The 57,671-nt window shown below is 67.8% G+C and carries 44 protein-coding genes and 4 pseudogenes (1 of these 48 only partly in view); 27 read left to right on the top strand and 21 right to left on the bottom strand.

The window, feature by feature from the left end; translation table 11 throughout:
- On the bottom strand, window positions 1-1,923 hold the 5' portion of the coding sequence (locus tag HNR01_RS28160) for a recombinase family protein (RefSeq protein ID WP_246417547.1). 333 nt of this gene lie to the left of the window's left edge; 1,923 of the gene's 2,256 nt are visible here — the first part of the coding sequence; its start codon is at window positions 1,921-1,923; its stop codon lies beyond the left edge, outside the window.
- Window positions 1,924-3,629: 1,706 nt separating this feature from the next.
- Here HNR01_RS28160 and HNR01_RS27925 point away from each other — a divergent pair.
- On the top strand, window positions 3,630-3,764 hold the full coding sequence (locus tag HNR01_RS27925; protein WP_255538462.1) for a hypothetical protein: 135 nt from the start codon (window positions 3,630-3,632) through the stop codon (window positions 3,762-3,764).
- 90 nt (window positions 3,765-3,854) lie between these two features.
- Here the strand turns inward: HNR01_RS27925 and HNR01_RS18155 are convergent, their stop codons facing one another.
- The 9 genes and pseudogenes from HNR01_RS18155 to HNR01_RS18115 all read right to left on the bottom strand — a co-directional run bounded on the left by HNR01_RS18155 (window position 3,855) and on the right by HNR01_RS18115 (window position 15,597).
- A complete protein-coding gene (locus tag HNR01_RS18155) occupies window positions 3,855-4,103 on the bottom strand; it encodes a hypothetical protein (RefSeq protein WP_003596801.1) in 249 nt (82 codons plus the stop codon).
- A gap of 66 nt (window positions 4,104-4,169) precedes the next feature.
- A pseudogene (locus HNR01_RS18150) lies at window positions 4,170-5,252 on the bottom strand (IS630 family transposase).
- A gap of 2,029 nt (window positions 5,253-7,281) precedes the next feature.
- Window positions 7,282-7,761 (bottom strand): annotated as a pseudogene (locus HNR01_RS18145) (hypothetical protein); the annotation flags it as partial.
- A 221-nt stretch (window positions 7,762-7,982) separates the two neighbouring features.
- Window positions 7,983-8,867 carry a 3'-5' exonuclease gene (locus HNR01_RS18140; protein WP_231343940.1) on the bottom strand — a complete coding sequence of 295 codons (885 nt, stop codon included), beginning with the start codon at window positions 8,865-8,867 and terminating at the stop codon, window positions 7,983-7,985.
- Between the two features lie 144 nt (window positions 8,868-9,011).
- Complete coding sequence (locus tag HNR01_RS18135) at window positions 9,012-11,093, bottom strand: AAA family ATPase (protein WP_003596813.1); 2,082 nt, start codon at window positions 11,091-11,093, stop codon at window positions 9,012-9,014.
- 48 nt (window positions 11,094-11,141) lie between these two features.
- The gene (locus HNR01_RS18130) at window positions 11,142-11,738 is read right to left on the bottom strand and encodes a hypothetical protein (RefSeq protein WP_012455871.1); all 597 of its coding nucleotides are present in this window, start codon (window positions 11,736-11,738) and stop codon (window positions 11,142-11,144) included.
- A 269-nt stretch (window positions 11,739-12,007) separates the two neighbouring features.
- Window positions 12,008-12,967: a metallophosphoesterase family protein gene (locus tag HNR01_RS18125; protein ID WP_238224432.1), complete on the bottom strand. Its 960-nt coding sequence runs from the start codon at window positions 12,965-12,967 to the stop codon at window positions 12,008-12,010.
- A 244-nt stretch (window positions 12,968-13,211) separates the two neighbouring features.
- Entirely contained in the window at window positions 13,212-14,486 is a 1,275-nt protein-coding gene (locus tag HNR01_RS18120; protein WP_003596816.1) for a metallophosphoesterase, read from the bottom strand.
- A 133-nt stretch (window positions 14,487-14,619) separates the two neighbouring features.
- On the bottom strand, window positions 14,620-15,597 hold the full coding sequence (locus HNR01_RS18115) for a DUF6634 family protein (RefSeq protein ID WP_003596818.1): 978 nt from the start codon (window positions 15,595-15,597) through the stop codon (window positions 14,620-14,622).
- On the opposite strand from HNR01_RS18115, the gene HNR01_RS27635 reads away from it, so the two are divergent.
- Window positions 15,590-16,141 carry a helix-turn-helix transcriptional regulator gene (locus tag HNR01_RS27635; protein ID WP_238229976.1) on the top strand — a complete coding sequence of 184 codons (552 nt, stop codon included), beginning with the start codon at window positions 15,590-15,592 and terminating at the stop codon, window positions 16,139-16,141. The two genes, HNR01_RS18115 and HNR01_RS27635, sit on opposite strands and share 8 nt — an antisense overlap.
- Before the next feature lie 68 nt (window positions 16,142-16,209).
- Here the strand turns inward: HNR01_RS27635 and HNR01_RS27630 are convergent.
- From HNR01_RS27630 to HNR01_RS18100, 3 genes and pseudogenes are all read right to left on the bottom strand, one after another.
- A pseudogene (locus HNR01_RS27630) lies at window positions 16,210-16,676 on the bottom strand (VIT1/CCC1 transporter family protein).
- Window positions 16,677-16,839: 163 nt separating this feature from the next.
- Window positions 16,840-17,268 (bottom strand): MerR family transcriptional regulator, encoded by a 429-nt coding sequence (locus tag HNR01_RS18105; protein WP_026105497.1) that lies wholly within the window; start codon window positions 17,266-17,268, stop codon window positions 16,840-16,842.
- Window positions 17,269-17,493: 225 nt separating this feature from the next.
- The gene (locus tag HNR01_RS18100; RefSeq protein WP_003596824.1) at window positions 17,494-19,632 is read right to left on the bottom strand and encodes a heavy metal translocating P-type ATPase; all 2,139 of its coding nucleotides are present in this window, start codon (window positions 19,630-19,632) and stop codon (window positions 17,494-17,496) included.
- A gap of 64 nt (window positions 19,633-19,696) precedes the next feature.
- On the opposite strand from HNR01_RS18100, the gene HNR01_RS18095 reads away from it, so the two are divergent.
- The 3 genes from HNR01_RS18095 (at window position 19,697) to HNR01_RS18085 (ending at window position 21,907) form a co-directional block, all read left to right on the top strand.
- A complete protein-coding gene (locus HNR01_RS18095) occupies window positions 19,697-20,119 on the top strand; it encodes a MerR family transcriptional regulator (RefSeq protein ID WP_003596825.1) in 423 nt (140 codons plus the stop codon).
- Window positions 20,120-20,256: 137 nt separating this feature from the next.
- On the top strand, window positions 20,257-21,213 hold the full coding sequence (locus tag HNR01_RS18090) for a cation diffusion facilitator family transporter (RefSeq protein ID WP_003596826.1): 957 nt from the start codon (window positions 20,257-20,259) through the stop codon (window positions 21,211-21,213).
- A gap of 7 nt (window positions 21,214-21,220) precedes the next feature.
- The gene (locus tag HNR01_RS18085; protein ID WP_003596827.1) at window positions 21,221-21,907 is read left to right on the top strand and encodes a ZIP family metal transporter; all 687 of its coding nucleotides are present in this window, start codon (window positions 21,221-21,223) and stop codon (window positions 21,905-21,907) included.
- Window positions 21,908-21,966: 59 nt separating this feature from the next.
- Here the strand turns inward: HNR01_RS18085 and HNR01_RS18080 are convergent, their stop codons facing one another.
- Window positions 21,967-22,371, bottom strand: coding sequence for a flagellar basal body rod C-terminal domain-containing protein (locus HNR01_RS18080; RefSeq protein WP_003596828.1), 405 nt, complete (start codon window positions 22,369-22,371; stop codon window positions 21,967-21,969).
- Window positions 22,372-22,896: 525 nt separating this feature from the next.
- On the opposite strand from HNR01_RS18080, the gene HNR01_RS18075 reads away from it, so the two are divergent.
- Both HNR01_RS18075 and HNR01_RS18070 read left to right on the top strand, forming a co-directional pair.
- The gene (locus tag HNR01_RS18075) at window positions 22,897-23,643 is read left to right on the top strand and encodes a response regulator transcription factor (protein WP_017484348.1); all 747 of its coding nucleotides are present in this window, start codon (window positions 22,897-22,899) and stop codon (window positions 23,641-23,643) included.
- On the top strand, window positions 23,640-24,971 hold the full coding sequence (locus tag HNR01_RS18070; protein WP_003596830.1) for an ATP-binding protein: 1,332 nt from the start codon (window positions 23,640-23,642) through the stop codon (window positions 24,969-24,971). The genes HNR01_RS18075 and HNR01_RS18070 overlap by 4 nt, the downstream gene beginning before the upstream one ends.
- 8 nt (window positions 24,972-24,979) lie before the next feature.
- On the opposite strand, the gene HNR01_RS18065 is transcribed toward HNR01_RS18070, so the two are convergent.
- On the bottom strand, window positions 24,980-25,675 hold the full coding sequence (locus HNR01_RS18065; protein WP_012455875.1) for a YoaK family protein: 696 nt from the start codon (window positions 25,673-25,675) through the stop codon (window positions 24,980-24,982).
- A gap of 278 nt (window positions 25,676-25,953) precedes the next feature.
- Here HNR01_RS18065 and HNR01_RS18060 point away from each other — a divergent pair, with 278 nt between their 5' ends.
- Complete coding sequence (locus tag HNR01_RS18060) at window positions 25,954-26,217, top strand: hypothetical protein (protein ID WP_003596834.1); 264 nt, start codon at window positions 25,954-25,956, stop codon at window positions 26,215-26,217.
- 223 nt (window positions 26,218-26,440) lie between these two features.
- Here HNR01_RS18060 and HNR01_RS18055 read toward each other — a convergent pair whose 3' ends face one another.
- Entirely contained in the window at window positions 26,441-26,668 is a 228-nt protein-coding gene (locus HNR01_RS18055; protein WP_003596837.1) for a hypothetical protein, read from the bottom strand.
- Between the two features lie 654 nt (window positions 26,669-27,322).
- Here HNR01_RS18055 and HNR01_RS18050 point away from each other — a divergent pair.
- The 5 genes from HNR01_RS18050 to HNR01_RS18030 are packed head-to-tail and all read left to right on the top strand — an operon-like array spanning window position 27,323 to window position 33,869.
- A complete protein-coding gene (locus HNR01_RS18050; protein ID WP_003596839.1) occupies window positions 27,323-28,696 on the top strand; it encodes an efflux RND transporter periplasmic adaptor subunit in 1,374 nt (457 codons plus the stop codon).
- An 11-nt stretch (window positions 28,697-28,707) separates the two neighbouring features.
- The gene (locus HNR01_RS18045; RefSeq protein WP_003596840.1) at window positions 28,708-31,956 is read left to right on the top strand and encodes an efflux RND transporter permease subunit; all 3,249 of its coding nucleotides are present in this window, start codon (window positions 28,708-28,710) and stop codon (window positions 31,954-31,956) included.
- A 5-nt stretch (window positions 31,957-31,961) separates the two neighbouring features.
- Window positions 31,962-32,315: a hypothetical protein gene (locus HNR01_RS18040; protein WP_003596841.1), complete on the top strand. Its 354-nt coding sequence runs from the start codon at window positions 31,962-31,964 to the stop codon at window positions 32,313-32,315.
- A gap of 27 nt (window positions 32,316-32,342) precedes the next feature.
- A complete protein-coding gene (locus HNR01_RS18035) occupies window positions 32,343-32,885 on the top strand; it encodes a hypothetical protein (RefSeq protein ID WP_003596842.1) in 543 nt (180 codons plus the stop codon).
- A gap of 42 nt (window positions 32,886-32,927) precedes the next feature.
- On the top strand, window positions 32,928-33,869 hold the full coding sequence (locus HNR01_RS18030; RefSeq protein WP_003596846.1) for a cation diffusion facilitator family transporter: 942 nt from the start codon (window positions 32,928-32,930) through the stop codon (window positions 33,867-33,869).
- A 249-nt stretch (window positions 33,870-34,118) separates the two neighbouring features.
- Here HNR01_RS18030 and HNR01_RS18025 read toward each other — a convergent pair whose 3' ends face one another.
- Genes HNR01_RS18025 through HNR01_RS18015 form a run of 3 tightly spaced genes read right to left on the bottom strand, consistent with a single transcriptional unit; the run spans window position 34,119 to window position 39,484 of the window.
- Window positions 34,119-34,484, bottom strand: coding sequence for a hypothetical protein (locus HNR01_RS18025; RefSeq protein ID WP_003596849.1), 366 nt, complete (start codon window positions 34,482-34,484; stop codon window positions 34,119-34,121).
- 32 nt (window positions 34,485-34,516) lie between these two features.
- Entirely contained in the window at window positions 34,517-37,744 is a 3,228-nt protein-coding gene (locus HNR01_RS18020) for an efflux RND transporter permease subunit (RefSeq protein ID WP_003596851.1), read from the bottom strand.
- 12 nt (window positions 37,745-37,756) lie between these two features.
- Window positions 37,757-39,484, bottom strand: coding sequence for an efflux RND transporter periplasmic adaptor subunit (locus HNR01_RS18015; protein WP_012455876.1), 1,728 nt, complete (start codon window positions 39,482-39,484; stop codon window positions 37,757-37,759).
- 892 nt (window positions 39,485-40,376) lie between these two features.
- Here HNR01_RS18015 and HNR01_RS18010 point away from each other — a divergent pair.
- From HNR01_RS18010 to HNR01_RS17945, 14 genes and pseudogenes are all read left to right on the top strand, one after another.
- Window positions 40,377-41,873 (top strand): T6SS phospholipase effector Tle1-like catalytic domain-containing protein, encoded by a 1,497-nt coding sequence (locus tag HNR01_RS18010; protein WP_012455877.1) that lies wholly within the window; start codon window positions 40,377-40,379, stop codon window positions 41,871-41,873.
- Between the two features lie 66 nt (window positions 41,874-41,939).
- Window positions 41,940-42,821 (top strand): AAA family ATPase, encoded by an 882-nt coding sequence (locus tag HNR01_RS18005; RefSeq protein WP_003596854.1) that lies wholly within the window; start codon window positions 41,940-41,942, stop codon window positions 42,819-42,821.
- 111 nt (window positions 42,822-42,932) lie between these two features.
- Window positions 42,933-43,946, top strand: a complete 1,014-nt coding sequence (locus HNR01_RS18000) for an ATP-dependent nuclease (RefSeq protein ID WP_017484342.1) — start codon at window positions 42,933-42,935, stop codon at window positions 43,944-43,946.
- Window positions 43,947-44,030: 84 nt separating this feature from the next.
- A pseudogene (locus HNR01_RS28270) lies at window positions 44,031-44,117 on the top strand (hypothetical protein); the annotation flags it as partial.
- Window positions 44,118-44,399, top strand: coding sequence for a hypothetical protein (locus HNR01_RS17990; RefSeq protein WP_231343942.1), 282 nt, complete (start codon window positions 44,118-44,120; stop codon window positions 44,397-44,399).
- Window positions 44,400-44,701: 302 nt separating this feature from the next.
- A complete protein-coding gene (locus tag HNR01_RS17985; protein WP_003596862.1) occupies window positions 44,702-44,923 on the top strand; it encodes a hypothetical protein in 222 nt (73 codons plus the stop codon).
- Between the two features lie 450 nt (window positions 44,924-45,373).
- The gene (locus HNR01_RS17980; protein ID WP_312893372.1) at window positions 45,374-46,732 is read left to right on the top strand and encodes a Fic family protein; all 1,359 of its coding nucleotides are present in this window, start codon (window positions 45,374-45,376) and stop codon (window positions 46,730-46,732) included.
- A gap of 526 nt (window positions 46,733-47,258) precedes the next feature.
- Window positions 47,259-47,918, top strand: a complete 660-nt coding sequence (locus HNR01_RS17975) for a response regulator transcription factor (RefSeq protein WP_003596865.1) — start codon at window positions 47,259-47,261, stop codon at window positions 47,916-47,918.
- Window positions 47,915-49,210, top strand: a complete 1,296-nt coding sequence (locus HNR01_RS17970) for a sensor histidine kinase (protein WP_012455878.1) — start codon at window positions 47,915-47,917, stop codon at window positions 49,208-49,210. Before HNR01_RS17975 ends, HNR01_RS17970 begins: the two co-directional genes overlap by 4 nt.
- Window positions 49,211-49,302: 92 nt before the next feature.
- Complete coding sequence (locus HNR01_RS17965; protein ID WP_003596870.1) at window positions 49,303-50,079, top strand: COG4705 family protein; 777 nt, start codon at window positions 49,303-49,305, stop codon at window positions 50,077-50,079.
- A gap of 68 nt (window positions 50,080-50,147) precedes the next feature.
- Complete coding sequence (locus tag HNR01_RS17960; protein ID WP_003596871.1) at window positions 50,148-50,555, top strand: hypothetical protein; 408 nt, start codon at window positions 50,148-50,150, stop codon at window positions 50,553-50,555.
- 71 nt (window positions 50,556-50,626) lie between these two features.
- Complete coding sequence (locus HNR01_RS17955) at window positions 50,627-51,424, top strand: COG4705 family protein (RefSeq protein WP_238229975.1); 798 nt, start codon at window positions 50,627-50,629, stop codon at window positions 51,422-51,424.
- Window positions 51,397-52,173 (top strand): COG4705 family protein, encoded by a 777-nt coding sequence (locus tag HNR01_RS17950; RefSeq protein WP_003596877.1) that lies wholly within the window; start codon window positions 51,397-51,399, stop codon window positions 52,171-52,173. The genes HNR01_RS17955 and HNR01_RS17950 overlap by 28 nt, the downstream gene beginning before the upstream one ends.
- Before the next feature lie 298 nt (window positions 52,174-52,471).
- Window positions 52,472-53,245 (top strand): phosphatase PAP2 family protein, encoded by a 774-nt coding sequence (locus tag HNR01_RS17945; protein WP_003596879.1) that lies wholly within the window; start codon window positions 52,472-52,474, stop codon window positions 53,243-53,245.
- A gap of 16 nt (window positions 53,246-53,261) precedes the next feature.
- On the opposite strand, the gene HNR01_RS17940 is transcribed toward HNR01_RS17945, so the two are convergent.
- Together HNR01_RS17940 and HNR01_RS17935 are read right to left on the bottom strand one after the other, a co-directional pair.
- Window positions 53,262-55,928, bottom strand: coding sequence for a PAS domain S-box protein (locus HNR01_RS17940; RefSeq protein ID WP_003596880.1), 2,667 nt, complete (start codon window positions 55,926-55,928; stop codon window positions 53,262-53,264).
- Between the two features lie 129 nt (window positions 55,929-56,057).
- Entirely contained in the window at window positions 56,058-57,419 is a 1,362-nt protein-coding gene (locus HNR01_RS17935; RefSeq protein ID WP_012455880.1) for a sensor histidine kinase, read from the bottom strand.
- Between the last annotated feature and the right edge of the window lie 252 nt (window positions 57,420-57,671).

Below are 57,671 nucleotides of genomic sequence, written 5' to 3'. Positions count from 1 at the left end.
CAAAGGCAGGCCCGTCCGGAGCCGGAGCAGGAGGGCGTCGACAAGGGCCCGCGTCGGGATGTGGCGCGAGTCATTCCTGTGGCCCGTGACGTCCGGGAGGTGCTTGGCGACGAGGGCCCAACGCGCGTCGTCGATCCGATAACCTCCGCTTGCCATAAGCCGCTCGGCGTCTTCGCGAAGGCGGACGTGGCGGCCCATCGGCTGCTCGACATCGACATGGATCACGTCCAAGCCAACACCGGGCGAGCCGCAGCTCCCGTCCTCCTGTAGGAACGCCAAGAAGTCCAGGTGGATGGCCAGGCCCAAGGTCCCCGCCGGCCGGCCATCCCGCATGACCACCACCCGCTGGACGAGGCGGGCAAGGGCGGCGGAGACCTTCGCCTCCGCCTCCGTCAAGGCCCTGAATGGCACCCGCTCGATAAGGTGATCCAACGTGGCGGAAAGCGTTCGAAGCCTCTCACCGGCTTCGTCCACCTCGGGCAGCTCGGCGAGGTCCGCCGAACGGGCCTGAAGGTCTGCGAGCTCCCCCGTCAGGCGGCTCCTCTCCTCGGACAACAGGTCGGATGGGTAGGTCGATTCAAGCTCCTTGACGAGCGCCCGGCGAAGCTGTTCGCGGGTGACCGCAATCTTACGCTCAACATCCGCACGGGCGGCACGGCGGGCGGCGGAGGCTTCACGTAGCGAGCGGTCGACGGCAGCCGCGAAATCCTCCTCGCCGACGAAGGACCGCAGCTTGCCGCAAACGGCTGTGAGGACGGCGCGCTCCACGGTCTCGTGCATAACGGAGTGACGCCTCGCCGGGCAGCAGCCCCCGTCCGACCAGACGTTGCAGGTTAGCTGTCGACCACCCAAGGTGAACCGCTGGCCTTCGACCCCGGCGCAGTCGCACGTCGCCTTTCCGGCCAAGAAGTGGCTGTGCTCGAACTTCTGCTTCCCCCGGGGGCGTCGCTTCTCGTTGACAGCGAAAAACAGATCGTCTGGCACAATTCGAAGGTGATCGAAGTAGTTGCGCGTCATCTCGCTCGGATGCCGACGCTGGACGGCGACCTTCCCCGATTTGCGGTCGAACGTATTCAAGGTAAATGGATAGTACCATCTACCCGTATAGGCCAACTGGCCCAAAACGTTCGCAACGGTCGATTTCGTCCATCTGCAATCCTTCGTCGGTCCTGCAACCCCGCGTTCCTTCATGATCCGGCCGATGCTTCGGTAGGAAATTCCCGCGGCTGCCATTTCAAAGATTGAAAATATGGTCTTCTCTTCCTCGGGGTGACGCACGAGGAAGCCCCTTTCTTCGCCGTACCGATATCCGAAGAACGCACCGGAATGGGCGCCGCCCTGGGCAGCGTGCTGGAACCTGCCCATGCCCATGATCAGGGTGCGACGGTCCCGATCCGCCTCGGCCTTGAGTGCCGCTTCGATGACCTCCTTCTTGTTCAGTGCCTTGAAGTCGCCGGCGCTATGAAATTCCACGCCAAGCTCATTCAATTGCTCGCATACTTCGACCGCATCGTAAGTTTCGCGGGACCACCGGTCAAAGTCCTCAACCATGATGACTTTTATCTTGCCAGACCGACAGTCTTCGAGCAAACGCTGCAGGCTTTCACGATCACGCATTGATCGGGCACTTCGAGCAGGGTCGTCATACAGCACGTAAATCGCGTAACCAAGCTTCCTCATGTAAGCGGTTACAACCTTGACCTGACGCTCGATGCTCATCTCCTTCTGCTTATTAGACGAGTAGCGAGCGTAGAGGCCCACGGGCACAAGCTTGTCCGGTGGGCCGAAGCCGTCACGGCGTTCGACATCCAGGTTCCGTCGAAGGGCCAACCGGTCCAGAGGGCACAATGCCGTCGTATCGACCACCTGCCGCAGATCCACGGCGCCAGGCATCAGGTCGGTCGTCCGTTCACCGTGGGCCATCGCAACGCCGCTCCATGCGAAGAGAAGGAAGAATTGCTTGCCTGAGGACGCGATAGCCGGGACGTGCGCGGGTTCGCTTTACGTCCATCTCGGTGCGCCGGATGGCTTTCGTTTGACTCCGCCCGAGACCGTCACGTTCTCCTCGACGCACATGGCCGGGTCGCAAGCGGTCATCCTTCCAGGCATCCCGGTAGCGACCGGCGTTCGAATCCATGCCGCGCGGCGCAACGTACGCTTCGGCTAGCTCCCGCCGACAACCGACTTCGGGCGCTTGGCCGTGATTTTCGTCTCTCCCGTCCACGGGGCCGGGTCTCCGCTGCACCATCGCGACGTGAATTTCGCATCCTGGCCGGAGCATTTCGCGTCACGGCGACATCTAATTCCAGGTCGCCCGCGTACAAGTCCCGACCGGCAACTTTCCTATCCTGTCCGCGCGCGTCCAGCCTTTGGGCGTCCGACCGTTCGGCGGCCATCCCCACCAAGCCCTCGAACAATGCGTCTAAGACCGTGAGCGGCCGTCCTGAACTGGACGATTCGCCCCGAAACCTCTGGATGCCGAACGACATCGTTCGCTCCCCCTGTTCCATTGAAATTACCCCTGGATCGCGCATGGCGGCAGGCGTACGAGAAACGCGCGGCGGCCGCCCCTTCTGGGACGGCCGCGCCGCATCGACGAAACGTGGGTGAAGTCTCTAATTATACCGCAGGTATATATAACTGCAATACCGGAGGCCGATCCGGAACTCGTCGCCATGTGCGGCGACCGACGGGACGAAAGGGCATCGCGGCCGCACGCGGTGCCGAAGGTAGCCTGTCCAGTTTCAAGAGACCGTTCCCGTTCTCGATGAACCTCAAAGGTCGATGCGGAAGCGGTATGGCGCGTTACGACGCCGCGGAACCGCCACCCGACTTGCGATATCCGCGAGCGCCACCTCCGACCTTGTCGTCCCAGTCCCCGTTGCGAATGCTCCGTCGGTACGGGCAGGTGTCCAGGGCGTCGGCTTCGGTCCGTACCAAGCAGCCCGTGAAGGGCATTCACGACGTTTGCCGGGCGGCTAGGCTCGGAGCAATCGGCCTGCTCCTGAGGAGCAAAAGCACAGCCGCTGACCGAGATGACGTGGGAACCGATGGCCCCCAGGGCCATCCCGGAGAGCACTGACCCTATGCCTGTCGTCGGTGCTGCCGGGCCGTTGCCGAATTCCCCTTACCGAAGTTCCCGCAATCCACAGGTCGACACGACCATCCTGGTCCGGCGCGGCGAGGGTGATGGTCAAGCAGGCGGATCGGCGGTAGAATATACTGGCGATATAAATACGACGCTGGTGCCGCCAAGTGCCGATAGGGTTTGGCTGCCCCTGCGCCAGTGGTCGGACGGTATCGCGACGTCGAAGTCCCCCGGGCGGTAGGCTGCCCCGCCCTGCAGATCAACCGCACCGACCGCGAGCACATGGCCGCGACCGGTGTCAGACGATTTACGACTCCGGTTCCCCAGACACGAAGCGCACTCTAGCAACGGGAGTGAGACGATGAGGCACGCGAGTCCGCGCGACGTTGAGCAGGATAAGGCTCCGTCAAGCTCAACCGGAAGGGCCACACGCCGGCGCCTTCCGCCGACCAGGGAACGGTTGGGCAGGCTGAGGGCGGTATCAGATCGCGTCGTCGAATCCACCGAATACGATGAGGAGACCCAAGGAGCCTTCGTCGAGGTGATGGGTCCCGAACTGCTCGACGTCGCGTTCGACGAACTCGGGGACCTCGCCTTGGTCCGAGGCGAGCTATCGGACAGCTTGCGGCTGCATGTTTCGGCCCTGCAGCGTCTCGACGAGGAGGACCTTTGGTGACGCAGGGCCGAAGCTGCGCCAATCCTTCCTGAGGTCCAGGTGAGTTTAGCCCGCCGGCGCTCTCGGGAGGCGCCGGACACTTCGCCAACCCTACCCGGCGCGCGTCCGCTTGCCCAGCGCGCCGTCCCAGCCTGGGAGGCGCGCATAGGCGTCCTTGCCAACCCTCTGGAAGTATCGCTCGTATTCGACGCTGATCTCGATCTTCTTGCGCGGCATCCCCTCGGATAGCGCTTCCTTGACCAAGCGGCCGCCCTTCAGCGTCGTCATTCGCAGCCGAACCATGATGTCCGCAACCGACATGCTGCCTTGCGCAGGCAGGATCTCGTAGGCTTCGTGCATCACGCGATCCCAGAACTCCTCAGAACGCACGTGGTCCAAGCGCCGGCTAATACCAATCGGCATGGTTCATAACCGATAGGCCCATTCGCGCAGTCCGAGCGACATGATCATCCAAGGCTGTGCGACGAGCTTGTTCCAAGCCTCGCAGCATTGATCGAGGATGTCCTCGTAGGAGTCGAAGATCCGGTCGCCGAGCCAGTTCTCGCGCAGGAACTGCCAGACATTCTCGACCGGGTTGAGTTCGGGCGCATGAGACGGCAGCGTCAGCAAGGTGAAGTTGTCGGGGACGACGAGGTCGGCGGCGACGTGCCAGCCGGCGCCGTCGAGGATTTGGACGGCGTGCGCGCCGGGATCGACGGCGCGGCTGATTTCGGCCAGATGCGCGTTCATGGCCGGTGTGGCGCAGCGGGGCAGGACGAGACCGGCGTCCTTGCCCTTCTCGGGACAGATCGCCCCGAAGATGTAGGCGGACGCCGTGCGCTGATCCTTGGGCGCCGTGGGCCGGCTGCCCTTGCGCGCCCACCGGCGCGGGACCGTGTTCTTCTGACCGACGCGGGCTCTCATCCTGAGGCTCTCGAAGGACGTCCTGCCACCAGAGTTCGAGCGGCGTGTCGACTGGCAGTTGGGCGCGGATCGCGCTCACGCGGGCGGGGAGGTTTTTTTAAACGCCGTCAGCGCCGCCGGGTCCTGCTGATGATGGCGCGGACGGGCCGACAGCTTGGCATAGCCCATCCGCTTCACCTCCCGTCCGACACTGCTCTCGTCGAGGCTGACGCCGAAGCGCGCGAACAGCCAAGCCGCCAAGTCCTTCAGCCGCCAGCGCACCACGCCGTCCCGTTGCAGGTCCGGCCCTTCCTCGATGGCAACCGCGAGCGCCTGCCGCTGGGCCGCGTCGAGCTTGAACCGCGGGCCGGGCTTCTTGCGCTCGATCAGGCCGTCCGGCCCGGCCGCGTTGAAGGCCAGCACCCAGTCGCGCACCGTCTGCAGGCCGACCGCGCCGATCCGCGAGGCCTGCGTCCGGCTCCCACCCTCGTAGATCGCGGCCAGCGCGAGAAGCCGCCGGCTCTGACCGGCATCGCGGCTCTTCCGCGCCAGACGTCGCAGGGTATCCGCATCGAAATCCTCGCGCAGATCCACGGCCTTCGACATGGCAAACCTCCTAGCTTGCCACATCGAATCACATCCGCCGCTTCCGCGTAAACCCGCGAGTCCTCACCCGTACCGATTGGTATTATGGGTACGCTGATTGTGCAGCAGAGATGCGGGACAATTTAAGCGCAGCAATTCCTGGTTGCCTCGCTCGTCGCCGGCTTTGCGCCGAAAACGGCCGTTTGCGGATCATTTTGGAACGAGACTTCGACTTTTCCGTCCCGTCGAGCGTTACGTGCCTGTAGGAAATGCGCACCCGCCGCCGCTCGCTGTTCACATCGTCTTCGGCGGCGGTCGTTGAACCTGCCAAGGTCGCCACACGAAATCGATCCCCGTAATTGCGGAGTTTATTCCATGACACGTACGTCTAAATTCAGAGCCTCACTCATCGCTGGCTTTGCTGCGCTCGCACTAGGCTTTGGCTTGGCAACAATCCCCGAACCGGCAGCCGCCCAAGGCCATGGCTACGGTCATTCCCGCGGTCATGGTGGCGGCTACGGCGGTCACGGTGGCGGCGGTCGGCACGGCTATGGCGGCGGACATCGCAGATCGTACAGTGGGCACGGCGGCGGTCGGCGACATGGCTATTCCGGTGGGCACGGACGCTCGGGTGGCGGCGGTCATCACAGGGGTGGTGGCCACTAGGGACACAAACTAGAAGCTTGATCCCGCAAAGATTGTCTTGAGCCCAAGCATTAGGCGAGGTTGGCGGGACTCAGTCATCGGATGACGGCAAATAGTTCGTTACTCAGAATAATTCTCCGACGTAACGAAATCCGATCCGGAAGCAAAGCACAGCCATGTTTTTTCTTCCAAATCCGAGCACAGGAGAATGATGTCGTGATGAAAAAGTCAGCAAGAGCAATGATCGCTGCGGCCTTTGCCGTATCTCCAACAGCAGTCTTCGCTCAGCATATCGATGTCAATCCGGGCGGGGTTCGGGTGGAAGGCGATAGCCACGGACGACGCGTTGTCGAAGAGCGTAGCGAGGGCGGCCATCATGAACCTCGCAGAGAGCACCACGAAGAGCGTCGAGAGGGACACCATGGCGATGCCCCGCGGGAACGTCACTGACGCCTTGAGATAAAAAGAGCTGTGAATAAGCGACGGGTGGCCATTACAGGTCGCCCCTCGTCTACATTTCAACGATATTGTCTAGGCCGACTAGCACAGATCAATTCAGTTGCTTCTGAAGCTGACGTACAAACAAGGGGAATTTACAGCTTAGCTGTGGCTATAAAATATATTTTTATTACTGTATAACTCTTCACCTTATTTGCTTTCTTCGAAGTCATGTGATGGAACGCTCCTGCCAAGCGCGCGGGCGAGGTGGGATGAAAACACCATTCAGCAGAGCCTGCCGGATCGCACCCGTGCGTTCAGGCGTTGGGCAAGGCAGAGGGCCTTGACCCGCTCAAACGAGTCTTCGGGAAGGGACGCGCAACGCAAAGGAGAAATAGTTATGGCTCGTCTTGGTAGGGTGAAGACGGCACTGAGTGTCGGCCTTCTGACGGTCACGCTCGTCATCAGCCTCGTGGCCATTCCGAGTGCGGCCCAGGCTGAAGGCCATCATGGCGGCTATGGCGGAGGACATGGGTTTTATGGCGGCCATGGCGGAGGCCGCAGGTACTATGGCGGCCACGGTCGCACTTATGGGTATGGTGGTTTTGGCTATGGGCGCCGCTACTATAGCGGTCGCGGCTACCGCAGAGGACACGGACATTACGGCCATAGGCGGGGTTACTACGGGGTCCCCGTTGCAGCTGGATTGATCGGTGGCTTGGCGCTCGATGGGCTCGTGGCGCACAGCCCATACTACGGCCACTACGGTTGTGGTTACGCTCCGAGCTTTGATTACCACTACGGTTACTGAGCACGGTCGAGTGTGCCTGCTATACTATTATTTGTCGTCGGGGCCGGATGCTCAACGGTAGATCCGGTTTCGGCTCAGTCTGATATCGATTTTGCGATCTAGTTGCGTCATCATCTGCGAGGCGACTTCTCATAGTCTTCATTTGTTCGTCGTCAGTGTCGCCCGGCTGAGCTCGACCGCAATGCTCAAGGCTTCGGTTGTCTGAAGCTGGGTTTGCGCGGTGATCACGTCTGAGCGAGCAGCGACACAGGCAGCGTACTGGTTCTGAGTGATCACGAGGCTGCTGTCGCCGTTCCCGTCCAGGACCAGCATCACGCCGAGGTCCCTGGCGCTCGCGGCACGGTCGAACAGGATCATCTGCCGTGCCTTCGGGCTCGCTTCCGCGGTCTCGGGCGCGCGCAGGTTGTCGACGACGGCCCGCAGCGAAAGGTCGATGATCTCGACGTTGCGGGCGATGTCGCGTTCGATGACCTGCATGAGGTTCCTGGAGGTCTGCTCGGCCTTGTCCCAGGCATCGCGACGAAGATCGAGGAGCATCGACGCCGACACGATCAGCACGCCGATAGGTGCCAGGACCCCGAGCGCCACCCAAGCGCGGCTATATTCAAGTGGTCGCGAAAGGCGCGGCAGGGTCATCGGCTGTTCCCCCCTGGGCTTGCTGGCCGTTGCCCGATCCTTCGCACGCCAGCCATTACGGTCGATTTACCCCGATGGCTTTCGACGCCTTCGACTCACTCGTGGCTAACGCCCGGTTTTATCGCGGTCTCACGCCGGACCGGCGGATCCGGGCGCGGGACCTGCGTCCCGCCGCCCGCTCATGGGGCATCCCGAGGATTGGCTACTCCGCGACCCGGCCCTCAGGCCCCAAGCGAGCTCCGTCGAGCTCCGTGACAGGTGTCCGGACCAGCCACCACCGCACCCGACCCGGTCGTTCGACCCACATGCATCGGCGCGCGCGATCCAGTCCGTCGCCATTCCTGCGCGAAGGCCGCCAAGTGCGGGCGGGCCGGCCCCTCCGCATCGAGGTAGCGCAGGAATCCCTCCACGGCTGCATCGTGGCCCGCGGCATCCGTCCTGCCCGTCAGATGCGCCCAGCGCATGAAGATGACGTAGAGGTTCGCCACGTCGGTCTCGCAGTAGTCCCGCACCCGACCGAGTTCGTCGCGCGCGACCAATTCGGCGACGCAGGACCCGTGCTCGCCCATCTTGCCCGGTGCGCCGACCGCCGCCGCAGCCTCCTCCAGGGTGAGACGCGAGGCCGCCCCGAAGGCTGAGATCGCATCCATGAGGTCGAGGTGCCAGTCCTGGGCGTAGCGCTGCCCGTAATTGGCCCAGCGCGTTCCGCGAAGAAACCATGCGGGGGCCGCGAGACCGTGCATCAACGAGCGGGCGAGGACCACCGGCATGTCGAACGCCCTGCCGTTCCAGGTGACGAGCCTGTAGCGTCCCCCCTCGAAAAGCCGCCAGAAGGCGCGCAGCAGACGTGCCTCGTCCCATCCCGGTTCGCCGCCGCTGCGGCAGGACCGCAACTCGTAGGTCTCGACCCCCGTGCCCGGCTCCCGACCGACCCCCGCCTCGATCACCGAGATGGCGACGACCTGATGCCACATGGCCTTTGGAAACCGGTCGGCCGGCCAATCCGCGGGCGTTAGGATCGGGTCCGGAACGGTCTCGATGTCGAGCATCATCAACGTGTCCGGGCTGCCCTCGTCGAAGTCGCGGCGGCGCAAGGGATGTCGCATGGTGTCAGGGCGCGGCTCCGCCCCGGGTGAGGCGGCGTCGAACAACGTCCGTTCCGCGAGCGGGCGACGGGCGGGTGAGCGCGACGCGGACGGGTCCCGGCATGCAATCGGTCGGCGTACGAAGGACGTCATGGCCTCTCCACTTCAGATGTCGTGCGTGCGGTGGGCACCGCGGCCCGGACCGGCGCGGCGTCGGGGGGAGGCGGCCTTTCCCGAGAACAACGCCCGAATGGCCGCGTCGTCGAGGTAGGCCGTGCGGAACAGGGCCTCCGCGATCCGTTCGAGGGCGAGGCGCTCGGTCCGCATGAGGTCGCACGCGCGCTCGTAGGCCAGCCGGAGCCGCTCAAGGACCGGGCGCATCAGCCAGGGCATCCGGGCCAGGTCGATGTCCTGGGCGGGGGCCAGGGACAGCAGCGGGAAATCGGCCGAGAACCCCCACGACGCCTCCATCGCCGCGGCGCATCGGGTCGCCTCGGCGAGATCCGAGACCGCGCCGGCGGAGACGTCGCCCAGGAGCACCTCCTCGGCCGCGCGGCCCGACAGGATCATCACCAGGGACCGTTCGAAGTCGCCCTCGGTCAGGGCTCCGTAGGCATCGACGAGCGCATGCTCGGTCAGGCCGCCGGTCGGGGCGATGGTTAGCGTCACCGGTCCGCTCGCGCCGCTGGCCAGGAGCGCGACCGCATGCCCGGCCTCGTGGACGGCGCAGCGCATCCGGAGCCCATCCCCGAGCGCCGGCGTCCCATCCGAGGAGCCTGCCAGGATGTCGTCCACCGTGAGGGTGCGGCCGGCCCGTCGCGCGCTGCCACGCGCCCGCCGCACCAGCGCCTCGACGTCGGCACCCGTCATGCCCCGCAGCAGCGGGACCACCGGCGCAAGGTCGAGGTCATCGGCGTCGGTCCCGAGATACTGGACCAGCATGCCGGTCAGCGCGTCGAGACCGGGAAGCTCGATCCGAAAGTGCCGTTCAAGCCGCCCCGAGCGCAAGATCGCAGGATCGATCCTCGAAGGATGGTTGGTCGTGCCGACGACGACGACCCCTTCGCGGCCGACGGCGCCGTCGAGGTGTTCCAGGAGGGCGTTGACGACCTGGCTGGAGTAATCGCGATGATGTTCTGAGAAAGTATTCCTATCTCCAAAGGAATCGAGCTCGTCGATCAGGACCACGCAAGGCGACCGCCGCGCTTCCTCGAAGAACTGCCGCATGGCGCCCAGGGTATGGCCAAGATGTCCGTCACGGGAGCCCTGCCACTGCGCGAGGGAGCCCGGATGAAGCGGTAGGTTCGCGCTTCGGGCCAGGGCCGCCGCGAACCGTGTTTTGCCCGTGCCGGGCGGCCCGCTGACGAGGGCGGCCGATTCACAGGCGGCGAACGGGATGATCCCCTCGTGCCACGACCGTAGGTCCGCCACCAGGCCGAGCCCCCAATCCCGGGCGGCTCCGAGACCGAGCGAGTCCTCAAGGCGGGGCGCGTTCGCGGTGCGCTGCCTCTCTCGCAGGCGCGAACGCCCGAGGCGCTCCAGGGCCTCGGATGCCCCGCGACCCGGGCGGATACCGAGCCGAAGGTCGGCGGCGGCCCGGACCGCCACGCAGTCCCCGAGCGCGGCGAGGGGCGGAACCTCGCCGGTCACCGCCTCGATCACCAGGCTCAGCACCTCGGCGTCGAGCGGAGCGACGAGAACCTCCCGGTCGACGGCGCGCAGGAAGTCGCGCGGCAGCGTCCTGGCGGGATCCGACGCGACGCCGATGAGCGGGACGCCGGCGACCACGGCCGCGCCGACGGTTTCGTTGCCGCGGTCGGGCCTATGCTCGCGCGAGGCCCCGTCACGCGCGAACACGACGACCTCCCGCCGGCTGCGGTCGTTCCAGGCCCCGCGCCCGCCCTCGCCATCCCGAACCCTCCATCCCAGTCCGAGGAGGCAGGGTCCCACGACGCACCGCATCGGCTCCACCCAATCCGGAGAGGATACGCGCACCAGTAGGACGGGGAAGCCGTCATCGGCCGCGGGAGGTCCTGCCGGAGCGAACGCGCGCCCCAGCATGACCGCGGCGGCCACGACGTCGGCGGCCAGCCGGGGCATGAGTGATGCCTCCCGCCGGCCGAGCGCGAGCGCGTCGAGCTCGGCTTCGTCCAGGCACCATGATGGATCCGGGCTCGCGGCTTCCTTCCGCAACGCCTCGACGAAGGCGCGCGCCATCGCGCAGGCCGCCTCGTTCGGTTCGGGCATGGCATCCTCCGGCTTCGCACGGGACTTCGATGGTGGGGGGCCGATGGTTCAGCGGCGGCGAGACTTGCGCATCCTCGGTCGCGCCCATCGCGCCGCGAGCCGCATGAGCCGGCGCTCGTCGGCGCTGCGCCGTGCCAGCGCGCGCAGGGCGTAGGCGATGACCGCCGGCGCGGTCGCGTCGCCGCGCTCGGCCATCAGCAGGAGATTGCCCATCACGAGATCCGACGCGACCGAAGCCGCGCCGCACGTGCGGACGTGACGGATGGCGAGCGCCGTGGCCGCGGCCGCGTCCCCGTCCCTTGCCGCGGACCAGCGCGTTTCGCCGAGTATCGACGTCGTCGCCAGCAGCCGCGCGAGGGCCGTTGCTTCCGCCCGGTCGAGGCGTCCGGGCGGGTACGTACGCCAAGCCGCCACCACGCCGACTTCGACCACGGGCGGCACGCCGCGCCGCGGGGTTCGGATCGCGTGCCGCAAAACCGAAGTCGAAACCACTCGGCCAGGCTCCGATGCCATGTCCACCTCCAGCGGCCCCGCCCGTTCCAAGGCGGTCAGCGAATCCGTCACGCTTTCGAAAAACTTGGCCCGTGCCCCCACGGGGAGCCGGAACGACCCGATGGGCGAATAGGCGGTCGCCGCGCTGCGCACGGGCTCGGTTTCACAGCGCCCAGCCCGGTTGGCCCGGCTGTTGGAATGCCCACGACGTTCGAGAATGCTTATATTATACCTGCGGTATATAAGACGATCAAGCCATTGCTGTCTTTGGCGGCCGGGAAAAGTCGTGGCGGCGGCAGCCCGAGGCGGGAAGTCAGCGATGGGCGCCGTACCGGCCCAACCTTTCCCGGCTCCCGATGCCCGTCGGCCTGTCCGGGGAGCTTGGTGCGGGCGGCCCTGGGCCGTAGGTCGACGTTCCCATCTCAGGCCTCGACCACCAAGGCTGGGTCGAAGGCATCGGCCGCATCCCACCGCCGCAAGGGATTGGCGACGACCCTGGTCCGGCCGATGCGGTAATCCGCCGGGGCGACGGCCCGGCCGTGGACCCAGAGCGTCGGCGCCCCCCAGGCGTGCATGACATCCTCCAGGTCCGAGGCATGCGAGGCTGCCAGCCAGGCGTCCCCGAGCCATCCCGTCCAGGCGTCGGGCAGCGAACGGCGTGAAGGCGCGAAGTGGGTGAGCACGACGGCGCGGTCCCCGGGGCGAACACCGGGCACGAGCGTCCCGGGTCCCCTCGCGACGTTCAGCGATTGACACACGATGCTGGTGAGGGCGTCCTCGATGTATCCCCGCGACCTTGCATGGGCCCCGAGGGCGTCGAGCGGCGACCACGGGCGCCCCCGCCGAAGCAGGACGCGCCGGCAATCCGCCCAGCTGTGGCGGGCCGCGACCCTGGCTAGGCGGCCCTCGAAGCTCCCTTCGAGGCACCAGTCGGTCCACAGGGTCGCCCCGACCACCACGGTCCCGCCGCCGGCCTCGGGACCGATGCGTACCGCATCGTCGGCGAGCAGGTGGATGCCGAGGTCCCGGGCGAGGTCCCGGCCGCGGGCGACCGCCTCCACCATGGGCGTCTCGGACCACAGCTCCGCGCTGCCCGCCACCATCAGGACGGGCCTGTTTCCCTGTCTGCCGTCCAGGGCGCGCGCCAACCAGTTCAACGCGACGTCCAGCCCTATGGCCACTCCGCCCGCCACCAGCAGGACGTCGAACTCGGGAAGCGGATCGGGGAGCCGGAACCCGGGATTGCGGTCGATGAGCAGGTCGGACAGGATCCAGAACCTCGCGTTCTCCCTTCGGCTCCCGACGGAGGCCGGTCCTGGACAGGCCGTCCGCACCTCGGGCGTCGGGTCGATCCGCGCTCGGGGCCGAAACGGAAGCGGCAACGGCTCCGGGACCTCGGCGCCCGGAACACGACGAGGGGGGCGAACATGCCGCGTCATCGTAGGCCCCCGGCGGCCGCCGATCCCGTTCCGGTCGAGCCCTGGGAGCGGAACGGAATGGGATGCGGCGGAGGTGCTCCCCGGCATCCTAGCGCACGAGGCTCACGGGCGAAGTCCGGCAAGGGCGTCTCCATCGGTTCTCGGCTTGCGGGAGGCAGTCAGGGCGGGGCGGCCGCCCCGGGCGGTCTCAGACCTCGACGACCAGCCCGGGCTGGAAGCGCGGGTTCTCGCCGGGATATCCTCGCGGGTTGCAGAGCACGCGGGTCCCGCCGAGGCGGTAGTCGAACGGCGTATGGGTGTGCCCGTGGACCCAGAGCGAAGGCCGACCGGCCTCGATCAGGTCGTCCAACCGCGACGCGTAGGCGGCATTGAGCGGCTTGCCGAGGAACCGCGGCGCGACGCTCCCCGCCGCGGGAGCGTGATGCGTGACCACGACGTGCGCCCGCGTCGTCGCGTCCGCGGCGGACCGGAGCGCGGTTTCGAGGAAGCGGCGTGACGCGAGGTGCAGCGCGAGCGCCTCCTCCGGCCGGAACCGCCGCCACTCCGGCTTGCGGCTCCAGGCGATGAGGCGGTGATCGTTGAGGCCCACGCGTGCGTCCCGCATGGCGGGGACCCGCGTCGCCGGTCCGTCGAGCTCGTAATCCGTCCACAGGGTGCATCCCGAGACCACGACGTCGCCGAAGCGGACGGTGTCGTTCTCCAGGAGGTGAATTCCGGCCTCCATCGCGGCCGCGCGCCCCGCCTGCAACTCGTCCGGCAGGCATCGACGGTAGAATTCATGGTTTCCGGCCACGAACGCGACCGGCATATGCGGCCGGACCGTCGCGGCGAGCCACGCGATTGACTTGACGAGGCCCTCGCCGACGTCGCCGGCGACCACCGCGAGATCGGCCCCGGGGATCGAGGCTGGGGTCCATGGACTCCCGATGTCGATGTGCAGGTCCGAAAAGATCCATAGGCGCATCGGTTCTCCCTCGGTGTCGTCACCCGGAAGCCGCAGCCGGTCCGGCGCCCCGTCGTCGCTCCCGGCGGAGACGCCCGCCGGCTTAAGTTCCACCCGGGACCGCCACGCATAGGCGAACCGGGCATGGTGCGGTCCGCCCGTCCCGTCGGCGGCGAGACGGTCGAGCGCATCGGCGAGGAACGTCGCGGCAGCCTTTTCGCCGCGAAGCGCCAGCGCGAGCGCCGCGGTGGCGACCACGTCGACGTCGGGATGCGCCGGACCGCATCGTCCGAGGACCGCCCGGGCGTCGCGGAGCGCCGCCGGGGCGTCTTCCCATTCCGAGGCGGCCACGGAGGGACCGGACCCTTGGAGGGCAGCCGTCGCCGCAGCCAGCAACGGCTTGGCCAGATCGGGCGCGAGGGCGCCCGGTCCGACCGTCCGCCACAACCTGGTGAGGGACGTCGAACCGCCCGCCGCCGGCAGCGCCCAGCGACGTTCGCCTTGGGGGTGCACGGGCATCTCCTGACATCCTCGCATGGCCGCCCGGACAGGCGGCGAGGGCTCCCCCGCCCACATCTCGACGGGCGGGACCGGCTTCCGCCTTTCGAGCGAGGGAGGGGCGACCCGCCTCGACGGAAAGGGAGACGGTGCGCTACTGCAGGGAGGGACGCGGACCGGCGGGCCGTCCCAGGCGGTAGAGCCTGGAATAGGTGCGCGCCCAGGTACGACGGTCGGAAACGTAGACTTCCGAGGTTCGGACCCGGCGACCTGGGGGAAAGTCCGGATGGTGCGTGACGCGACCGACGAGCGCCGCGACCGGCCGCATCCCGAACTCCCATTCCTCAAGGACGGGGGCGGCGGCGAGTTCCTCCGCGGACGGGTATTCGCCGTCCTCCGCGGCGTCCAAGGCATCGGCAAGGTCCCGGAGCCGGTCCTGCGCGTCGCGGCGGTCCGCCTCGCCCATCCCGGCCAGGACGGGAGCGATGACGTCGCCGGGATGCCCCGGCATCGGGACCGCACCGGGTACGACCGCGTTCAGCACGCGAAGCGCAGCGCGAACGGACAGGGACGCGAGCAGGGATCCATGGGCCGGGGCGGCGGCGTCCCGCAGCGGAGCCGGCAGGCCGCGAGGGATCACGCGGATCGAGGTGTCGTCCAGGCCCGCGGCCGCCGCCGTGTCGCGCACGGTTCGGTCGGACGCTCCGAGTGAGGGGAAACCGCACCCCAGCAGCCAAGGGACGGCGGCATGCGCGGTCGCGCGCAGCATGGACACGGCCATGGCGCGTTCGAGGACGGACGGTCCGACGGCGATCACCCTGGGACATTCCCCGAGATCAACCGGGCAGTCCGCCGCCCACCCTGGCGGCAGGTCGAGCACCACGAGGCGTCGCGCGGGATCGGCGGCCGCTTCCCGCGGGAAGTCCTCTGCGAAGGAGGGACCGTCCCTGCAAAGCTCGACAACGCGCAGCGTGTCCGGCACGCTGTCGAGTCGAGGCAGCCGGGATTCGTGCGCGCCTACGACGCGCAGGAGCGTCGTGGCGGTGCCGACCGAGGCTGCGGCACGGGCAATCAGGAAGGCGGCGTGCGTGCCAACGGCACGGCCATCGCCGCCGAACAGCGCGATGATCATGGCGAAACCCCAAAGGCGGAAAGCGGCCCTCCCGCTCGACGATCAGTCGGGCGGGGGCGGGCAGTCGGCGGTGCTTGTTGAAGTTCCCAATTATACCTGTGCTATAAAAATCTTTCAAGCCTCGCCCGACGCGCCTCGGGGAGTGGACTTCGCCTCGGCTGCGGATTTCCCTCCGGACCGGACCGTGCCAGGATACCTATGCCAAGCCGCCCGCCTGCTGGTCGGTCTCACCCAGCAGGAGCTTCACCTGCTGGCGCGCGTTTCGAAGAAGTCGATCAACGACTACGAGAACGGCTTCATCGCGATCCGAGTCGCGCTTGCGAAGCGCTTGGTCGCGGCCCTTCGCGGCGCGGGCGCCCGTTTCATCGCGGGCGAGGGATACGTCGGCGTGATCGTGAGCGGGCGGAGAACGGAGGCGGGCGTCCCGGCGGCTCCCTTCGGACAGGGAGTCCAGGAAGCCGGGATCGTCTCCGACCCGGGTCCCTCGGGCGGTTCCGCCAAGCCGCGCCCCGCCCGCGGCAGGCGTGCGTCGCAGGGGGATTGAGGCTCGAAATCCCCCGGTGGCGGTTCTCGGCGCGTTCCAGGCTCACCCCGTCCTGCCTTCGAGCCTCGTCACACGACCTTGCCGACGAGGCTCCCGATGCCTGCGGTGACGCCCACGGCGAGTGATCCCCGGAACGTCACCTGTACTGTACCGTCGCCCGCGGCACTGCGGCACCACCCGCCTTCGCCCCGAGGGCGCCGAGAATGGCGAGGAACACCAGCGAGGCCGCTACCTCCGTGTATTCGGGCCCGCGCTCGACGTAGATGCGAGCGAGATTTTGGCGCTTCGCCAGGGGTCGTCGGTGAGTTCGAGCCGCTCGCGGTCGGCCCGCTCGGTCTCGGACCGGGAATTGACCGAAGGGCACTTCCCGACCGCCATCGACATCGCGCTAGCCATCAGGATCTCCCCGTTTGTGCGTGGCGGACACCGCGACGCCGACGCTGAGGCTCGCGGTCGATACGGGTCCATCGTTGGTGCTAAACGCCGCGACGCGAAGCCAGCCGGCACGGTCGATAAGGTGCTGTGCGGGTCCTATTTACGGCTACGGCGAGAACAGCGAGGGTCGGCAGGCCCAACGTGTTCATCCGAAAGACCTTTGACCGCAGCACGAGCTGAAACTTTCGTGGCGGATAAACCAGCGCTGCGTCATGGCCGACACGGCGCAAGCTTGCCCGGCTTTTCCTGAGCAGGTCCCGGATTCAGGAGATGCGGCCGTGCTCATGCGCGCACTGTCGATGGTCGGCCAGCGTCTCGATCACCCGACACTCCCCCACCCGACCGTGGCCACATGCCTCGACCATGCGCCGCAACTCTCCGCGCAAAGCCACGAGTTGCCCGATTCGACGCTCGACCTCGGCCATGTGTCGACGGGCGATGCCGTCCACCTCCGCGCAGGACCGGTCCGGCTCGGTGGACAGAGCCAGCAACTCGCGAATCGCCTGGATCTCGAATCCGAGTTCGCGCGCATGACGGATGAAATTGAGCCGGGATATCTCTGTCTCCAAATAGCGACGCTGCTTGCCCTCGGTGCGGGTCGGGGCCGGCATCAAGCCTGCTCCCTCGTAGTAGCGGATGGTTGGCACCTTCACGCCCGTGCGGCGCGACAGCTCTCCGATTGAAATGTTCATATCCCGGCCAAACCTCCAGTCCTTAGAGGTTGCACTCTCCTTCCTCCTCGATGGGAAGGGGGCACGAAAGCGGATGGCTCCGACGAACTGTCCGAACGCCATCCGTCACTCGACCGTTTTAAGCCGCCGCAGCCCATCCTTTTGACCTTGAAGCTTTGCGTGACGCTCTCCCGTTGATGACGTCGCACACGGATGGGACCTCCCATGGTGGGAACGTGAAGGGCCTCAGGCGCTCGATCTTCCCTCTCCAAGGAGCCGCAGCGCGTTTGCCGTCACCAGCACGGTTGCCCCGGTATCCGCCAGGATGGCAGGCCATAGGCCGGTGACCCCTAGAACCGTCGTGACCAGGAACACTGCCTTCAAGCCGAGCGCCAGGGCGATGTTCGTCCTGATGTTGAACAGCGTCCGGCGCGAAAGCTCGATCATCCGGGCGATGTCTGCGACGCGTCCGTGCAGGGCCGCCGCATCCGCCGTCTCAAGCGCCACGTCGGCGCCCCCACCCATCGCGATACCGACGTCCGCGGCCGCGAGCGCCGGCGCGTCGTTGATGCCGTCGCCGACCTTGGCCACCACGGCGCCAGTGGCTTGGCGCTCCCGCACGATCCGCTGCTTGTCCTCAGGCAGGAGCTCGGCCCACACCTCGATGCCGAGCGCGGCCGCCACGGCCCAGGCCGTCCGCGCGGTGTCGCCGGTCAGCATGATCGCGCCGACGCCGAGCGACGCAAGGCGGTCGACCCCCTCCCTCGCGTCGGACCTGGGCTCGTCTCGCATCGCGAGCAGCCCGGCTACCGCCCCGTTCGCGAGGAGCACGGACACGGTCTTACCCTCGCCCTGGAGCCCGGAGACCCGCTCCTCCTGATCGGGCGTGAACGGCACGCGCGCGCCGGCTTCCCTCGGCGAGCCAAGGAACAAGTCGAGCCCCCCGACCTTGCTGGCGATGCCCTTGCCGCCGAATGCCTGGGCCCCGAATGCCGGGGGCACCGGCGCTCCGGCCTCGGCGGCCTTGGCCAGCACGGCCCGGGCGAGCGGGTGCGAGGAGCCACCCTCAAGGGCGCCCGACAGCGACAGCACGTCCCGCTCGGACCTCCCGAATGCCACCACGTTCGTCACGACGGGCTTGCCCTCCGTCAGGGTTCCCGTCTTGTCGAAGGCGACCGTCGTCACCGAGGCCAGCCGCTCCAGGACGGCGCCGCCCTTGATGAGAAGCCCGCGCCGGGCCCCGGCCGAGAGGCCGGCCGCGATGGCCGCCGGCGTCGAGATGACGAGCGCGCAGGGGCAGCCGATCAGCAGGATCGCCAACCCCTTGTAGACCCAATCCCCCCACGCGCCGCCCGTGAGAAGCGGCGGGACCACCGCCACCAAGGTGGCCACCGCGACGACGGCGGGGGTGTAGACCCTGGAGAACCGGTCGATCAGGCGCTCGGTCGGCGCCTTCGCCTCCTGCGCTTCCTCCACCAGCTGCACCACCCGGGCGATGGTGTTGTCCTTGGCAGCCGCGGTCACCCGGACGCGGAGCGCCCCGTCGCCGTTGACCGTCCCGGCGAAGACTGCGTCGCCAGGCTCCTTGCGCCTCGGCACGCTCTCACCGGTGACCGACGCCTCGTCGACGTCGCTCCCGCCGTCGAGGATGGTCCCGTCCGCCGGGACGCGGTCACCCGGCCGCACCAGCACGGTGGCGCCGACCTTGAGGCTCGCGGCGGGCACAGATTCAGTCGTGCCGTCGCGTTCCAGCAGCGCCGTCTCCGGGACGAGACCGGTCAACCCACGGATGCTCGCCCGGGCTCGACCGGCAGCGACGCCCTCCAGAACTTCGCCGATCAGGAACAGGAAGACGACGGTCGCCGCCTCCTCGGTCGCCCCGATGACGGTCGCGCCGACGGCGGCGATCGTCATGAGCATCTCGATGGAGAAAGGCGTCCCATGCCGGGCGGCCAAGATAGCTCGTCGGGCAACCGGCACCAGCCCAACCGCCATGGCCGCGAGGAAAGCCCAGCGCTCGGTAATCGGCGCGACGTGCCCGAGCGCGTAGGCTGTCACCAGGGCCGCGCCGCAGGAAGCCGCCAGCAGGGCTTTCGGCGCCCTCCACCAAGGTGTCTCAGCGGTATCCCCCAACGCCACGGCGTCCGGGTCCTCGGCCCCGTAGCCGAGGCCGCGGACGGTGTCAGCGATCATTCTCGCATCGGTCCCGGGTCCGTGACGCACCGCGAGCGTCTCGGCGGCCACCGAGACCTGCACCTGCGCGATGTCGGGCAGGCGGCGCACGGCGGCCTCGACCTTCGCCGCGCAGGACGCGCAGTCCATGCCGGTCACCCGCAGGCGGGTCGTCGGGACGTCGGTCCTGTCCAGGGTCGCTGCTTCGGTCACGGCGGGTGCCTTCCTTGTGGTTAAGGCGACCCTACTTCCTCTAGCGACTAGAGGAGCAAATATCTTGAAGCCCATCGCAATCGGGGAATTGTCGCGGCAGGCAGCCGTGAAGGTGCCGACCATCCGATTCTACGAGGAGCGCGGACTCCTGCCGCGCGCGTCCCGAACGGAAGGCAACCGGCGGACCTACGGCGCGGCCGACGTCCGCAGGCTTCGGTTCATTCGGCACGCGCGTGAACTCGGATTTGAGATCGAGGACATCCGCGCGCTGCTCGATCTCGCCGAGCAGCCGGAACGCCCGTGCGGGGAGGTAGACGCAATCGCCCGCCGGCATCTCGCTGACATCGACGACCGGATTGCGCGGCTCACCGGGTTGAGGGTGGAGGTCCAGGCGATGCTGGATCAATGCTCGCGGGGCAGTGTCCGGGAATGCCGCATCGTCGAGGTGCTGGCCGATCACGGTGAATGCCTGCACGAGGTTCACTGATGCCTACGGCCACGCGGAATTGGATTTTATGCGCTCACCACGTTCGAAACCCCTTGCTCCTCCAGTCGCTAGAGGAATTAGGCGTGCCGCATATGTCGGACGCCCCGCCGAGGGCATGAAGCCGAGCGGATTTCCCAATGACCGGACACGCAGATCGCTCCGTCCGTGCCCTCCGTGACGGAGGTGGACACGAACACGGCCATTCCGGCAATGCTCAGGCATCCTTCGGTTTCGGAAGGGCCTTCGCCGTCGGCATCGGTCTGAACGTCGCCTTCGTGATCGTCGAGGCGGTCTACGGGTTCTTGAGCAATTCCCTCGCCCTCGTCGCCGACGCAGGCCACAACCTCTCGGACGTACTCGGGCTCGCCGTCGCCTGGGCCGCGGCCATTCTCGGGAAACGGGCGCCTAAGCCGCGCTACACCTACGGCATGAAGAGCTCCTCGATCCTGGCCGCCTTGTTCAACGCGGTCATCCTCCTCGTCGCCATGGGCGCCATCGCCTGGGAGGCCGTCCGGCGCTTCGGTGAGCCCGCACCGGTGGCCGGGACCACCGTGATGGTGGTCGCGGGCATCGGCATCCTGATCAACGGCATCAGCGCTTGGCTGTTCGCATCGGGGCGCGAAGGCGACCTCAACGTGAAGGGGGCCTTTCTGCACATGGCCGCCGATGCCGCCGTCTCGGCGGGCGTCGTCGTCGCCGGCCTGCTTATCGCCCTGACGGGTTGGCGTTGGCTCGATCCGGTGACCAGCCTACTCATCGCCGCGGCGGTCGTATGGAGCACTTGGGGACTCCTGCGCGACAGCGTGCGGATGTCGCTCGCCGCCGTGCCCCCCGGCATCGACCCTGACGCCGTGCGCGCGCATCTGCGGGGCTTGGAGGACGTCACGGCCGTCCACGACTATCACGTCTGGCCGATGAGCACGACCGAGGTCGCCCTGACGAGCCATCTCGTAAGGCCGGACGGCACGGACGACGCTTTCCTTATACGAGCCGCACGCGAATTGAGGGGCCGCTTCGGGATCGTCCACGTCACGTTGCAGGTCGAGACGAGCGAGACGACCGCCTGCGCCCTGGCCCCGGACGGCGTGGTCTGAACCTGCGATGCAAGCCTGGCTCTATACCCTCATCCCGGCAGCCGCCGCCGTCCTCGGCGCCGCGGTCGCCGTCAACATGCGGCCGGGACCCGTCTTGGTCAGCGCCATCCAGCACTTCGCCGCAGGCGTCGTATTCGCCGCGGCGGCGGGCGAGATCCTGCCTGACCTCAAGCATGCCGGATCGCCTTGGGCCACCCTGGTCGGCGGCGGCGTCGGTGTTGCCGCCATGCTCGCGGTCCGCACTCTGGAGCGTCGGGTGAAAGGACCAGTCGGTCTACTGACCGTCACCGGAATTGATATCTTGGTGGACGGGCTCGTCCTCGGCATCGCCTTCGCAGCGGGCGCCAAGGCCGGTTTCCTGCTTACGGTCGCCCTGACCATCGAGGTGCTGTTCCTCGGCCTGACCGTCGCGAACGAACTCGGCGAGGGCGGAACCTCGAAAGCCAGGGTGGTCGGCTTGACCGCCGCCCTCGTCGTCCTGCTGCCGCTCGGTGCGCTGCTCGGCGGCCCGGTCGCCACGCTGCCCGCGGCCATCCGCGGCGGCTTTCTCGCCTTCGGCCTGATTGCGCTCCTCTACCTCGTGACGGAGGAACTTTTGGTCGAGGCACACGAAACGGAGGACCGTCCATGGGTGACCGCGATGTTCTTCGCAGGCTTCCTGCTATTGCTCTTGCTCGATGAGCTTGTCGGTTGATGGCGCACGTGCCGGCCGCGTTTGATGCGTCATCACGAAAGGCTTTCGGGTCGATGACATCAGCTCTTCAGTAGCGCGAGCGTCTTTCCTTTCAGGTCGTCAAAGGTCGCGATAGTGCGCAGATTGGCCTCGTACGCTCGCATCGCAGAGCGAAGTTCGGACATCTCGACCGTAGGGCGGACATTGGGAAGCTTGAGGTTGCCGCCAGCATCGGCGGCGGGGTGTCCAGGACTATGAACCGTCGGGAATTCGGTCTTGTCGCGTACGATACGGATGGCCGGTGCCTCTTCGGTGTTGCCCGTGATCGGCTCGAACACTGCAATCTTGCGCCTATAGGGTTCGCCGTCTGGGGCGGACGCCGTGGAACGCGCGTTGGCAATATTCTCGACCGACACGCGCATGCGACCCTGATGTATGCGTAGGGCGGCAGACGCCAAGCTTGGCCCGGAAATGTCGTCCTTCATCGCCGCCAGCCTCCCTCTTGCCGGCATCCTGTCCCGGCGTGCACAAATTTGTTAATCAAATCTAATGAGTTAGAGTTAAAAAAAGGTTAATTCACGCCTCATGGTGTTAGAGTAATCCGAGCGCCGGCCCGTCCGAATTCAGGAGTATTCGGCGATGTCTTCGAACCACCGTTCAGCTCTTTTCCGGGAAATCGGGCGAACGAGCATCGGATCGCTCCATTCGCACCTCCGCGACAGCCGGATCCATAGGCCGATTTGTACTCACCCGGCATCGACCGCTTCTGACTTCAAAATTTTGATATCCTCGTAAATTACATTTAATTATGTATAGAGCATACTATCAAATCAAATTGGTCGTATTTTTGGTCGAGCAGTCGTATCGACAATATAAAATATGCAAAATTTATACAAGTGACTTCATTGACGTTCGTGGCCCACTCGATGAGAGTCCCCTGATGCGTTATCTGAATCTGACGGAGACTTTGTTCGCAATGGACCCCGCGGCGATGGATGAAACGGTGGCTGATGGAACGCGATGACAGGCCGGGAGCGGGCTGCGCACAGGAGCACATCCTCCTGATCGAAGACGACGACGGCATGCGGGTGTTGGTCACGCGACTCCTGAGGGAGAGCGGCTACCGCGTCACCGGTTGCCGCAGCGGCGCCGAGATGTGGTCGCTTCTGCCCGGGAAGTCGGTCGATCTCGTCTTGCTCGACGTGATGCTGCCCGGCGCCTCCGGCTTCGATCTGCTGCGGGCGCTGCGCAGCAAGGGCACCGTGCCGGTCATCATGCTCTCCGCCCGCAACGAGGAGGCGGACCGGGTACTCGGACTCGAACTCGGAGCCGACGACTACGTCGCCAAGCCGTTCGGCCGGCCGGAACTCCTTGCCCGCATCCGCGCGGTGCTGCGTCGGACCACCATCGCGCCGGCCGCCACCGCGGCGGAGAGGGCACAGGTTCTGACCTTCGCCGGCTGGCGGCTCGATTTGCGCAGCCGGCAGCTGACCGATCCCGGGGGGGCTGCCGTAGACCTCTCGGGGGCCGAGCACGACCTACTCATGGTGTTCCTAGAGCATCCCGGGCGCGTGCTCGGCCGCGAGCAGATCCTGGAGATGAGCCGCGGACGGCTCGCCGCCCCGTCCGACCGTAGCGTGGACACCCTGGTCAGCCGCCTGAGGCGCAAGCTCGAACCGCCCGAGGGCACGCTCCCCGTGATCAAGACGGTTCGCGGCTCCGGCTACATGATGGCCGCCAAGGTCGAGCGGGCGTGAAACAACTGGTCGATCTTGCCCGCAGCCTGGAGGGGCGCACCGTCGCCGTGCTGTTGCTGGCGGTACTCGTGGTCCACGGGGGCGCGTTGTTGCTGTACCGTCAGTCGGCGTCGGCCGCGGCCGACGAGGCGTTCGCGAACGAAGTGGCGCGACAGCTCGTCTTGGCGCGGGAAGCGGTACTGCGGCGACCGCCGGGGGAGCGCGGCATCGAGGCAAAAGCCCTCTCGTCGGGTCATTTCGAGATAGGCTGGGAGCGGGGGGAATCCGCCGAGACGGGCAAGACAGACCCCGCCTTGCGCGATCTGCGCGAACGCGTCCTGGAGATCGAGCCCGTGCTCGGCCCAGGTCTGGCGCTCGCCCTGGCGGCGCCGGACGAGCCGCTGCACCAACAGGACCTGCGCGGCGCCTTCCCGCTGCCGGACGGCAGTTTCCTGACCTTCCGGTCCGCCCATTCGCCTCACCTGGTCCACCTTGCACCCTGGGCGTACCTCGCCACCGCGATGGCGATCCTGGTCGGCGTCGCCGCCGTCGTGCTGGTGCACCGGATCGCCGGCCCGCTCAGGGAACTTACGCACGCCACCGTCCGGATCGGGCACGGTACGGTCGTGTCCGTGCCTGAGGTCGGACCGGACGAGACGCGCGGGATCGGTCGGGCGCTGAACGCGATGCAAGGGCGCATCCACCGCCTCGTCGCGGAACGGACGCAGGCTTTGGCGGCGGTCTCGCACGATCTGCGCACGCCGATCGCCCGGCTCCGTCTTCGCCTGGACAAGGTCGATGACCTTGCGGACCGCCGTGCCATGGCTGCCGACCTCGACGACATGCAGGCCATGATCGACGCGACGCTGTCGTACCTGCGTGGCGAAGCCGACCCGGAAGCACGGCAGGTCGTCAACGTGGCGAGCGTGCTGATGAGCGTCGCCGACGCCTCCGCGGACGTGGGCCGCGAGGTGGGCTACGACGGCCCCGGCCGGGCGCTGGCGTCGGTACGTCCCGTTGCCTTCCGCCGCGCGGTCGAGAACCTTGTCGACAACGGTGTGCGCTACGGGATCCGGGTCCGGGTCGGCATCGAGATCGAAGAGGCGACCCTGGTGGTGCGCATCGACGACGACGGCCCCGGCATCGCGCCGGAGGACGTCGCCCGGGCCTTCCAGCCCTTCACCAGGCTGGAGGGGTCGCGTAACCGCAACACGGGCGGGACGGGGCTCGGACTGACCATCGCCCGGCGCGCGGTCGAGGCGGACGGCGGCACGCTCGTCCTGTCGAACCGGCCAGAGGGCAGCCTGCGGGCCGAGATCCGCCTGCCGAGGGCGAAGGGACGCGATTGAGACGCGGCCTACCGGGCGGTCGCCGGTGCGTCGGGGTGCGCGTCCGGCTGCGCCGACCGCTCGTTCGAGACATAGCCGCTCCCAGGCAGTGCCACCGTGAGGATGATGCCTGCGACAGCCAGCGACGCGGACAGGGCCGCCGGAACGAGGAAGGCATCGGGACCAAGGGCCTTCTGGATGAAGCCGCCGGCGACCGCGCCAAGCGTCAGGCCCGCCCAAAGCGGTGCCTGGAGCCAGAACGACGGCGCGGGCTTGTGCAGGACCATGTTCGCCAAACCGGTCCCGAAACGTACGACGGTTCCGGTGACGTAGGTCAGGGCGAGGCTCCGCCCGGCCTCATCCTGCAGCGTCGCATTCAGCATGCCGAGGGCAAGGACGACGGGATAGGCATGAAGAGGAAACGCATCGGAAGCTTCCGGCAGGAGGTTGCCGATGGACAGCAGGACGGCCTGCGCGCCGAGCAGGACCGAAAGACGCCACCGCCCAGCCCAAGCCGCAACAAGGGTGCCGGCGAACGCACCGAAGCAGAACAGCGCGATGGTGCTGCCGAACCTGGTGACGCCCGACCAATCGAAGGAACTGGCCGCGACGCCGAACCGGGTCGTGTTCCCACTCATGAACGACATGAACAGTTGAGAGTGTTCCAGGAAGCCTATCGAGTCGGCCGAACCCGCCAGGAATGCCAGCGCGACGGCCAGGGGCACGCGGGTCTCGGGTCTCGACGGGAAAGATCTGTCCACTTGGCCACCTGTCGCTGCCGCGTCGGATCTCGCCGGGGTCGCGTTCGACCCGGCGTCCGGTCCTGCGGGGAGCCGGTAGGGATACGTCGACCCCATGGCCGAGGCTTTGCTCGACCTTGACGAAGTGTGTCGGCACGCGCGCCTGACACACTTCGTCACGAACGCGGCGAACGGCAGTCAAACGGGTCGGCTATCTCCACTCCTCAAGCGGCCGATGTGGCCGATGGAAGGGATACAGATCGATGAAGCGTACGCTTGCCGCCGTTCTCACCGCCGCGATGCTGGCCGGAGCGGCCACGCCCGCCCTCGCGGTCGACGGGCACGGCAACGCCTCCAATCCGGAGCGCAGCGTCCCGAACTCGGGCGACGTCTCCGGCGGACCCGCCCACCGTGACGATCCGCGGGTGCGGGAGGCGCAGGAGAAAGGCCCGGACGGCAAGCCCGCGCACCGCGAAGGCGACGGCCACGCGCACGGGCACAGCCAGGATAAGCCCGGCAAGAAGTAAGCTTCCCACGAGGTGACACGATGAGCGGGAGACGCGCGATGCGATTGCTGCCCCTGCTCGTCGTCTTCGCGCTCCTGGCAACGGGCCTCGGCTACGCGCTCGCGGCGTCCCCTTGCCCGGACGACTTTTCACGGTGCGATACAGCCCCCTCACGCATCGTGGAAACGCCCGCCTCGACGCAAGTCGGGGCGGGCGTCCGCCTTGGTTCGGTCGACCGAAACGTTCAGTCGTCGAACTCGCGGTGATCGTGGCGCTCAAAGCCGTGGCGGTTCTCGTCCCGGTCGTCGTGATGATGGCGACGAACCTCCACGTGGTCGTGGTCGCCGTGATGGTGGCGGCGCACCTCCTCATGATGGTGGGGAGGTGGTCCGTAGCCGTAATGTTGGGCCGACGCGGTCATGGGGACCGATGCGAGGGCAGCGGTCGTCAGGGTGATCAAGCGACGTTTCATGGACGAAAATTCCTTGCTGGTCGCACAAGGCTCTGCCGACGGCTTTGAACGGGGCGTGAAGCGACCATTCAGTATCCTCCGACCAGGGAAGCCTTCACCACAACGGGCGACCGCAGCTTGCGACACAGCCTCGGAATCGCAGATAAGGACGGTGATGACTTCGGCGCGGCGCCATATGAGCTTCGGAGCGATGACGGGGTGGTGGGCAACCGCCGCCCTCGCGCTCGTCCTGGCGCTGGCCATCGCGATGCCCGGCGCCGGTCTCATGGACGACCTTGTCTCTCACCAGGGCCGTCAAGGCCATGACAGGAGCGAACTCTCGCTCGTCCCGCATACGGTGTCTGGCCTGGATCATGCCTCCGACCCCGGGTCAGCCGACCACGTCCATTGCGGTTGCCACGTCGCCTTGAGCACGACCGTCGCCGGCGATGCCCCGCTCCCCGACGGAACGCGCCCCTCCTACGCCAGATTGTCCGAGAGGATGCCCTCGGTCTCTCCCGACCGCCTGCCAAGGCCGCCGCGCGCCTGAGGTGACGCCGCGAAGGCGGCGCGTCACGAACCCGGGTCCGACCGACCCGAGCCGTCTCCTCACGTCACCGACCGCGATTGTCCGGCATGTCCGTCATCGGCTTCCGGCACGCCCGAGCAGGCATCATGCGCATCATCCTGACCGCCCTCATCCTGGCCGTCGGCGTCCTCGTGGGCGCTGCGGTTCCCGCCGTCTCCGGCTTCGTCCAGGGGCTGTTGATATCGGCTGGCCTGCCGCCGACCGTCTTCAACCTCGCCAGCGGCCCCACCGCCGCGAATTCCGCCGAGGCTTCCCCCGGCGAGGCGGGCCACGCCGCGGGCGACGGACACGGTCACGGTCACGGCAAGCCGGCCAGTAAGCCCGGGGCCGAGCAGACCCAAGGCGAGCATGACCACTCCGAGGCCGAAGGCGAGGAAGGTCATGTCAAAATGACCGCCGAGCAGATCGAGAACCAGGACATCAAGGTGGCCAAAGCCGAGGGCGCCATGCTGTCTCGCCATATCCTGGTGCCCGGTACGATCACGCCCGACACCGACCGGATCGCGCGGGTCCCTGCCCGGGTCGTCGGCACCGTCGCCGAGATGCGCAAGCGCCTGGGCGACGCCGTCAAGAAGGACGAGGTCGTTGCCGTCCTGGATAGCCGCGAGGTCGCGGACTCCAAGAGCGAGTACCTCACCGCCTCGGTGAAGGCCGACCTGGAGAAGACCAATTTCGAACGGCAGCAGGCGCTCTGGGACAAGCGGATCTCGGCCGAGAGCGCCTTCTTGAATGCCAAGGCGGTCTATTCCGAGGCGACGCTGCGCCAGGATCTGGCGCGGCAGAAGCTGTCGGCGCTGGGGCTCGACGCGACGGCGGTGGCCAAGCTGGCCAAGCGCGACGAGACCACCCCGAACCTGTCGAGCCTGCGCCAGTACGAACTGCGCTCGCCGATGTCGGGGCGCATCGTCGAGCGAAAGGTCGACGTCGGCACCGCGGTGGGCAAGGAAGGCGACCCTTCCGACCTCTACACCGTCGCCGACCTCTCAACGGTGTGGATCGAACTTGCCGTTCCGACCTCGGAACTCGCCAAGGTCAAGGAAGGCGCGTCCGTCACGGTCGCGCCGGGCCAGGAGGGCGGCGTGCAGCACGAGAAGGGCAAGGTCGTCTTCGTCAGTCCTTTCCTCACCGCCGACACGCGTGCCGCCAAGGTCATCGTCGCCCTGCCGAACAAGGACATGGCCTGGCGTCCGGGCACCTACGTCACCGCCGAGGTCGAGATCTCGCGGGATGCCGTTCCGGTGAGCGTGCCCAAGGCGGCCCTCCAGACCGTCGAGGGCAAGCGCGTCGTCTTCGTCCGCACAGACGAGGGCTTCGAGAAGCGCGAGGTCGAACTCGGGCGCTCCGACGACGACGCCTACGAGGTCGCCTCGGGTCTCAAGCCCGGCGAGGCCATCGCCGTCGGCAACACCTTCCTCCTCAAGGCCGAGCTCGGAAAGAGCGAAGCCGACCACGCGCATTGAGGGGACGGGCCATGATTTCGAAGATCCTCGACTTCTCCGTCCACCAGCGCTGGCTCGTGCTGCTGCTGTCGCTGCTGGCGGCCGGATTCGGTGGCTATGCCGTGACCAAGCTGCCCATCGACGCCGTCCCGGACATCACCAACAACCAGGTCCAGATCAACACGACCGCGCCCTCGCTCTCGCCCGTCGACATCGAGAAGCAGGTCACCTACCCGGTCGAGACCGCGCTCGCGGGCATCAAGGGGCTGGAATACACCCGCTCGCTCTCGCGCAACGGCTTCTCGCAGGTCACCGCCGTCTTCGCGGAGAAGCTCGACATCTACTTCGCGCGCCAGCAGGTCGCCGAACGCCTCTCGCAGGTGAAGCAGGACCTGCCGCCCGGCGCCGAGCCCGCCATGGGCCCGATCTCGACCGGCCTGGGCGAGATCTACATGTGGTCGATCCACTACGCCAAGCCGGGCGAGCGCCAGGTCTCGGCCGCGGGTAAGCCCGGTTGGCAGCCGGACGGCAGCTACCTGACGCCGGAAGGTCAGAGCCTCAGGACGGAACTGGAGCAGACCGCCTACCTGCGCACGGTCCAGGACTGGATCATCCGCCCACAGATCAAGACGGTCCCGGGGGTCGCCGGCATCGACGGCATCGGCGGCTTCGAGAAGCAGTACCACGTCCAGCCGGACCCAACGAAGCTCGCCGCCCGCGACCTGTCCTTCGGTGACGTCGCCCGCGCCCTGGAGACGAACAACGCCAACCAGGGCGCCCGCTACCTGGAGGACAACGGCGAGGGCTACGTCGTTCGCGCCGCCGGGCGCCTGGAGAGCATGGACGAGATCGGCGACGTGGTCGTCGCCACCCGTGCCGGCGTCCCGGTGCGCATCCGGGACATCGCCGAGGTCCGCATCGGAAAGGACTTGCGCACCGGCTCCGGCAGCGAGAACGGCCAGGAGGTCGTGATCGGCACGGCCCTGATGTTGATCGGAGACAACAGCCGTAAGGTCGCCGCCGCGGTCGACGCACGCATGGAGCAGATCCGCAAGTCGCTGCCGCCGGGGGTCGAGGTGCAGACCGTCCTCGACCGTACCCGCCTCGTCGAAGCCACCATCAAGACCGTGGCCAAGAACCTGTCCGAGGGCGCCGCCCTCGTCATCGTCATCCTGTTCCTGCTGCTCGGCAACATCCGCGCGGCCATCATCACGGCGCTCGTCATCCCGGTCGCCATGCTGATGACCATGACCGGGATGGTCGAGGCGAAGATCTCGGCCAACCTGATGAGCCTCGGCGCGCTCGACTTCGGCCTGATCGTCGACGGGGCGGTCATCATCACCGAGAACGCCCTGCGGCACCTCGCCGAGAAGCAGCACGAACTCGGGCGGAGCCTCGACACCGAGGAGCGCCTGCAGACGGTGCGGGCCTCGGCCGAGGAGATGATCAAGCCCTCCCTCTACGGGCAGGCCATCATCATCCTGGTCTACGTCCCGCTCCTGACCTTCACCGGGGTGGAGGGCAAGATGTTCGAGCCGATGGCGCTGACAGTCATCATCGCGCTCGTGGCCGCCTTCGTCCTCTCGCTGACTTTCGTGCCCGCCCTGATTTCCATCGTCATCACCGGCAAGGTCACCGAGGAAGACAACTTCATCATCCGTGCGTTCAAGGCAGCCTACCGCCCGGTGCTGGCCGCTGCGGTCCGCGCGCCCGTCGCCTTCGTCGTCGGAGCGCTCCTGCTCCTCGTCGGTGCGGGAATCCTCTCCACACGCCTGGGCACCGAGTTCATCCCGCAGCTCGACGAGAAAAGCATCGCGCTCAACGCCACACGCATCCCCTCGACCTCGCTGACCCAGTCCCAAGCGATGCAGCTGAAGGTCGAGCAGGCCGTGTCAAAATTCCCGCAGGTTGCCTACGTCTTCTCGAAAACCGGCACGGCGGAGGTCGCATCGGACCCGATGCCGCCGAACTCGTCGGACACTTTCGTCATCCTGAAGCCTCAGGAGGAATGGCCCGACCCGAGCCTGTCCAAGGCGGACCTGCAGGAGCAGATCGAGAAGGCGGTCGGCGAACTCGCCGGCAACGTCTACGAGTTCTCCCAGCCGATCCAGCTGCGTTTCAACGAGCTCTTGGCCGGCACCCGCGGCGACCTCGCCGTGAAGGTGTTCGGCGAGGAGTTCGAGCCGATGCTCAAGGCGGCCAATCAGGTCGCCCAGGTGCTGCGCGGCATCACCGGGGCCGAGGACGTCAAGGTCGAGCAGACCGCCGGCCTGCCGTTCCTGGAAATCAAGATCAACAAGGCCGAGGCCGCCCGCTACGGGCTCAGCGTCGGCGCCATCCAGGAGGTCATCGGCGCGGCCATCGGCGGCAAGGATGCGGGCGTGGTGTTCGAGGGCGACCGGCGCTTCCCCATCGTCGTGCGCCTGAACGACAAGGTGCGCGAGGACCGCGAGGCATTGGAGAACATCCCGGTGCCGCTTCCTCCGGGGCTGAACGGACGGGCGAGTTCGGTCCTGCTCAAGCAGGTGGCGTCGTTCTCGGTGACCGAGGGGCCGAACCAGATCTCGCGCGAGAACGGCAAGCGTCGGGTCGTGGTGACGGCCAACGTGCGCGGCCGCGACATCGGCTCGCTGGTGGCGGAGGCGCAAGGAAAGGTCGCCGCACAGGTCCAGCTTCCGTCCGGTTACTACGTCACCTGGGGTGGCCAGTTCGAGAACCTCGCCTCCGCCAAGCAACGTCTCATGATCGTGGTGCCGGTCTGCTTCTTCCTCATCTTCCTGCTGCTCTACTCGGCGCTGGGCTCGCCCCGGGACGCCCTGCTGGTGTTCAGCGCGGTGCCCCTGGCCCTGACCGGCGGCATCGCGGCGCTGTGGCTGCGGGGCATGCCCATCTCGGTGCCGGCGGCGGTCGGGTTCATCGCGCTCTCGGGCGTGGCGGTGCTGAACGGCCTCGTGATGCTGACCTTCATCAAGCAACTCGTCGCCGAGGGACGGCCCAAGCGCGAGGCCATCCTCGAAGGCGCCATGATCCGGCTGCGGCCGGTGGCGATGACGGCGCTCGTCGCCTCGCTCGGCTTCGTGCCGATGGCCATCGCCACGGAAACCGGCGCCGAGATCCAGCGGCCGCTCGCGACCGTGGTCATCGGTGGCCTGATCAGCGCCACCTTGCTGACCTTGGTCGTCCTGCCGGCCCTGTACGCGCGCTTCGGCAGGGTCGAGACCACGGCAGCGGCTGAGCGCCCGGCGCCGTCGGTTCCTCGCCAACTCAAGGCGGCGGAGTAGCCCCGATGGGAAGGGTCCGGTCGGGCATGCTCGTGTGGTTCGGCTTGACCATGGCCGTTCAGGCCGAGCCGACCAAGATCGTCGGCATCGGTGCCGCCTCCTGTGCCCGGTTCGGCGCGGATGCCGCGGCGCAGCCAGCCATGGAGCGCGACTACTTCGCCTGGGCGCAGGGGTTCATGAGCGGCGCGCTGATCCGGGCGCCGGACGGGGTCGACGAGGGCTTGGACCTCGCGCCGCCCTCCATGCCCTTGGCCGCCCAGGCGGACTTCCTACGCACGTTCTGCGCGGCCAATCCGGCCACCGATTACTCGGACGCGGTTCGTGCCCTCTACCACCGACTGCGTGGACCCGCGTCCTAGGAACCGGGTCCGACGGGAGACCGAGCGATGAGGTGGCACCTGCGCGTCCTTCACGCGGCCGCATTCGCGGTCGTCCCGGCCCTCGCCGCCGATGCGGGCGAGGCGCCGTTCGGCCTTGCGTGGGGACCGCTCTCCGAAGTGCCCCGTCCGCTGAAGGTCGACCGCGAGGCGAACTTGACGGCCCTGTACTACCCGCAGGGTTGGCGGCCGGCCACGGGACCCGGGACGGCCGAGGTCATCCTGGTGATCTGCCGGACCGAGGGGCTGCAGCAGGTGGTCTGGGTCGGCGTGCCACTCTCCGGCGACGACCTCGCGAAAGCGCGTCGGGCCATCCACGACGAAGGCGTTCGCCGTTACGGCGAACCCGAGCCGGGACCGACGGCGGATGCGGAACTCTGGCCCGGTGGGCAGGCGCTGCTGGCCAGCCGCGAAACCGCGGACGGACGGCGCGAACTCGTCATGACGACGTTCGGCCCCGGATACCAGGCCTGTTCCGGGACGCACCACGTCGAGGCCGGGCATCCGGCTGGCGCACACGTGGCCGACCTGATCGGCGGAATCGCGCCCTGAAACCCGCGGTCGGACACATCATCGCAAACCTGGGATCGGCATATGGGACACGGACACGCACACGGCGGCGGCCATGGGCATTCGCACGGCGGCGGCATTCCCTCGGGCTCGGCTGCGGCCCGCAACAAGGGACGCCTCGCCTGGGCGCTCGGGCTGACCTTGACCTACATGTTCGCCGAGGTCGTCGGCGGCCTGCTCACCGGCAGCCTCGCGCTCCTGGCGGATGCCGCGCACATGGTCACGGACGCCGGCGGCCTCGCCCTGGCGTTGCTCGCCATTCACTACGCGGCCAAGGCGCCGACGGCGGGCAAGAGCTTCGGGTATATGCGCTTCGAGATCCTCGCGGCGCTCGCCAACGCCGTCGTGCTGCTCGGGGTCACCGCCTACATCCTCTACGAGGCCTATCGGCGCTTCGTGGAGCCGACCGAGATCCTCGGCTGGCCGATGATGCTGGTGGCGCTGGTTGGGCTGGGCGTGAACCTCGCCAGCATGAAGCTGCTGTCGGGCGGCTCGTCCGAGAGCCTCAACGTGAAGGGCGCCTACTTCGAAGTCTTTTCGGACATGCTGGGCTCGGTCGGCGTCATCCTCGCGGCCCTCGTGGTGATGGGCACGGGCTGGACCTGGGTCGATCCTCTCATCGGCGCCGGCATAGGCCTGTTCATCGTACCCCGGACCTGGCGACTGCTGAGCGAAGCCCTTCACATCCTGTTGGAGGGCACGCCTCCCGGCGTGGACCTCGCCGCCCTGAAGACCGAGATCGAGGCGATGCCGGGGGTGCGCCGCGCCTACGACCTGCATGCCTGGACGTTGACGTCGGGCTTCGACGCGATGAGCGGGCACGTGGTGGTCGACGACGTCGCCGGCGGGCCGGCGGTGATCCGTGCCGTGCGGGGCCTAATGAAGGAGCGGCACGGCATCGAGCACGTCACCGTCCAGGTCGAGGACGAGGCACTCTCCGCGGAGTTCCCGCACCTTCCCGTCTGAGGCGGCGCGGCCATGGTAGGCAAGAAGCTGGCCCGGGAAATCGAGAGATGGGAGTCCAAGCCGCGCGGCAGGCGTCGTGCCCGTCCGCACGTCAGAAGGCGGGCGGGACGCGACCTCGTCAAGGTGCTGGCGGTGTGCTTCCTGCTCCTGGGCTTCCTGGTGCTCCTGGGCCATTTGTCCTGACCCGGAGGTAGCCGGGCCGAGGCGGCCTGCGCGGAAGGAACCGCACGGGCCGCCCCACCGACGGCCCTACTGCTTCTCGAACCGCGCCTGGATGTTGTGCCCGTGCATCTTCGCGGACAGCACGACCTTCGCTCCCGCCGCCAGCGGGGCCTTAAGGTCGGCCATGAGCTTGTTCGGCGCCCCCGGCTTCAGGGTCAGCGTCTCCGTCTTGCCTCCGACCTGCACGAATGCCTTGGCCGAGAGGCCGGCGGTCTCGACCGGCTTGCCGTCCTCACCGGTCACGAAGAAGGTGATGCCGGTCTCGGTCGCGACGAACTCGACGGGATGTCCATCGGCGACCGTCGTCTGGCCGCCGTTCGGGCCGGCGGCGAGGCAGGGCGACGCGAGGGCGATGGCGACGGCAACGACGGCGAGGCGGAAGGGGGAGCGCATGACGATGTCCTTTCTCGGGGGTCGGGAAGGTCTCAGAACGCCTCGACGGGCGAACTTCTCGGTGCCTCGGGTGAAGCCTCGGGGCGGTGACGGGCCTCGTCCCGCAGCCGCTCCAGGGGCTTGCGGCCGAAGGTCAGGAACAGCACCGGGGTCAGCACGGTGTCGAGCAGCGTCGCACTGATCAGGCCGCCGAAGATCGTCACCGCCACGGGGTGCAGGATCTCCTTGCCCGGCGCGTCGGCGCCGATCATCAGCGGCACCAGGGCGACGCCCGCCGAGAGCGCCGTCATCAGGACCGGCGCCAGCCGCTCCAAGCTGCCGCGGATGACGAGGTCGCGCCCGAACGGCATGCCCTCGTGGATGGCAAGGTTCAGGTAGTGGCTGATCTTGAGGATGCCGTTGCGGGTGGCGATGCCGGTCAGCGTGATGAAGCCGATCATCGAGGCGACCGAGAGTGGTTGCCCGGCTATCCAAAGGGCGGCCACCGAGCCGATCAGGGCGAGCGGGATGCTGCCTAGGATGATCAGCGTGAAGACGACCGAGCGGTAACGGGAGTAGAGCAGCGCGAAGACCAGGGCGAGGGAGAGCAGCGACAGCAGGCCGATGGTCCGGCTCGCCTCTGCCTGGGCCTGGAAAGAGCCCTCCAGGCTCGTGGCGTACCCGTTGGGCAAGTTCGCCGCGGCGACCTTCTCCTGGATGGCCTGGACGATCTTTCCCATGTCGGAGCCGGGTTGGGTGTTGGCCTGCACGACGATGCGGCGCCGGGCGTTCTCGCGCAGGATCTGGTTCGGCCCGTCGGTCTCGCGGATGTCGGCGATCTGGCGGGCCGGCACCCAGCCGGACGGGGTCTCGATGAGGAGGTCGCCGAGGCGCTGGGTCGTGCGCATCGTGTCGGAGAGGCGCATCACCACGTCGAAGCGGCGGTAGCCGTCCACCACCCGCGAGACCACCTGCCCGTTCGACAGGCGGCTCAACTGCTCGACCAGGGCCGCGGGTTGGACGCCGTAGAGGGCCGCGCGGGCATAGTCGACGCGAATTTCCAACTGGGGGATGAGCACCTGCTTCTCGACCTGGAGGTCGGCGAGGCCGGGGATGTCCGAGAGCCGCGCCCTCGTGTCCTCGGCGAGCGCGCGCAGGGTGTCGAGATCCTCGCCGAAGATCTTGAGCGCGATCTCGGCGCGCACGCCCGAGAGCATGTGGTCGAGCCGGTGCGAGATCGGCTGGCCGACGTTGACGCTGACGGGCAGCACCGCGAGGCGCCCGCGGATGTCGGTGACGAGTTCGGGCTTGGGTCGCGACCCCGGCTTCAGGTCGATCTCAAGGTCGGAGGAGTGGACGCCTTCCGCGTGCTCGTCGAGCTCGGCCCGGCCGGTGCGGCGACCGATGGACTTCACGTCCTGCATCTCCAGGAGCAGCCGTTCCGCCACCAGTCCGATCCGGTTGCTCTCGGCCAGCGAGATGCCGGGGTTGAAGGTCATGTTGACCGTGAACGAGCCCTCGTTGAACGGCGGCAGGAAGGTGCGTGGCAGGAAGGTCGCCGCGAGCCCGGCCGCCGCCACCGCCAGACCGGCGACCGCCATGACCGGCCGGCCATGCCCGAGCAGGCCGCGCAGCAGGGCGGCGTTCCCGCGCTTAAGCCACTTGAGGAATTGGCTGTCATGCTCCTCCAGTCGCTTGAGGCCCGGCAGCAGGTAGTAGGCCAGCACCGGCGTCAGGGTGATGGAGACGAGGAGGCTCGCCAGGATCGAGACGATGTAGGCCTGACCCAGCGGGGCGAAGAGCCGGCCCTCGATGCCCGACAGGGCGAAGAGCGGCACGAACACCAGCACGATCACCATAGTGGCGTAGACGATGCCGGAGCGCACCTCGTTCGAGGCCTCTACCACGACTGTGAAGACGCTTTTGGGGTTACCCGCTTTACGGTTCTCGCCGAGTCTCCGAAAAATGTTTTCGACGTCGACCACCGCGTCGTCGACGAGTTCGCCGATGGCGATGGCGAGGCCGCCAAGGGTCATCGTATTGATCGACAGCCCGGCGAGGTGGAACACGACCGCGGTCGCCAGGATCGAGACCGGGATCGCCGTGAGCGAGATCGCGGTGGTGCGCACGTTCAAGAGGAAGGCGAACAGCACCACCGCGACGACGACGACGGCCTCCATCAGCACCGTCTCGACGTTGCGTATCGAGGTCTCGATGAAGTTCGCCTGCCGGAAGATGAGCTGGTCGGCGCGCACGCCCTTGAAGGCGCATGCCTCGCCGACGGGTTCGGCCACGGACGGACCCGTCCGATCCGAGCTGCCCTTGCCCGCGTCGGGGCCGCAGGCGTTCAGGCTGGCGGTGATCTCCGCGAGGGCCGTCTCGACCTCGCGGGTGAGCCGCACCGTGTCGACGGCCGGCTGCTTCTCGACCGAGACCACGACCGCGGGCGCGCCCATGTAACCGGCATCACCCCGCTTCACCCGGGCCGCGAAGGAGACCTCGGCCACCTGCCGCAGGTAGATCGGTCGGCCGTTGACGGTGGCGACGACCATGTTGCGCAGGTCGTCGAGGCTCATGCTCCGGCCGAGGTTCCGGATCAGGTACTCGCGGGCGTACTGGTCGGTGAAGCCGCCGCCGGTGTTGGTGCCGAACTGAGCCAGCGCCGTCTCCAGTTGGCCATGGGTGACGCCGAGCGCCCGCAGGGCCGTGGGCTGGGGCGCGACGCGGAACTGGCGCACCTCGCCGCCCATCGGGATCACCTGGGCGACGCCGGGGATCGAGAGCAGGCGTGGTCGGATGGTGAAGTCGGCGAGTTCCCGCAATTGCATCGGCGAGACCGTGCCGCCGTTGAGGGCGACCATCACGATCTGGCCCATGATCGAGGAGACCGGACCCATCATCGGGTTGACGTTTGGGGGTAGTTGCGGGCGCACCATCGCGAGGCGCTCGGCGACCTGCTGGCGGTTGCGGTAGATGTCGGTGCCCCAGTCGAACTCGACGTAGATCACCGAGAGGCCGACGCCGGACACGGAACGCACCCGGGTCACGCCCGGCAGGCCGTTCATCTGCGTCTCGACCGGGAACGTGACGAGCTGCTCGACCTCCTGGGGGGCGAGTCCCTCGGCCTCGGTCATGATCGTCACCGTCGGCCGATTGAGGTCCGGGAATACGTCGACCGGAAGCTTGGTCGCGGTGAAGGCACCGTAGATGACGAGCACCGCGGCAAGCGCCAGTACGAGGAGGCGGTTGCGCAGGGATTGCGTGACGAGGAGCGTGAACACGGGTTGGCCTCCTCAGCGGACCTGGTTGAGGAGTTCGGCGCCTTGGGTCACGATCCGCTTGCCCGCGGCGAGCCCGGAGACGACCAGCACCTGCCCCGCATCGAGCGGCTCGACCCGCACCTCGCGGGGCTCGAAGCGCTCCGGCGCGGTGTGCTCGTAGACGATGCTTTGGCCGTTGCCGCCACGCACCACGCTCATGCGCGGAAGCGCCAACCCCTTCTGCTGTGCGTCGGTTGCGGCCAGCACGGTGACGAACTGCCCGGTCCGCAGTTCCGACGGCGCGCCTTCGACGGCGAAGTGCATCGGCACGGCTTGGCTGCGGTCGGCGAGCCCTGCGCCCATGTAGGCGAGGCGCAGCATGCGACCGTCGGCAAGGCGGGCGGTGGCGTGCTGGCCGCCGGTGAGGGCGTCGAAGCTCAGCGCCTCGATCCAGAGGCGGGTCGGGTCGACGATCTGGAACACCTGCACGCCGGGGCTCGCCATCTGCCCGGCCACGGCGGTCGCCTCGGCGATCACGCCGTCGACCGGCGCCTTGAGTGCTTCGGGCTGCTGGCGGATTGTGTCGAGGGCGGCGCGGCGGTCGAGCAGACCCTTCAGCTCGGCCTGGGCGTCCTCCAGTTGCACCTGCGATACGGCGCCGCCCGGTGCGAGCTTGCGGTAACGTTCGACCCGTCGCTCCGTGACTGCGATCTGCTGGTCGAGTTCGCCCTGGCGTTGGCGCATGTCGGAGGCGTCGACCGCCTGCACCGGCGGCGTGACATAGGCCAGCACCTCGCCCTTGCGCACCCGCGTGCCGAGCCGCGGGAAGATCCCGGATTCCGGCGGCGAGAGCCGGCCGCCGACCGAGGACTGCACGACCCCGCTGGCACTCGGATCGGGCACGATGCGCCCCGGCAGCTCGACGGTGCGGCGCATGATGTCGGAGGATGTCACCACCGTGCGCACGGCCAGTACCCTCTGGGTGGGCTTGGGCACGAAGATCGACCCGTCCGGTTGACGTCGCGCCAAGTCCTGTCCCGCCGGCGCCGGGGCGGCCATGAGGGTGGTTTGCGATCCGGGGGCACTCCCGTGACCGTGCCCCTCGCCCGCGAAGGCGCGCGGCGCGAACGCGAGGGCGACGATGAGGGCGACGAGGGCAGTGGCCGGCAAGTAACGGCGCCCCTTCATCAGGAGCGTGACCGCGATGCCGAGAAGGAAGCCGGTGCCGCCGATGGCCAGCGGCAGCGGGTCGGCCTCCTTCAGGTGGCGCTGAAAGTCGTGGGCCGCGGCGAGGCCGGATGCCCACGCGGAGACACCCGCCTCAGACTTCGGCGGCGGTGCCTCCCGCACCGTCAACGTGACCGGAAACATGTCGGTTGAGCCTGCCGCGGTCACGGTGAAGAGCACCTCGTGCTCGCCGGGGTGCAGGCTCCAATGTGCATCGACCGCGTAGCTGCCGTCCGGCATGGGCGAGGCGGTGAGGGAGCCGTCCGGCGTCTCGGCTCGGACGACGGCGTCCGTCACAGGCTCGTTGGTGCCCACACGGTCGAGGAACACGGCCAAGCGGCCGCTTCGGACGATGGCGACCAATTCGAGCGCGTCGGTGCTCGACGTACTGCGCGGCGCTGTAGCCGCCGCCGGAGCCTGCGCCTCGTTGCCGTGGTCGTGCCCCTCATGGGCGACGGCGAGCGTCGGCGCACCGGCCCAGAGGCCAAACGCCAGGAGAGCCGTCCGCAGGGCGGAGGCGTAGAGAACACGCATGGGATGATCGAGCCTTCGCGTAAAGGAGGCTGGCGGCTGTCGTTCACGGACAGCCGCTCAGGGCGCGCGTTGGAGCGCGGACCTCAGGCGAAGGTTCGAGGGGGTTCAGGAAGCGTCTCAGGAACCACGCTGTCGAACGTGACTTTGCGGACGCCAGCCAACGTTCGCTCGGGCTTCCAGGCAACCACGACGGTCAAGCAGTCCCAGCGCGCGAACGACGCTGGGCAGCAAAGGCCGCAAGGACCAGCCACCGACTCTTCGGCGCTTCGGTCGGCATGGCCCACCATGTCGTCAACCTGACCTGGCCCTCCAGTCACTTGGTACCCGACCGAGACGGACGTGTCGTGTCCGACGTGAAGCTCCCCCGCGTGCGAGTGTCCCGCACCCGCCACCGAAAAGGCGGCAAGCGACACGATCTGGAAGACCGTGAGCAACGAACGCCAAAAGGACCGGGTGGCCGACATGATGCGGGGTGCATAGCACATCCACGCGGGCAGACCATGAGCTATTTGGCGCTCAACGAGTGGCGCCCCGACGAAAGTCCTTGGATGTATCCGCCCCAACCGTTCGGTCCGGTGAGCGAGGTTCAAATCCGGGCACCGGCGGGGCCGGCCGCCGGTAGGGGGTTAGGTCCCGGCCGCCATTCCGGCCGCCTTGGTGTCAGGGGTGAGGTTGTTCGCGTGCAGGGCGCGACTTCGCCCGCCGGGCTTCGTGCTCGGAGGCCATGGCCTCCGTCAGCGCGTACACTCTGGTCGCAGATTGGGAACAAACAAGGAACCTGGCGGTTGCGACTCCCGAAGCTGGGCTTAACCGGTCTGACTGGGCGTCGGACGCGATCCAGCCTCGCAAGATGGGCTCCATTCCAGGACCATCCCGGCTGCAGGAGGGGGGCGTGGCTAAGAACATCGTGGTCTTCTCGGATGGCACCGGCCAGGAAGGTGGCCTCCGCGAGGAACAGCGCCTCAGCAACGTCTACAAGCTCTACCGCGTCTGCCGGGTCGGGCCGGACAGCGGCATCGACCCGCGCGAGCAGGTCGCCTTCTACGACGCCGGCCTCGGCACGGACGGCTCGGCCCCGGGTTTCGTCGGTGCCTACCGCCGACTGCAGAAGCTGCTGTCCTCGGTGACCGGCCTGGGCATCACGAAGAACATCGCCGACTGCTACGAGTTCGCCATCAACCACTACGAGCCCGGCGACCGCATCTACCTGATCGGCTTCAGCCGAGGGGCCTACACGGCCCGTTGCGTGGCCAACGTTCTGTTCCTGTGCGGCGTCCCGACGAAAGTGCCGGGCGGAGACCTTCCACGCTTCCGCAAGGCGACGCGGGACATCGCGGATGAGGCGGTGATCAAGGTCTATGAGTACGGCGCGGGTTCACCCCGGGGCGGCGACTACGAGAAGGACCGGTTCGAGTTGGCGAGGCGATTCCGGCGCAAGTACAGGTCGGGTGACGACCTTTCCTCGAACGTGGCACCGCACTTCATCGGCGTGTTCGACACCGTCGCCTCGCTCGGCGCGACCGGACCCAAGTGGTGGGGCATCGCGGCCGGCCTGACGATCCTGGCCGTGCTGGTTGCAGCCGTGCCCGCCGTCCTGTCCGACCTAGCGTTCGGCACCGGCTACTGGCGCCCGTTCCTGGCCACCCTCTCGCTCACTGCGGCGTTCGTCCTCTGGCGTTGGCTGCCGACAGCGGTCAAGACCATCACCGACTCACCGGTGAACGGGAAGGCGCGCTGGCACATCGCGCAATGGCGCTCCGGGAACTACGACCAACTGCTGAGCGGCCATGTCGGCTATGCCCGGCATGCCCTCTCCATCGACGAGACCCGCGCCGACTTCCCGCGGGTCAGGTGGGGCAGCCGGGACGGGGTGCGGAAAAAGGTCCAGGGCGAGCCCGATCCGCTCATCCAGATGTGGTTCGCCGGCAACCACTCCGACATCGGCGGCAGCTACCCCGAAGCCGAGAGCCGGCTGTCCGACGTCGCCTTGCAGTGGATGGTGGAGCAGGCCACCAAGATCCCGGATCCGCTTCGGGTCGACGGGATGGTGTCCGGAGAGCCCGGTACCGGCCGGCTGCACCTGCATCCGGCGTCCGATGGCATGCAGCACTGCGAGGTCGCCGGCATGCACGACTCCATCGCCGGCATCCTTCCCCGCTGGCTGTCCCGTCGCATGGGATGGCTGGGATGGCCGGTGAAGGTCCGGGAGATCCCGGAGGATGCCCTGGTCCACCCGAGCGTCAGGGAAAGATTCGATCTGGCCGAGGTGACCCAATGTGATGGGAAAGGTCCCTATAGGCCGTTGGCGTTGGCGAACCACCGGGACTTCAGGACCGCTTATGCGCCGGGCTCGCCAAACCCAGGGGCAGCGAAATCCGGCATCGTCTAGCAGACCAATCTGCGATTGCAGTTGCTTGGCCATCCGCGAAGCTGCGGACCGACTACGAGGGATGGAATGAGGCTCGACAGTTTCAGGGTCACCAATTTTCGCAGCGTCGAGGATTCGGAAGAGGTCACGCTCGGCGACATGGTCTGTCTTGTCGGCAAGAACGAGGCTGGCAAGACCGCCCTCCTTCAAGCCTTGGCCGGCCTGAATCCCCACCCGGCGACACCAACGGTATTCGATAGGGAACGGGACTACCCCAGGCGGCACCTGAACGAGTACGACGCACGGCATCCGAAGGAGGAGGGCGAGGCAATCGTCATCACGTCCAAATGGTCCCTATCGCCCGAGGATGTGGCGACGCTGGCCGAAGCGTTGGGCCCCGACTGTCTCCGGTCGCGTCAGATCACCCTCTCGCGCCGCTACGACGACGAAACCTTCCGCATCGACGTTCCGCTGAACTACCCGGCCATCGCCGAGTACCTGATGGCCAGCCACGGCCTCGGCGAAACCGTCAGGGAACCGCTTGCGGAAGCCACAACCACGGACATGCTCCGAAAGGCGTTGGAGGCGTTGGCGGAGCCGACGCCGGACCAAGTCGCGCTCCTGGAAACGATCAGGTCGTTCCCCGGCCAGAACGCGGTGGGTTTCGTTGGGAGCTACATCCGCTCCGTGACGCCCCAGTTCATGTACTTTTCGTATTACGACCGCATGGCCGGGCAAATCCGGGTCGACGACATCGTACGCAACGGGGACGCACCGTACCACCATCCCGGACATCCGCATGGAAACACGCATTTGGACGTCGGCGAGAGGGTTTTCCTCGACTTCCTCGAATTCGCCGGGACCTCGGTGGAGGAGATCAAGGCGTCGACGACCTACGAGTCGCTGAACGCCAAGTGTGAATCCGCATCGAACGCCATCACCGACCAATTGCAGGAATACTGGACGTAGAACGCGTTCCTGGAGCTTGAGGTCAGGGTCACGAAGGCGGAAGCGGGCGACCCCGCCCCGTTCAACGCCGGCGCGATCGCCCGCGCCCGTGTCAGGAACACCCTTCACAGGGTGACGGTGCCGTTCTCGGAGCGTAGCGCCGGGTTCATCTGGTTCTTCTCGTTCCTGGTGAAGTTCGCGCAGGTAAGCAAGCGTGGGGGCAACCAGATACTCCTGCTGGACGAGCCGGGGCTGACCCTCCACGGCAAGGCCCAGGCCGATCTGCTGCGGTACTTCGCCGACCGACTCCTGCCGAAGCACCAAGTGGTCTTCTCCACGCATTCGCCCTTCATGGTGCCGCCCGACGACCTGACGCTCTCCCGGATCATCGAGGACCAGGTCGAGCAGAAGCGTCCAGGCTTCTGGACGACGAAGGGTACCAAGGTCAGGGGCGACGTGCTCGCCACGGACCCGGACACCCTCTTCCCCCTCCAGGCCGCCTTGGGCTACGACGTCACCCAGGCGCTGTTCATCGGCAAGCACACCCTGCTGGTCGAGGGACCGGGCGACATCCTGTTCCTCAAGGCCCTGTCGGCTCAGCTGAAGCGACGGCGACGGACCGCGCTCGACCCCCGCTGGACGATCTGTCCGGCCGGTGGGCTCGACAAGATCCAGTCGTTCGTCTCCCTGTTCAAGGGCGCGAACCTACACCTGGCGGTGATGTCCGACAGAGCCCAGGGCGACAAGCGCAAGCTTGAGCAGCTCAAGGCCGCCGGTGCCATACCAGAGAGCCGCATCATGAATTATCCCGACGTGCTCGGCATCGCCGAGGGCGACGTCGAGGACATATTCGAGCCCGAGACCTATGTCGGCATTGTCAACGGCGCCTTCGAGCTCAAGGGGCGTTCCGCACTGACCCTAGCCAAGCTTGACAAGGATGCACCGGGCCCCGGCCGGCTGGTGAAGCGCATGGAGACGGTGTTCAGGATCCTCCCGGCATCCACGCCGGAATTCGACCACTTCAGCCCGGCTGATTGGCTCATCCGCAATCCCAGTTTCCTGGACGGAAACGGCCCTGGCGTCGTGACGACCCTCGACAACGGTGAGAAGGTCATCGAGGCCATCAACGCTGCTTTGCCACGGTAACCGGTCAACCCGACGCTTTTCACCGCGACAGGCGACCCGAGCGCCTCGCCCGCACGAAGGGCCGGCAACAGTCGTCAGTGGACGCTCTATTGCACCGTATATCCCTGCCATAACTGTGCCCGGCACCTCGTCACCGCCGGGGTGAAGCGGGTCTATTACGTCGAGCCTTACGTGAAGAGCCTCGCGGTCGAGCTTCACTCCGACACCATCGTTACGGAACTTCCGCAACGGCCCAAGGACGGAAAGGCGCCGACCCAGGCCCAGATGGTCATCGTTCCATTCACCGGCGTCGGCGAGCGAATGCATGAGGATTTCTTCATCAAGAAAGGTGATCTGAAGGACGAGCACGGCACGTTCGTGCCTCCCGGCGGGGGCCTGCCCGAACATGCCGTCCGGCTGCGTGACTTGGCCTCCGTCGAGAGGCGTGCCGCCTCCTTGGTCCCGGAAGCCTGACGATGGCCGAACGCAAGATCCTCAGCTTCCCGACCCGGGCGCTGGCGCCGCATGCCGTCCCGTCCATGCCGGACCTGCAATACACCCTCTTCCCCGGCCAGGACGACTGAGAGGGCGCCGTCGCCTTCGTCGACATCGAGGGGCTGACGGAGGAGCCTCTGCTGCGCCTGATTGCGACCAACGCCGCGCGGGCACTCGTCGATCTGAGGCCGCGACCCGTCTTCCAGCGTCCCCGCTTCCGGCACAAGAACGTCGTCTTCTACCTGCACGACCGGGACATCCGGTACGTCGAGTTCGCGCTGATGGCGCGCTGGCCATCCCGGGACAAGGCCGTTGCCGCGATGCATTCCTCCGAGGCATACGCCAAGATCGAGCCGGTCCTCGAACACGGGCTGGCCATCTGCCTCTACGACCAGTCCGCCGAGGACCTCGGCTGGCTCGATGAGATGCGGCGCCTGCTCAGGCATTCGAAGGGATATCGGGCCGAGGTGAACCCGCGCTCCTTGACCGGCATGCCGGTCTGAGGGGGTCTTCGACTTCCAACCGCTCGGAGACATGGTTGCCTTGTCCGGGAATCGAGTAGTAGACGGGTATATCAGCCTGCCTTAGGGCAATTGCGAGCTTATGTTGTTTTAAACGACACAAGAGGTTATTATGTCGATATAAGCGACGGGGCTTCCGCCGCCCGGGGGCGTTAAGTGGCTACGACGCACGGTGATCTGATCCTCACGCGAGGCGACCCGCAACGCGACCGGTCCCTTCAGCGGCAGGCCGCCGCCGGCAAGCTCCGGCGGGTCGGCGACGGCATCTATGCGGTGTGCAACGGTCGTCCCGTCGAAGAGATTGTCTGCGGCGGATGGGCTCCCATCCTCGCTCGATACGCGCCTGGTGCCGTGCTCAGGGGCCGGACTGCCCTGCAGAGGAATCCCTGGCGTGAGCGCGGGCCGGACGGGCGCGTCGTCTTCCCGGGCTGGGTGTTCGCGACCGATCCGCACGGGAAGGCCCGCAGGCGGTTGTCACTGCCCGGCTTGGAAATCAGAACCTTCCCCGGTCCAGGGCCGTTGGAGGGGGACATGTCCTTCCTCGGGGTCTACCTTCCGAGCGACGCGCGCGCCCTGCTGGAGAACCTGCAGGCATCACGCGCACGGAGTGGGCCTAGCCGCACCGTCGGAAGGGAAGGCGTCGAACGAGAGGTCGAGCGGTTGCTGAAGACCGCCCATGAGGACGGTCTCCGGGAGATCCGGCAGCGGGCCGAGTGCATCGCAGGCTCGCTTGGGGCGGAACAGGAACTGCAGGTCCTCCTCGATATCATCGGGACCATCCTCGGAACGCGCAAAGCCGGTTTGGTCGCAAGGGACGTGGCCGCGCGGCGCCGGCCGGACGACCCCTACGACCCCGAGTGCATGGAGCGCCTCAAGGTCTTGGCGATGACCCTCGGGCGCGTCGCGCCCGACTTGGCCGACCCGCACGTCGGTCCCGGCGAGCGGGACTGCACGTCATTCGTCGAGGCGTACTTCACCAACTACATCGAGGGCACGCGCTTCCTCGTCGACAAGGCGCGGCGCATCGTGTTCGAGCACGAACCGGCCGATGGGCGGCCGCAGGACGGTCGCGACGTGACGCAAACCTTTGCCCAGGTCGCGAGCATCGTGCCGGGCGAGGCGCGCGCATCGTCCGTCGATGAGTTCATGGCCGAGATCCGCGAGCGGAACGCGCGGTTGCTCGACGCGCGCCCCGACAAGAAGCCGGGCGAGTTCAAGGAGGATGCCAACAGCGCCGGCAACACCGTCTTCGTGTTGCCTGACCTCGTCAAGGGGACTCTGCGCGAGGGTTTCGCCATGCTGCGCGACCTGCAGGCCCCGTTCGCCCGCGGCGTGTTCGCCCACACCCTCATCGTCCTCGTCCATCCCTTCAACGACGGCAACGGTCGGACCGCCCGCATCATGATGACGAAGGAATTGGTCGGCGGGGGGAAGTCGCGAATCGTGGTGCCGACCATCTACCGGTCGGACTACATCGGGGGGTTGCGGGCGCTTACCGCACCCGGCGCCGCTCAAGCCGCGCCCCTCGTGCGCGCGATGCTGCGGTGCCAGTCCGTCACGGCCCGCATCGCTTCGCCGGACCTCGACGAAACGTTGCGCCTTTGGGCCTCGACACACGCTTTTCTGGAAGACGAGAAGAACGCGAGGTTCACCGACCCGAACGTCAACGTGGACATCGTATGGCGGCGAGGCATCCCGGCCCCCGCCTCCTACTGGCAGGAACTCGACTTGACGGCCCAACTCCAGGACGATGTCACCGGCCTGATACCCCTTGAACATCAAGTCGTATAGAACGACGATGACGCACTTCCAACGACCAAAAACTACAAAGGCCGCGTGATGACGTTCATGATGGTAGGTCGTTGCGTCACTCGCCTGCAAGGCCAACTAGGGGCGAGGTGCCGGAACGGGCAGTATGTGGTTTTGGGTCCGGCCACCACCGGCGATTCGGCAACGCGCCATCCGCATTCATCCCGAGCCATTTGGTGTATCGCAAGCCCGACGGTGATCCGTGCTGTCCGCTCGGCGCCGTCATGACGGCTCGCCATATGCCCAGTGGCGGCAGGTCGGACGCAGACGTCGGCACGTGGCCGGAAATCTCCCGAAACCCGACACCGCCTCCGAGGCGCCGATCCAGGGCTGCTTTCCTCAAGTCCAAAGGAATGCTTACGCCTTTAGGGTAAGCGACTTCTCACGTCGCTGTTGTCTCGGCTGCAGGCTAGGACCGGTCCGTGGCGCGGCTCAGTTCCGGCTCCGGCTTGCGAGCGGTCACGGCCAGCACCGCGCCATGAATGCTCCGACCCGAACAAGGCGACCCATGCGCGTGCTGCTGATCGAGGACGACCGCATGATCGGCGAAGGGTTGTCGCACGGCCTTGCCGCCGAAGGCTACTCCGTCGATTGGGTACGCGACGGCCCCATGGCCGAAACGGCGCTGCGGGTCGGCGGCCACGCATTGGTCCTGCTGGACCTCGGCCTGCCGGGCGCCGACGGCCTGCAGGTTCTCAGGTCCGCGCGGACGGCGGGCAACGACATGTCGGTGCTCATCATCACGGCGCGGGACGGACTCGACAGCCGCGTCGCCGGCCTCGACCTCGGGGCCGACGACTACCTGGTCAAGCCGTTCGAGATGCGCGAGCTGCTCGCCCGGATGCGGGCGATCCTGCGGCGCCGGGCCGGGCGGGCGACCGCGCGGCTCGTGGCCGCCGAGACCGAACTCGACACGGAGAGCCATGTGCTATCCCACGCCGGAACCGTCGCGGTCCTGTCGGCGCGCGAATACGCCCTCATGCACGCGCTCATGGAGCGACCGGGGCGCATCCTCTCTCGGGCGCAGATCGAGGAACGCATCTACGGGTGGGGCGAGGAGGTCGAGAGCAACGCGGTGGACGCCCTGATCCTCACGGTCCGCCGCAAGGTCGGCAAGGGCGTGATCCTCAACGTCCGCGGCGCAGGCTGGATGGTGCCCAAGCCATGAGGGCCGCCTCCTTGCGCCGCACGACGCTCGGCTGGATGACCGCCCTGCTCGCCGGAATCGGCTTGGCCGCGATGGTCGCGGCCTATGCCCTCGCGCGGATCGAGGCGGCCGATTTCCTCGACGGGCAGTTGCGGCAGGTCGCCCTCAACGCCGGTCCCGGGCTCCCGGACGCGGACGCGCCGCCCGCCGCCGACCAGGACCCGGAGGACCAACTCGCCGTCACCATCTGGAAGGACGGGCAGGTCCTGCGCGACGACCGCGGCGTCGACGTCCGCCACCCCGGCCGCACGGGATACGCGAACGTCGTCATGGGCGGCGAGCTCTGGCGCACCTACACGACCGCCAACGGCACCACGACGGTCCGGGTCGCCCAGCGCGACGTCGTGAGGGCGGAGTTCGCACGCAATGCGGCGCTCGGCGCCGTGGCCCCGCTGCTGCTCCTCGTCCCGCTGTCGTGGATCGTCGTCGGCTGGGCGATGAACCGGGCGCTCGGGCGGCTCGACGGCTTGGTGCATGACCTCGCCGGGCGCGGCGCCGCCGCCCAAGGCCCCTTGCCGACGCGCGGCGTGCCGACGGAGGTGGCGCCCCTCGTCGAGGCCATGAACGGGCTCATCCTTCGCCTGCAGGCCGCTCTGGCCGCCCAGAAGCGGTTCGTGGCCGACGCGGCGCACGAACTGCGTACGCCGCTTGCCGCGATGCAGATCCAACTCGACTCCCTCGGCGGGCCTGCCGGTGGCGGGGGCGACGCGCGGCGTATGGCGCTGGCGGACGGCCTCCGGAGGGCGAACCGGCTGGTGGATCAACTGCTCCGTCTCGCCCGGCTCGACGACGGTGCCGAGGCCCGTCCTGCATCCGTCGACCTCGGCCAGCTCCTGCTCGACTGCGTCGCCGACCACGTCGTGCTCGCCGAGCGCAAGGACATCAACCTGGGCGTGCATATCGAGACACCCGCGACGCTTCACGCGTCGGAGGACGAGGTCCGCGTCCTGTTCGCCAACCTGGTCGACAACGCCCTGCGCTACACGCCGTCGGGAGGCCAGGTCGACGTCCGTCTGCTGAACCGGAACGGTGCGTGCGTCGTCACGGTTCGGGACACCGGCTGCGGGCTGCCGCCGGGAAGCGAGGGCCGCCTGTTCGACCGCTTCTTCCGGGCCGCGCCACCGGAAGTCGAAGGCACAGGGCTCGGGCTCGCCATCGCCCGCCGCATCGCGGAGCGCAACGACCTCGGCCTGACGGTCGAAAACCGACGTGACGGGCAGGGGACCCTCGCAACCGTCAGACTGCCGGCCTGAGGCCGAGCCTGCGGCTCCTCCGGACGAAGCTCATTCTGCCCTCATTCTGGCTCGCTATCACCGTGCCCGACCATGACGGACGGGAGACGGGGATGAGCGAGATCCAGCGCCAGGTCTTGAACAAGGTACCGGAGGTCACCGCGGCCTTCTGGGTCATCAAGATCCTGTCCACGACCGTCGGCGAGACCGGCGCGGACTACCTCGCGGTGAACGTCGGCCTGGGTGCCGCCGTCACCGCCACCCTCACGGCCGGCCTCCTCGCGGCCGTCCTCGCCCTGCAGGTGCGCGAGCGGCGCTACGTGCCCTGGACCTATTGGTCGACCGTCGTCCTCGTCAGCGTGGTCGGCACGCAGGTCACCGACATCCTGACCGACAAGCTCGGCGTGAGCCTCTTCGTCAGCACCGGCGTGTTCGCGGCCGCCCTCGCCGCCGTGTTCGCCCTCTGGTACGCGACCGAGCGGACGCTCTCGATCCACGCCATCGTGACCCGGCGCCGCGAGGCGTTCTACTGGCTCGCCATCCTCCTGACCTTCGCGCTCGGCACGGCCGCGGGCGACCTGGCTACCGAGGCGCTGGGGCTCGGCTTCAATCTCGGCGTCGTCATCTTCGGCACGATCCTGGCCGCCCTCGCCCTCGCCTGGCGCCTCGGCGCGAACCCGGTGACGACCTTCTGGCTCGCCTACATCGTCACGCGCCCCCTCGGCGCATCGCTGGGCGATCTGCTGTCGCAGGCACGGGAATACGGCGGCCTCGGCTTCGGCACGGCCTCCACCAGCCTCGCCTTCTTCTCCGTCATCGTCGCCCTGGTGACGTCCCTGAGCCTCGTCTCCGGACGCCCTGGCGAGCCGGCCGGACAGCGGCGGGCCTGACCGTCCGCCGCCTCCCGCATCCCCATCCTCCAGTCCTTCCAACGCCGCACGACACGGAGCGAACGACCATGCGAAACATCCTCCTCGCCGCCATCGCCGCGACGGTCATCGGTGCCACGGCCGCCCCCCTGGGCCTGCTGGCGATGCAGGACGCCGCCGTCGGAGCGACGCCCAAGGCGATGGCGGCCTCGAAGCTTGGCGACCTCTCCAAGTTCCGGACCATCGTCGTCGACGTGAAGGCGATGACCGACCGGGGCGACCTCGCCGCCGCCAAGACGCGCATCAAGGACCTGGAATTGTCCTGGGACGCGTCCGAGGCCGGCCTGAAGCCGCGAGCCGCCGCCGACTGGCACGTCGTGGACAAGGCCATCGACCGCGCCCTCGACGCGCTGCGGGCGTCGAACCCCGATCCGGCCGCCTGCCGTCGCGCGGTCGACGACCTGCTCGCCATCATCGACCAGACCCACACCGCGTGAGCCAGCCCTCGCTTTCCCACGGCAGCCCGATGCAACCGACCGAGCGACCCGGACACGTCGAACCCGCCAAGGTGCCTGAAGCCACCGCCGGGTTCTGGGCCATCAAGATCGTGGCCACGACCCTGGGCGAGGTCGGCGGGAACGCCGTCACGTTGACGCTCGGCCTCGGCTATCTCGCCGGCACGGCGATCTTCGGGGCCGCCCTGGCGGTGCTGCTGGCCGCACAGGTCCGGGCGGACCGCTTCCATCCGATCCTGTACTGGGCCGTGGTCACCGCGACGACGCTCGCAGGCACGACCCTCGCCGACTTCTGCGACAGGTCCCTCGGCATCGGCTACGCGGGCGGGTCCCTGGTGCTGCTCGGATCGGTCGTCGCGACCCTGATCCTGTGGAAGCGCACGCTCGGCACGGTCGCCGTGGAGACGGTGCGGTCCCCGCGGGCCGAAGGTTTCTACTGGGCCACGGTCATGTTCTCCCAGACGCTCGGCACCGCGTTGGGCGACTGGATGGCTGACAGCAGCGGGCTCGGGTACAACGGGAGCGCGCTCCTCATCCTCGTCGCGCTGGCCGTGGTCACGGCCCTCCATCTGCGAACGCGTGTTTCCAGGCCCATGCTGTTCTGGACGGCGTTCGTCCTGACGCGGCCGCTCGGCGCCACCCTCGCCAACTCGCTCGACAAGCCGGTCGCTTCCGGCGGCCTGGGCATCGACGACATCACGATCTCCGGCGTGCTCGCGCTCGTCATGGCCGGGGCTCGTCCTCCTCATCCCGCAGCGTGCCGGTCGCCGGGCGGCCTGCGCCGACGCGCCGTGAGGTTTTTCTCGAAGAAGGAGCAGGTCCGATGGACGACCGTTACGAACGCGCCCTGAGCAAGGTACCCGAGGTCACGCTGGGCTTCTGGATCATCAAGATCCTGGCCACGACGCTCGGGGAGACCGGCGGCGACACCGTCACCATGACCCTCAACTGGGGCTACCTCGCCGGCACCGCCCTGTTCGCCGTGCTGCTGGTCGCGCTCGTGGTCGCCCAGATCATATCGAAGCGGTTCCACCCGGTCCTGTACTGGTCCACGATCGTCGCCTCGACCACCTTCGGTACGACGATGGCGGACTTCGCCGACCGCTCGCTCGGCATCGGATACACCGGCGGGTCGACCCTGCTACTCGCCTGCCTCGCGGCCGTGCTCGGGCTTTGGTACGCGACCGAGGGCACCGTGTCGGTGGACACGGTTTCGACCCCGCGGGTCGAGGCGTTCTATTGGGGGGCGATCACCTTCTCGCAGACGTTGGGCACCGCGCTCGGCGACTGGCTCGCGGACACCGGCGGCCTCGGCTACGAGGGTGGCGCCCTCGTCTTCGCGGCGGCGCTCGCGGTCGTCATCGCCCTGTACTACCGGACCTCCGTTTCACGGGTCACGCTCTTCTGGGCGGCGTTCATCCTGACCCGCCCGCTCGGGGCCACGGTGGGCGATTTCCTCGACAAGCCGGTCGCCAACGGCGGGCTGAACCTGAGCCGGCCGCTCGCTTCCGCCGTGATCGCGGCCTTCATCGTGGCGCTCATCGTCCTGCTACCGCAGCGGGCCGGCCGTCATCCGGGCGCGGACGCGACGGCGTCATGAACCTGCGGTCGACACCGCATGGCGACGCGCCGGGGCCCCGCCCTTGTCCGGCGCCGCGGCGACTTCGTCCACGGGGCCGTGCGCGCGACCTGCCCCCGATCCGTGGAGTTCGCACGGATGCCGGCGGCCCGGGGACGGCGGCCGCGCGCATCCCGAGGCCGGGCCAGAAGCAGTCGCCGTGGGTCAGGGCCGCGGTCCATCGACGATCCTTGCATCCCCGGTCTGGCCGCCTCGCCCCACGGGCGACGCGCGTCAGACCTGGGGCGGCGTACCGAGGTCCGGCCGGGAGGCGAGGCGGATGAACGAATTGGGTGCCTGGGCAGCAGCCGTGACGCGCCTCGGGAAACGGGAGCTCGGCCTCGTGGCGACGCTGTTCTGCGTCGCCGCACTCCTCCTCGCGTTCGGCCTCCTCGCCGGCGAGGTGATGGAGGGTGATACCATGGCGTTCGACACCCGGGTCGCGCGCTTCTTCCGTCCACTCGGCGCCGCCGGCCCAATCGGGCCGGCCTGGGTGCATGAGATGGCGCGCGACGTGACCTCCCTTGGGAGCATGGTCGTCCTGTGCTTCCTGCTGGCTGCGACCGTGGGGTACCTGCTCCTGGTCCGCAGGCGTGGGACTGCCCTCCTGGTGGTGGGCTCGATGCTGGGCGGCACGGTCATCAGCTTCGGCCTGAAGCTGCTCTTCAACCGCCCTCGTCCCGACATTCCCGGCGGCATCCAAGTGTTCACAGCCAGCTTTCCCAGCAGCCACGCCATGCTCTCTGCGGTGACCTTCCTGACGCTGGGGGCGATCATGACGAGGGTCGCAGCGGGCGCACGGCTGAAGGCGTACTTCATGGGGCTCGCCGTCTTCCTCACCGTCGTCGTGGGGCTGAGCCGCGTCTACATCGGCGTCCACTACGCGACCGACGTGTTGGCGGGCTGGTGCGTCGGGTCGGCCTGGGCGGTGCTGTGCTGGATCGTGGCGCTGCGCCTCCAGCGGCGCGGCCAGGTCGAAGCGTCGGGGGCGGCCGGTGAGCCCGACCGTACGGCTCATGCGGATTCGAAGCTGTCCGTTCGGACCTTGCGTTAGCGTCGCCTTACGGCGCTCAAATGGCTCGGCCGTGCTGCCGGATCACCCGGTTCAGGGTGCGCCCGAGTTGGTCGGCGGCGTAGGGCTTGTGCAGCAGCTCGAAGCCGTCACCACCTCCCTGGGCCAGCGCATCGCTGTAGCCGGACGCCAGGACGACCGGCAGGCCGGGGAGCCGCCCGCGCAACAGCTTGGCCATGGCGAGGCCGCCCATGCCGGGCATGACCACGTCCGAGAACACGACGTGGAAGCCGGCGCCATCCGGGCCGAGCCGGTCGAGGGCCTCCTCGGCGTTCGCCGCCCAGTCCGTCGCGAAGCCCAAGTCCTGGAGGATCTGCGTGGCGAATCGCCCGACCTCGACGTTGTCCTCCACGACCAGCACGCGCCGCCCGGCTCCGGACGAGGTGGCCTCGTCTCCCGTTTCATGTCTGCCCGGCTCCGGGGCGGCCTCGATCTCGGGCAGGTACAGCGTGAACGTGGTCCCACGCCCCGGAGCGCTCTCCACGTTCACGTCGCCGCCCGATTGCTTGGCGAAGCCGAACACCTGGCTCAGGCCCAACCCCGTTCCCTTGCCGACTTCCTTCGTGGTGTAGAACGGCTCGAAGATGCGTCCGAGGAGCTCCGGGGCGATGCCCGTGCCCGTGTCCGACAGCGAGACCGCCGCGAACGGCGCCGGGCTGCCGCCGTGACCGCGGATCGAAGGCATCCCCTGCGAGCAGGACAGCCGCAGCGTCAGCGTGCCCTCGCCGTCCATAGCGTCGCGGGCATTCACCGCCATGTTGATGACGGCCGTCTCGAACTGGCTCACGTCGGCCAGGACGTGACAGGGACGCTCGGGCAACTCGGTCAGCACGCGGATGCGCGAACCGGTCACCGTGTCGAGCATGTCGGCCACGCTTTTCAGACGGGCGCCGGCCTCGAACACCTCGGGCTTGAGCGCCTGCCTTCGGGCGAAGGCCAGGAGTTGCCCGGTCAGCTTGGTGGCGCGCTCCACCGTGTCCGAGACCGCGTCCATGTAGCGCCTTCGCCTGTCGTCCGGCAGGTCGGGTCGCCGCAGGAAGTCGACAGAGGACCGGATGATGGTCAGGAGGTTGTTGAAGTCGTGGGCCACGCCCCCGGTCAGCTGGCCGACCGCCTCCAGCTTCTGCGACTGCCGGAGCGCCGCCTCCGCCTCGCCCAGGCGGGCGGTGCGCTCCTCGACCCGCTGCTCAAGCGTCGCGTTCAGGGCCGCGAGCTGCCCCGCCGCCTCGCGCAGGGCGGCGTCGGCGCGCACGCGCTCGATATGCGCCCAGCAGCGCTCCGTCACCTCGCGGAGAACCGCAAGGTCGTCGCCCGACCAAGCCCGCGCCACCCGGTCGTGGATGGCCATCATGGCCGTCAGGCGCCCGTCCTTGACCAGGGGCATGCAGGCTACCGCCGCGACACCAACGGCCTGGAAGGAGGCAGCGTCCGCAGCCGGCAGTTCAGACCGGACGTCGCCGACGACGAGCAACTCGCCCGAACGAAGGCAGGTCGCGGCCAGCGTGCCGAAATCGGTGAGGCGGTAGCGCCCGACGATGCTCGGCGAGCCCTCCGCCGACCAATCCCCGCGGATGGTCAGGCCTTCCCCGTCCGGGTCCATGTCGGCGTAGGCGCAGTTCGAGAGACGCAGATGGCCCGCCACCATGCGCGTCGTCACCGACAGGATGCCCTCGGCATCTGTGTTCCCGGCGGTCTCCGTGCCGAGTGCGTCGAGGAAGCGCAGCCTTGCCTCGTTGGCTTGCCGGACCTCCTCGGCTCGCCGCCGCGCCGTGATGTCGATGGCCGTGCCGAGCGCCCGGACGCACGCTCCTCTCGCGTCGAACAGGCCCTTGCCCTTGGCCGCGACCCAGCGGACGACGCCATCCTCCTTTCCGACCGTGCGGTACTCGACGTCGTAGGTCGCGCGCCGCGCCGGGTCGAGCGCCGAGGCGAAGGCCGCGCTCGTCACCTCCAGGTCGTCCGGATGCAGCCCGGCATAGAAGTCGGCCATGCTGCAGGGCACGCCCGGCGAGATGCCGAACATCGCCTTGGTACGATCCGACCAGGTCAGCACGTCGGTGGTCAGGTCGAGGTCCCAGGTCCCCACCTCGGCGGCCTCGGTCGCGAGCCGCAGGGATTCCTCGCTGAAGGCCAGCCGCTCCAGGTTGGCCCGCCGCTCGGCCGTCAACGCCGCGTTCTCGTCCTCCAGCACGACGAGGCGCTCACGCTCGACCGTCACGTCCAACTGGCTGGCGAAGAAGTATGCGAGATCGCCGCCCGCGTCGTTGACCGGCGCCAGCAGCAGCCGGTTCCAGAACGGTGTTCCGTCCTTCTTGTGGTTGCGGATGTCGATCTCGATGGACCGGGGCGCGACGATGGCCTCGCGGATCAGGCGGACTGTCTCCGGGTCGGTCTCAGGGCCCTGCAGGAAGCGGCAATTGCGCCCGAGGATCTCCTCCCGCGCATAACCGGTCAGGCGGCAGAAGGCATCGTTGACGAAGACGATGGGATTGTCCGGCCGGCGCGGATTGGTGATGACCATCGGCATGCGCGTTGCCCGCACGGCAGCGGGGAACGGGTCGGTCCCGCCATCAATTCCGGCGAGTTCGGCCTCGATCCTGGCTTGGTCGCGTCGGAGCCGCTCAGGCGTCGCGCGGTATGGGGGTGGCTTGACCGTGTCGTCCATCAGGCTTCGGTTCTAGCAGCCGTTGCCACAATTCGCAGCGGGGTCGGGCGCGGCGGTCGCCGGACCCGCCAAGTCGCCCGGTGAAATTTTCACAACCGAGCGACCCCGAAGGCGAGGCGCCCGACCGGACTACGCCAGGACGGAGGCCGGCAGCCTTACCGTCACGGTCGTCCCGCCCGCGCCGCTTGCCATCGCGAGCGTTCCGTTGAGCTGGCGGACGAACGCCTCGACGAACCGGGATCCAAGGCCGGAACCCGGGCCGCTGGTCGCGTCCAGCCCGATGCCGTCGTCGGCGACCGTGAGCACCGCCTCACCGTCCCGGCGCCTGAACCCGAGGAGGATGCGGCCCCCTCCGGACGGAAACGCGTACTTCACCGCGTTGGTGGCGAGTTCGTTGACGATCAACCCGACCGTGACCGCCTGGTCGGCGACGATGGACAGCGGCTCCGCCTCGACGTCGACGGCGATGCGGGCCTCGGCGCCGAGCAGGCTGGAACGCAGGCTTCCGGCGATGCCCTCCAGATATGGCCCCATCGCCACCGGGCCGAGCGTCGAGGAGCGGGAGATCACGTCGTAGAGCTCGGCCACGGCGCCGATGCGGCCCTGCATCGCGCGGTAGCCCTCGACGCAGGGTTCGGCCGCCCGGCGGATTTCGTACGAGACGAACGAGGTGATGATCTGCAGGCTGTTCTTGATGCGATGGGCGAGCTCGGCGGCGAGAAGGTCGCGGTGCCTCTCCAGCATTCGCGCCTCGGTCACGTCCTCGAAGACCAGGAGCAGCCGAGTGATATGGTTGCCGGGACGGTGGACCTTGCGGGCGTTGAGCTTGAAGATGCGCCGACCGAGTCCCGGGAACTCGTCCTCGACCTCGAAGCCGTCGATGGCCATGTCGTCGGGCACGATCCGCCCGAGCAGATCCTGGAGCCGCCCGACCCGCCACTGGCCTTGCGACAGGTCGTAGAGCGACGTGCCGACCACAGTCCCAACGTCGAGGCCGAACATGCGCAGGAAGGAGCGGCTGGCACTGACCACTGTCATGTCGGCTTCGAGGACCACCAGCGGGTCTCGAACCGTGTCGACGATGCCCTGGGCGAGAAGTCGCTGTCGCTCGGCCTCGGCCCGGGCCTCGTGCTCGCCCGTGACGTCGTCGATGGCGAGGAGCAGGTATGGAACGTGGCCGTCCTCCCTGAACACCTTGCGGGCGTTGAGGCGCATGCACTTCACGCCGATGCCGGGAAAGTCGTGCCCGACCTCGTAGCCCTCGACGGTCCCGTCGCGCGGCACGATCTCGCCGAGCAGCGTGCGCAGTTCGGGGATCCCCCACTGGCCGTTGCCGAGCTCGAACAGCGGCCGTCCGACCGTCGCCTCGGGCTCGACCTTGAAGGTGTTGTAGAAGGCGCGGTTCGCCGACTTGACCCTAAGGTCCATGTCGAGAACCAGCAGGCTGGTCCGGACGGTGTCGACGATGTCTTGCGAGCTTACCGTGTCCATGCGTCCACCGTCGGGTTCGAAGCTACCCGTCCGCACGGTCCACGAACCCTAGCCGACCGGTGGGACGCGAGTCCGCGTAGTGGATGCGGGCGGGTTCACACGGCCGTCTCATTTCCCAGCCGTCCGCCACCGGAGCCGGGGGGGGGGGGGGGGGGGGGGGAAGGGGCAGAAAATAAACGGGAACCCAAAAACGGCGCCCCGGATAGCGCCCCTGCACCAGGACCCAAAACAAAGTCGCCAAGGACCCCCCCC

Source organism: Methylorubrum rhodesianum (genome assembly GCF_014199985.1).
In the GTDB taxonomy this organism is placed as follows: Bacteria; Pseudomonadota; Alphaproteobacteria; order Rhizobiales; family Beijerinckiaceae; genus Methylobacterium; species Methylobacterium rhodesianum.
This window is presented reverse-complemented; position numbering and strand designations above follow the sequence as displayed.

Coding starts and splice junctions, on each gene's coding strand:
- HNR01_RS17970 (WP_012455878.1), top strand. CDS start 47,915: ATGAGGGCCGCCTCCTTGCGCCGCACGACGCTCGGCTGGATGACCGCC.
- HNR01_RS17960 (WP_003596871.1), top strand. CDS start 50,148: ATGCGAAACATCCTCCTCGCCGCCATCGCCGCGACGGTCATCGGTGCC.
- HNR01_RS18055 (WP_003596837.1), bottom strand. CDS start 26,668: ATGAAACGTCGCTTGATCACCCTGACGACCGCTGCCCTCGCATCGGTC.
- HNR01_RS17940 (WP_003596880.1), bottom strand. CDS start 55,928: ATGGACGACACGGTCAAGCCACCCCCATACCGCGCGACGCCTGAGCGG.
- HNR01_RS18135 (WP_003596813.1), bottom strand. CDS start 11,093: ATGCCCGAACCGAACGAGGCGGCCTGCGCGATGGCGCGCGCCTTCGTC.
- HNR01_RS18015 (WP_012455876.1), bottom strand. CDS start 39,484: ATGCGTGTTCTCTACGCCTCCGCCCTGCGGACGGCTCTCCTGGCGTTT.
- HNR01_RS17985 (WP_003596862.1), top strand. CDS start 44,702: ATGGCGCGCTGGCCATCCCGGGACAAGGCCGTTGCCGCGATGCATTCC.
- HNR01_RS18140 (WP_231343940.1), bottom strand. CDS start 8,867: ATGCGACATCCCTTGCGCCGCCGCGACTTCGACGAGGGCAGCCCGGAC.
- HNR01_RS18005 (WP_003596854.1), top strand. CDS start 41,940: ATGAGGCTCGACAGTTTCAGGGTCACCAATTTTCGCAGCGTCGAGGAT.
- HNR01_RS18060 (WP_003596834.1), top strand. CDS start 25,954: ATGAAGCGTACGCTTGCCGCCGTTCTCACCGCCGCGATGCTGGCCGGA.
- HNR01_RS18085 (WP_003596827.1), top strand. CDS start 21,221: ATGCAAGCCTGGCTCTATACCCTCATCCCGGCAGCCGCCGCCGTCCTC.
- HNR01_RS18035 (WP_003596842.1), top strand. CDS start 32,343: ATGAGGTGGCACCTGCGCGTCCTTCACGCGGCCGCATTCGCGGTCGTC.
- HNR01_RS17945 (WP_003596879.1), top strand. CDS start 52,472: ATGAACGAATTGGGTGCCTGGGCAGCAGCCGTGACGCGCCTCGGGAAA.
- HNR01_RS18120 (WP_003596816.1), bottom strand. CDS start 14,486: ATGCCCGTGCACCCCCAAGGCGAACGTCGCTGGGCGCTGCCGGCGGCG.
- HNR01_RS18030 (WP_003596846.1), top strand. CDS start 32,928: ATGGGACACGGACACGCACACGGCGGCGGCCATGGGCATTCGCACGGC.
- HNR01_RS17935 (WP_012455880.1), bottom strand. CDS start 57,419: ATGGACACGGTAAGCTCGCAAGACATCGTCGACACCGTCCGGACCAGC.
- HNR01_RS17975 (WP_003596865.1), top strand. CDS start 47,259: ATGCGCGTGCTGCTGATCGAGGACGACCGCATGATCGGCGAAGGGTTG.
- HNR01_RS18115 (WP_003596818.1), bottom strand. CDS start 15,597: ATGATCATCGCGCTGTTCGGCGGCGATGGCCGTGCCGTTGGCACGCAC.
- HNR01_RS18040 (WP_003596841.1), top strand. CDS start 31,962: ATGGGAAGGGTCCGGTCGGGCATGCTCGTGTGGTTCGGCTTGACCATG.
- HNR01_RS18155 (WP_003596801.1), bottom strand. CDS start 4,103: ATGCACGAAGCCTACGAGATCCTGCCTGCGCAAGGCAGCATGTCGGTT.
- HNR01_RS18090 (WP_003596826.1), top strand. CDS start 20,257: ATGACCGGACACGCAGATCGCTCCGTCCGTGCCCTCCGTGACGGAGGT.
- HNR01_RS18045 (WP_003596840.1), top strand. CDS start 28,708: ATGATTTCGAAGATCCTCGACTTCTCCGTCCACCAGCGCTGGCTCGTG.
- HNR01_RS17965 (WP_003596870.1), top strand. CDS start 49,303: ATGAGCGAGATCCAGCGCCAGGTCTTGAACAAGGTACCGGAGGTCACC.
- HNR01_RS18025 (WP_003596849.1), bottom strand. CDS start 34,484: ATGCGCTCCCCCTTCCGCCTCGCCGTCGTTGCCGTCGCCATCGCCCTC.
- HNR01_RS18050 (WP_003596839.1), top strand. CDS start 27,323: ATGCGCATCATCCTGACCGCCCTCATCCTGGCCGTCGGCGTCCTCGTG.
- HNR01_RS17950 (WP_003596877.1), top strand. CDS start 51,397: ATGGACGACCGTTACGAACGCGCCCTGAGCAAGGTACCCGAGGTCACG.
- HNR01_RS18105 (WP_026105497.1), bottom strand. CDS start 17,268: ATGAACATTTCAATCGGAGAGCTGTCGCGCCGCACGGGCGTGAAGGTG.
- HNR01_RS18075 (WP_017484348.1), top strand. CDS start 22,897: ATGGAACGCGATGACAGGCCGGGAGCGGGCTGCGCACAGGAGCACATC.
- HNR01_RS18080 (WP_003596828.1), bottom strand. CDS start 22,371: ATGAAGGACGACATTTCCGGGCCAAGCTTGGCGTCTGCCGCCCTACGC.
- HNR01_RS27635 (WP_238229976.1), top strand. CDS start 15,590: ATGATCATGGCGAAACCCCAAAGGCGGAAAGCGGCCCTCCCGCTCGAC.